Origin of the sequence: Aeromonas sp. FL131 (assembly GCF_049860615.1) — a bacterium.
In the GTDB taxonomy this organism is placed as follows: domain Bacteria; phylum Pseudomonadota; class Gammaproteobacteria; order Enterobacterales; family Aeromonadaceae; genus Aeromonas; species Aeromonas hydrophila.
Genome location: NZ_CP187595.1, coordinates 4227501 through 4277500, shown reverse-complemented (window position 1 = coordinate 4277500; position 50000 = coordinate 4227501). Strand labels below are relative to the sequence as shown.

At 62.4% G+C, this 50000-nt stretch carries 50 protein-coding genes and 2 rRNA genes (2 of these 52 cut by a window edge); 30 read left to right on the top strand and 22 right to left on the bottom strand.

From position 1 onward, the window contains the following. Window positions 1–1444 (top strand): 23S ribosomal RNA (locus ACPW75_RS19905); it begins 1445 nt to the left of the window's first position. A 78-nt stretch (window positions 1445–1522) separates the two neighbouring features. Continuing rightward, window positions 1523–1637 (top strand): 5S ribosomal RNA (gene rrf / locus ACPW75_RS19900). Between the two features lie 89 nt (window positions 1638–1726). Here the strand turns inward: rrf and ACPW75_RS19895 are convergent. Continuing rightward, window positions 1727–4303: a bifunctional acetate--CoA ligase family protein/GNAT family N-acetyltransferase gene (locus tag ACPW75_RS19895; protein WP_077097061.1), complete on the bottom strand. Its 2577-nt coding sequence runs from the start codon at window positions 4301–4303 to the stop codon at window positions 1727–1729. Window positions 4304–4375: 72 nt separating this feature from the next. After that, window positions 4376–4567 carry a hypothetical protein gene (locus tag ACPW75_RS19890; RefSeq protein ID WP_011704172.1) on the bottom strand — a complete coding sequence of 64 codons (192 nt, stop codon included), beginning with the start codon at window positions 4565–4567 and terminating at the stop codon, window positions 4376–4378. Between the two features lie 169 nt (window positions 4568–4736). Between ACPW75_RS19890 and ACPW75_RS19885 the strand changes: the two genes are divergently transcribed. Beyond that, window positions 4737–5609, top strand: a complete 873-nt coding sequence (locus tag ACPW75_RS19885) for a substrate-binding periplasmic protein (protein WP_077097059.1) — start codon at window positions 4737–4739, stop codon at window positions 5607–5609. Here the strand turns inward: ACPW75_RS19885 and ilvY are convergent. Then, entirely contained in the window at window positions 5598–6491 is an 894-nt protein-coding gene (ilvY, locus tag ACPW75_RS19880; protein WP_017411123.1) for an HTH-type transcriptional activator IlvY, read from the bottom strand. The genes ACPW75_RS19885 and ilvY overlap by 12 nt on opposite strands. A 210-nt stretch (window positions 6492–6701) precedes the next feature. Here ilvY and ilvC point away from each other — a divergent pair, with 210 nt between their 5' ends. Further along, window positions 6702–8183 (top strand): ketol-acid reductoisomerase, encoded by a 1482-nt coding sequence (gene ilvC / locus ACPW75_RS19875; protein ID WP_005307463.1) that lies wholly within the window; start codon window positions 6702–6704, stop codon window positions 8181–8183. Between the two features lie 148 nt (window positions 8184–8331). Here ilvC and pgi read toward each other — a convergent pair whose 3' ends face one another. After that, complete coding sequence (pgi, locus tag ACPW75_RS19870) at window positions 8332–9981, bottom strand: glucose-6-phosphate isomerase (protein ID WP_017411125.1); 1650 nt, start codon at window positions 9979–9981, stop codon at window positions 8332–8334. A 416-nt stretch (window positions 9982–10397) separates the two neighbouring features. Here pgi and ACPW75_RS19865 point away from each other — a divergent pair, with 416 nt between their 5' ends. Next, window positions 10398–10586, top strand: coding sequence for a holin (locus ACPW75_RS19865; protein WP_005323764.1), 189 nt, complete (start codon window positions 10398–10400; stop codon window positions 10584–10586). Window positions 10587–10709: 123 nt separating this feature from the next. Here ACPW75_RS19865 and ACPW75_RS19860 read toward each other — a convergent pair whose 3' ends face one another. The 4 genes from ACPW75_RS19860 to coaBC form a co-directional block, all read right to left on the bottom strand. Beyond that, a complete protein-coding gene (locus tag ACPW75_RS19860; protein WP_011704177.1) occupies window positions 10710–11546 on the bottom strand; it encodes a mechanosensitive ion channel domain-containing protein in 837 nt (278 codons plus the stop codon). Window positions 11547–11732: 186 nt separating this feature from the next. Continuing rightward, on the bottom strand, window positions 11733–12329 hold the full coding sequence (gene slmA / locus ACPW75_RS19855; protein WP_011704178.1) for a nucleoid occlusion factor SlmA: 597 nt from the start codon (window positions 12327–12329) through the stop codon (window positions 11733–11735). 68 nt (window positions 12330–12397) lie between these two features. Continuing rightward, window positions 12398–12856 (bottom strand): dUTP diphosphatase, encoded by a 459-nt coding sequence (gene dut, locus ACPW75_RS19850; protein ID WP_017411128.1) that lies wholly within the window; start codon window positions 12854–12856, stop codon window positions 12398–12400. Window positions 12857–12896: 40 nt separating this feature from the next. After that, window positions 12897–14099 carry a bifunctional phosphopantothenoylcysteine decarboxylase/phosphopantothenate--cysteine ligase CoaBC gene (gene coaBC, locus ACPW75_RS19845; RefSeq protein ID WP_190283817.1) on the bottom strand — a complete coding sequence of 401 codons (1203 nt, stop codon included), beginning with the start codon at window positions 14097–14099 and terminating at the stop codon, window positions 12897–12899. A gap of 147 nt (window positions 14100–14246) precedes the next feature. On the opposite strand from coaBC, the gene radC reads away from it, so the two are divergent. The 6 genes from radC to ACPW75_RS19815 all read left to right on the top strand — a co-directional run bounded on the left by radC (window position 14247) and on the right by ACPW75_RS19815 (window position 17925). Next, window positions 14247–14921, top strand: a complete 675-nt coding sequence (gene radC, locus ACPW75_RS19840; RefSeq protein WP_011704181.1) for a RadC family protein — start codon at window positions 14247–14249, stop codon at window positions 14919–14921. 136 nt (window positions 14922–15057) lie between these two features. Further along, the gene (gene rpmB, locus ACPW75_RS19835; protein ID WP_005307492.1) at window positions 15058–15294 is read left to right on the top strand and encodes a 50S ribosomal protein L28; all 237 of its coding nucleotides are present in this window, start codon (window positions 15058–15060) and stop codon (window positions 15292–15294) included. Between the two features lie 11 nt (window positions 15295–15305). Beyond that, complete coding sequence (gene rpmG / locus ACPW75_RS19830; protein ID WP_005307500.1) at window positions 15306–15473, top strand: 50S ribosomal protein L33; 168 nt, start codon at window positions 15306–15308, stop codon at window positions 15471–15473. Window positions 15474–15566: 93 nt separating this feature from the next. Further along, complete coding sequence (locus ACPW75_RS19825; protein WP_043126411.1) at window positions 15567–16022, top strand: hypothetical protein; 456 nt, start codon at window positions 15567–15569, stop codon at window positions 16020–16022. Between the two features lie 30 nt (window positions 16023–16052). After that, entirely contained in the window at window positions 16053–16865 is an 813-nt protein-coding gene (gene mutM, locus ACPW75_RS19820; RefSeq protein WP_077097053.1) for a bifunctional DNA-formamidopyrimidine glycosylase/DNA-(apurinic or apyrimidinic site) lyase, read from the top strand. A gap of 178 nt (window positions 16866–17043) precedes the next feature. Next, a complete protein-coding gene (locus ACPW75_RS19815) occupies window positions 17044–17925 on the top strand; it encodes a VirK/YbjX family protein (RefSeq protein WP_045790919.1) in 882 nt (293 codons plus the stop codon). A 54-nt stretch (window positions 17926–17979) separates the two neighbouring features. On the opposite strand, the gene coaD is transcribed toward ACPW75_RS19815, so the two are convergent. Beyond that, window positions 17980–18462, bottom strand: a complete 483-nt coding sequence (coaD, locus tag ACPW75_RS19810; protein ID WP_077097051.1) for a pantetheine-phosphate adenylyltransferase — start codon at window positions 18460–18462, stop codon at window positions 17980–17982. Between the two features lie 223 nt (window positions 18463–18685). Between coaD and ACPW75_RS19805 the strand changes: the two genes are divergently transcribed. Further along, entirely contained in the window at window positions 18686–19729 is a 1044-nt protein-coding gene (locus ACPW75_RS19805; RefSeq protein ID WP_045528605.1) for a glycosyltransferase family 9 protein, read from the top strand. Between the two features lie 70 nt (window positions 19730–19799). On the opposite strand, the gene ACPW75_RS19800 is transcribed toward ACPW75_RS19805, so the two are convergent. Next, a complete protein-coding gene (locus ACPW75_RS19800; RefSeq protein WP_016349009.1) occupies window positions 19800–20588 on the bottom strand; it encodes a glycosyltransferase family 2 protein in 789 nt (262 codons plus the stop codon). A gap of 241 nt (window positions 20589–20829) precedes the next feature. On the opposite strand from ACPW75_RS19800, the gene waaF reads away from it, so the two are divergent. Together waaF and waaA are read left to right on the top strand one after the other, a co-directional pair. Further along, on the top strand, window positions 20830–21945 hold the full coding sequence (gene waaF, locus ACPW75_RS19795; protein ID WP_077097049.1) for a lipopolysaccharide heptosyltransferase II: 1116 nt from the start codon (window positions 20830–20832) through the stop codon (window positions 21943–21945). 1 nt (window position 21946) lies between these two features. Next, window positions 21947–23212 (top strand): lipid IV(A) 3-deoxy-D-manno-octulosonic acid transferase, encoded by a 1266-nt coding sequence (gene waaA, locus ACPW75_RS19790; RefSeq protein ID WP_077097047.1) that lies wholly within the window; start codon window positions 21947–21949, stop codon window positions 23210–23212. 70 nt (window positions 23213–23282) lie between these two features. Here waaA and ACPW75_RS19785 read toward each other — a convergent pair whose 3' ends face one another. From ACPW75_RS19785 to ACPW75_RS19775, 3 genes are read right to left on the bottom strand one after another with little or no spacing between them, the layout of a single operon-like run. Continuing rightward, window positions 23283–24539, bottom strand: a complete 1257-nt coding sequence (locus ACPW75_RS19785) for a PTS ascorbate transporter subunit IIC (RefSeq protein WP_011704190.1) — start codon at window positions 24537–24539, stop codon at window positions 23283–23285. Between the two features lie 60 nt (window positions 24540–24599). After that, complete coding sequence (locus ACPW75_RS19780) at window positions 24600–24887, bottom strand: PTS sugar transporter subunit IIB (RefSeq protein WP_026142047.1); 288 nt, start codon at window positions 24885–24887, stop codon at window positions 24600–24602. A 32-nt stretch (window positions 24888–24919) separates the two neighbouring features. Next, window positions 24920–25363 (bottom strand): PTS sugar transporter subunit IIA, encoded by a 444-nt coding sequence (locus tag ACPW75_RS19775; protein ID WP_005307534.1) that lies wholly within the window; start codon window positions 25361–25363, stop codon window positions 24920–24922. A gap of 252 nt (window positions 25364–25615) precedes the next feature. Here ACPW75_RS19775 and ACPW75_RS19770 point away from each other — a divergent pair, with 252 nt between their 5' ends. The 4 genes from ACPW75_RS19770 to ACPW75_RS19755 all read left to right on the top strand — a co-directional run bounded on the left by ACPW75_RS19770 (window position 25616) and on the right by ACPW75_RS19755 (window position 28316). Next, window positions 25616–26638, top strand: a complete 1023-nt coding sequence (locus ACPW75_RS19770) for a LacI family DNA-binding transcriptional regulator (RefSeq protein WP_024946139.1) — start codon at window positions 25616–25618, stop codon at window positions 26636–26638. A gap of 29 nt (window positions 26639–26667) precedes the next feature. Further along, complete coding sequence (locus ACPW75_RS19765) at window positions 26668–27648, top strand: MDR family oxidoreductase (protein ID WP_077097043.1); 981 nt, start codon at window positions 26668–26670, stop codon at window positions 27646–27648. A gap of 74 nt (window positions 27649–27722) precedes the next feature. After that, window positions 27723–27845: a hypothetical protein gene (locus ACPW75_RS19760; protein WP_016349017.1), complete on the top strand. Its 123-nt coding sequence runs from the start codon at window positions 27723–27725 to the stop codon at window positions 27843–27845. A gap of 129 nt (window positions 27846–27974) precedes the next feature. Further along, entirely contained in the window at window positions 27975–28316 is a 342-nt protein-coding gene (locus ACPW75_RS19755; protein ID WP_011704195.1) for a DUF2799 domain-containing protein, read from the top strand. Between the two features lie 13 nt (window positions 28317–28329). Here the strand turns inward: ACPW75_RS19755 and ACPW75_RS19750 are convergent, their stop codons facing one another. Both ACPW75_RS19750 and ACPW75_RS19745 read right to left on the bottom strand, forming a co-directional pair. After that, on the bottom strand, window positions 28330–28500 hold the full coding sequence (locus ACPW75_RS19750; RefSeq protein WP_005307551.1) for a hypothetical protein: 171 nt from the start codon (window positions 28498–28500) through the stop codon (window positions 28330–28332). Between the two features lie 105 nt (window positions 28501–28605). Then, complete coding sequence (locus ACPW75_RS19745) at window positions 28606–29040, bottom strand: flagellar basal body-associated FliL family protein (protein ID WP_011704197.1); 435 nt, start codon at window positions 29038–29040, stop codon at window positions 28606–28608. A gap of 145 nt (window positions 29041–29185) precedes the next feature. On the opposite strand from ACPW75_RS19745, the gene ACPW75_RS19740 reads away from it, so the two are divergent. Both ACPW75_RS19740 and ubiA read left to right on the top strand, forming a co-directional pair. Further along, window positions 29186–29722 (top strand): chorismate--pyruvate lyase family protein, encoded by a 537-nt coding sequence (locus tag ACPW75_RS19740; protein ID WP_077097041.1) that lies wholly within the window; start codon window positions 29186–29188, stop codon window positions 29720–29722. Continuing rightward, window positions 29719–30582 (top strand): 4-hydroxybenzoate octaprenyltransferase, encoded by an 864-nt coding sequence (gene ubiA / locus ACPW75_RS19735; RefSeq protein ID WP_011704199.1) that lies wholly within the window; start codon window positions 29719–29721, stop codon window positions 30580–30582. Before ACPW75_RS19740 ends, ubiA begins: the two co-directional genes overlap by 4 nt. 45 nt (window positions 30583–30627) lie before the next feature. Here ubiA and ACPW75_RS19730 read toward each other — a convergent pair whose 3' ends face one another. Together ACPW75_RS19730 and plsB are read right to left on the bottom strand one after the other, a co-directional pair. Continuing rightward, window positions 30628–31965: an IS4-like element ISAeme15 family transposase gene (locus ACPW75_RS19730; RefSeq protein ID WP_024945976.1), complete on the bottom strand. Its 1338-nt coding sequence runs from the start codon at window positions 31963–31965 to the stop codon at window positions 30628–30630. A gap of 123 nt (window positions 31966–32088) precedes the next feature. Beyond that, a complete protein-coding gene (plsB, locus tag ACPW75_RS19725) occupies window positions 32089–34512 on the bottom strand; it encodes a glycerol-3-phosphate 1-O-acyltransferase PlsB (RefSeq protein ID WP_077097039.1) in 2424 nt (807 codons plus the stop codon). Between the two features lie 204 nt (window positions 34513–34716). Here plsB and lexA point away from each other — a divergent pair, with 204 nt between their 5' ends. From lexA to dinF, 5 genes are all read left to right on the top strand, one after another. Beyond that, window positions 34717–35340: a transcriptional repressor LexA gene (gene lexA, locus ACPW75_RS19720; RefSeq protein ID WP_077097037.1), complete on the top strand. Its 624-nt coding sequence runs from the start codon at window positions 34717–34719 to the stop codon at window positions 35338–35340. Between the two features lie 439 nt (window positions 35341–35779). Continuing rightward, window positions 35780–36067 (top strand): hypothetical protein, encoded by a 288-nt coding sequence (locus tag ACPW75_RS19715; RefSeq protein WP_011704202.1) that lies wholly within the window; start codon window positions 35780–35782, stop codon window positions 36065–36067. Between the two features lie 157 nt (window positions 36068–36224). Further along, entirely contained in the window at window positions 36225–37562 is a 1338-nt protein-coding gene (locus ACPW75_RS19710) for an IS4-like element ISAeme15 family transposase (RefSeq protein WP_024945976.1), read from the top strand. A gap of 167 nt (window positions 37563–37729) precedes the next feature. Beyond that, window positions 37730–38356: an SCO family protein gene (locus ACPW75_RS19705; RefSeq protein WP_016349021.1), complete on the top strand. Its 627-nt coding sequence runs from the start codon at window positions 37730–37732 to the stop codon at window positions 38354–38356. 22 nt (window positions 38357–38378) lie between these two features. Further along, entirely contained in the window at window positions 38379–39764 is a 1386-nt protein-coding gene (dinF, locus tag ACPW75_RS19700; protein ID WP_077097033.1) for an MATE family efflux transporter DinF, read from the top strand. A gap of 28 nt (window positions 39765–39792) precedes the next feature. On the opposite strand, the gene trmL is transcribed toward dinF, so the two are convergent. The 3 genes from trmL to ACPW75_RS19685 all read right to left on the bottom strand — a co-directional run bounded on the left by trmL (window position 39793) and on the right by ACPW75_RS19685 (window position 42379). After that, window positions 39793–40263 (bottom strand): tRNA (uridine(34)/cytosine(34)/5-carboxymethylaminomethyluridine(34)-2'-O)-methyltransferase TrmL, encoded by a 471-nt coding sequence (gene trmL, locus ACPW75_RS19695; protein ID WP_190284341.1) that lies wholly within the window; start codon window positions 40261–40263, stop codon window positions 39793–39795. Window positions 40264–40331: 68 nt separating this feature from the next. Further along, window positions 40332–41687 carry an ATP-binding protein gene (locus ACPW75_RS19690; protein WP_016349024.1) on the bottom strand — a complete coding sequence of 452 codons (1356 nt, stop codon included), beginning with the start codon at window positions 41685–41687 and terminating at the stop codon, window positions 40332–40334. Next, window positions 41684–42379 carry a response regulator gene (locus tag ACPW75_RS19685; protein ID WP_065480266.1) on the bottom strand — a complete coding sequence of 232 codons (696 nt, stop codon included), beginning with the start codon at window positions 42377–42379 and terminating at the stop codon, window positions 41684–41686. Before ACPW75_RS19685 ends, ACPW75_RS19690 begins: the two co-directional genes overlap by 4 nt. An 86-nt stretch (window positions 42380–42465) precedes the next feature. Here ACPW75_RS19685 and ACPW75_RS19680 point away from each other — a divergent pair, with 86 nt between their 5' ends. From ACPW75_RS19680 to ACPW75_RS19665, 4 genes are all read left to right on the top strand, one after another. Then, complete coding sequence (locus tag ACPW75_RS19680) at window positions 42466–43377, top strand: cation diffusion facilitator family transporter (RefSeq protein ID WP_016349026.1); 912 nt, start codon at window positions 42466–42468, stop codon at window positions 43375–43377. Window positions 43378–43385: 8 nt separating this feature from the next. Next, a complete protein-coding gene (cysE, locus tag ACPW75_RS19675) occupies window positions 43386–44165 on the top strand; it encodes a serine O-acetyltransferase (protein ID WP_011704210.1) in 780 nt (259 codons plus the stop codon). A gap of 21 nt (window positions 44166–44186) precedes the next feature. Then, window positions 44187–45467 carry a hypothetical protein gene (locus tag ACPW75_RS19670; protein ID WP_077098144.1) on the top strand — a complete coding sequence of 427 codons (1281 nt, stop codon included), beginning with the start codon at window positions 44187–44189 and terminating at the stop codon, window positions 45465–45467. Between the two features lie 246 nt (window positions 45468–45713). Further along, complete coding sequence (locus tag ACPW75_RS19665; RefSeq protein WP_016349028.1) at window positions 45714–45923, top strand: cell division protein ZapB; 210 nt, start codon at window positions 45714–45716, stop codon at window positions 45921–45923. Between the two features lie 72 nt (window positions 45924–45995). Here the strand turns inward: ACPW75_RS19665 and elbB are convergent, their stop codons facing one another. Further along, on the bottom strand, window positions 45996–46646 hold the full coding sequence (gene elbB / locus ACPW75_RS19660; protein WP_077098148.1) for an isoprenoid biosynthesis glyoxalase ElbB: 651 nt from the start codon (window positions 46644–46646) through the stop codon (window positions 45996–45998). 400 nt (window positions 46647–47046) lie between these two features. On the opposite strand from elbB, the gene polA reads away from it, so the two are divergent. Next, entirely contained in the window at window positions 47047–49800 is a 2754-nt protein-coding gene (polA, locus tag ACPW75_RS19655; protein WP_077098150.1) for a DNA polymerase I, read from the top strand. Between the two features lie 79 nt (window positions 49801–49879). Here the strand turns inward: polA and ACPW75_RS19650 are convergent, their stop codons facing one another. Next, window positions 49880–50000, bottom strand: the 3' portion of a protein-coding gene (locus ACPW75_RS19650; RefSeq protein WP_041216372.1) for a gamma carbonic anhydrase family protein. The gene runs 419 nt beyond the window's last position; 121 of the gene's 540 nt are visible here — the last part of the coding sequence; its start codon lies beyond the right edge, outside the window; it ends in the stop codon at window positions 49880–49882.

Genomic DNA, 50000 nt, shown 5'->3' with positions numbered 1-50000 from the left:
TCCTGGTGAAAGTGCGTAGGTGGTGTTTCTAGGCAAATCCGGAGACACAACACTGAGACACGAGACGAACGCACTACGGTGCGGAAGCCATTGATGCCCTGCTTCCAGGAAAAGCCTCTAAGCTTCAGATTACAAGTCATCGTACCCCAAACCGACACAGGTGGTCGGGTAGAGAATACCAAGGCGCTTGAGAGAACTCGGGTGAAGGAACTAGGCAAAATAGAACCGTAACTTCGGGAGAAGGTTCGCTCTTGACAGTGAAGTCCCTTGCGGATGGAGCAGTTGGGAGTCGCAGTGACCAGATGGCTGGGACTGTTTATCAAAAACACAGCACTCTGCAAACACGAAAGTGGACGTATAGGGTGTGACACCTGCCCGGTGCCGGAAGGTTAATTGATGGGGTTAGCGCAAGCGAAGCTCTTGATCGAAGCCCCGGTAAACGGCGGCCGTAACTATAACGGTCCTAAGGTAGCGAAATTCCTTGTCGGGTAAGTTCCGACCTGCACGAATGGTGTAACCATGGCCATGCTGTCTCCACCCGAGACTCAGTGAAATCGAATTCGCCGTGAAGATGCGGTGTACCCGCGGCTAGACGGAAAGACCCCGTGAACCTTTACTACAGCTTGGCACTGAACATTGAACCTACATGTGTAGGATAGGTGGGAGGCTTTGAAGGCGTGACGCCAGTTGCGCTGGAGCCGTCCTTGAAATACCACCCTTGTATGTTTGATGTTCTAACGCAGGCCCATGAATCTGGGTCGCGGACAGTGCCTGGTGGGTAGTTTGACTGGGGCGGTCTCCTCCCAAAGAGTAACGGAGGAGCACGAAGGTTGGCTAATCCTGGTCGGACATCAGGAGGTTAGTGCAATGGCATAAGCCAGCTTAACTGCGAGACGGACAGGTCGAGCAGGTACGAAAGTAGGTCATAGTGATCCGGTGGTTCTGAATGGAAGGGCCATCGCTCAACGGATAAAAGGTACTCCGGGGATAACAGGCTGATACCGCCCAAGAGTTCATATCGACGGCGGTGTTTGGCACCTCGATGTCGGCTCATCACATCCTGGGGCTGAAGTCGGTCCCAAGGGTATGGCTGTTCGCCATTTAAAGTGGTACGCGAGCTGGGTTCAGAACGTCGTGAGACAGTTCGGTCCCTATCTGCCGTGGGCGTTGGATGATTGAAGGGAGTTGCTCCTAGTACGAGAGGACCGGAGTGAACGAACCTCTGGTGTTCGGGTTGTCACGCCAGTGGCACTGCCCGGTAGCTAAGTTCGGAATCGATAACCGCTGAAAGCATCTAAGCGGGAAGCGAGCCCTGAGATGAGTCATCCCTGACCCCTTGAGGGTCCTAAAGGGCCGTTGGAGACCACAACGTTGATAGGTGGGGTGTGTAAGCGCGGCGACGTGTTGAGCTAACCCATACTAATTACCCGTGAGGCTTAACCATACAACACCCAAGAAGTGTTTCGAGCCTTGTGACAAATACGAAACTACTTACATCAGCTTTCACAGATTGAAGAATTTGCCTGGCGGCCATAGCGCCGTGGAACCACCTGAACCCATGCCGAACTCAGAAGTGAAACGCGGTAGCGCCGATGGTAGTGTGGCATTCGCCATGCGAGAGTAGGACACTGCCAGGCACCCAACACGAGAAACCCCGCTCATCGAGCGGGGTTTTTTATTTTCCAAAATCAGCAATTTATGGCTATAAACTGCTGATTTCTCTGCTTTATGTCTGCCCTTGACTGGCGCAGGGCAGCTCCATGTTGACCACCCCATCTTCCAGCTGGATATCGATCTTGAAGCCAAGCCGTTTGGCCAGGTTGATCATGCCGCGGTTGCTGGGCATGGTCATGCCCGACAGCTGGCCAATGCCGCGTTCTCTGGCATAGCGCACTATCTTCTCCATCATCAGCTTGCCAAGCCCCAATCCTTTCAGGTCGGAACGCACCAGGATGGCAAACTCTGCATCAGACAGGTCCGGGTTGGAAATGGCGCGTACTACCCCCAGGATCTGCTGGTCGAACGGACCATCCTGCCCCACGGCGACAAACGCCATCTCCCGGTCGTAATCGATCTGGGTCATGCGGGCCAGCTCTTCATGTCCCAGCTCCCCCACATCGGCGAAGAAGCGCTTGTACCTGTCTTCGTCCGATACCTTGAGTACAAACTGCTTGTGTGCCGGTTCATCCTCCGGCCGGATCGGGCGGAGCAGCACATGGCTCTGATCCTTGAGCCAGGCCCCCTCTTCCAGTTCGGTGGGATAGGGGCGGATAGCCAGTCTGCAGCGGCCTTCTTCAGCAGGTTGCAGAGTCAGGCTGGCATCCAGTACCACCATTTCGGCACCGCAGGCCTGCAGTGGGTGCAGATCCAGCTGCTGGATCTCGGGGAAGGCGAGCAGCAACTCCGACAATTGGCACAACACCTGGCCGAGGGCATCGATATCGAGTCGCTCCGGGCTGGCCTGCTCGCGGATCTTGCGGCTCTTGAGCGCCCCGATGATCTGGTAGCGTGCCAGTGCCTGGTTCAGCGGCGGCAAGGCCGCCATCATCTCCTGCGGCTCGGCGCCTGACTCGCCAAGCAGGATGACGGGGCCGAATACGGGGTCTTGTTGCAGCCGAATCCGCAGCTCCAGCCCCCCACTACGGCGCGCCATGCGCTGCACCAGCAGGCCTTCGATACGGGCGCCGGGATCGTGCTGCCTGACTCGATCCAGAATGGCATCCGCAGCCTGGGCGACTTCGGCCGAGGTCCGCAGGTTGAGCATGACGCCGTGTACCGCCGACTTGTGAAGGATGTCCGGCGAGCGCAGCTTGACTGCCACCGGATAGCCGATCTGCTCCGCGGTGAGGGTGGCTTCGATGGCATCGGAGACGATCCAGGTCGGCAGGGTGGAAAGCCCAGCGGCCTGCAAAATGGGGTGTGCCAGATGGGTGTCGAGGGTGAGCTGTTTGCGTTCCAGCGCCTGTCGAATCAACTGTTGGCACAGCTCGAGATTGAGCCTGTCACCCTGCAGGGAGGCGGGGGTCTCCATCAGCTGCTTCTGGTTGCGCCGGTATTCCACCATGTGCATGAAGGCGGCGACCGCGCTCTCCGGGGTGCGGTAGGTGGGGAAGCCTGCCTCGCTGAACAGACGACGCCCCTCCTGGGCGGAATATTCCCCCGCCCAGTTGGTGAGAATATTGAAGCGTCTGGCCCTGGGATGCTGTTTGACGTAGCCGATCAGACTGCGCGCCAGGGCGGCGCCACGGGCGGTGAGTGAAGGGGCATGGATGAGCAGGATGGCGTCAGCCTCATCCCCTTGCAGCAGGTCGTCGAGAGCCTGCTGATAGTCATTGATGTCGGCATCGCTGCCGATGTCCCGAGGCGGCATCGCCAGCTTGCCGCCCCGCTCCAGCAACTTGTCGATCGCCATGTTGGCCAAGCCACGGCCATTGGAGATGATGGCGAGCCGCTCCCCCTTGAGGGTCAAGGAGTGACTCAGGGTTTCGACGGCGGCAAACAGTTCGTGGGTATCCCGCACCCGCAGCATGCCGGCCCGACGGATAGCGGCGTCATAGACGTTGTCGAGCCCGTTGTCCGGCTCATGGCGGCCGCTCTTGAGCACCAGGATGGGTTTGTTGCGGGAGGCGGCGCGGGCGGCCGAGAGAAAATGGCGGGCGTCCTGCAGCTTGTCCATGTAGAGCAGGATGGCGCGGGTCACGCTGTCGCGGGAGAGCTGATCCAGCAGCTGGCCGAAGTTGATGTCGCAGTGATCGCCAAGGGAGATGAAGGCCGAGAAGCCGAGCTCATGTTGCTTGGCCCAATCCAGGATGGTGGTGCTGACGGCGGCCGACTGGGAGAGAAAGGCAACCTGACCGGGCTTGGCGGCAATCGGCGAGAAACTGGCATTGATGCCCTGGCCCGGCAGCAGCATCCCCATGCTGTTGGGGCCGAGCAGGCGGATGCCGTATTGCCGGCTGAGCTGCTGCAGTTGCTCCCGCTCCGGCACAGTGAAGTCTGCCGCCAGTATGATGGCGGCGCCCGTTCCACGCTTGCCAAGCGCTTCGATGAGGGTCAATACCCGTTCCCGCCGGGTACAGACGATGGCGAGATCCGGGGCCAGCGGCAGGCTGTCGATATCGGCATAGGCCAACACGCCGGCAACGGCCTTGCTGTGCGGGCTGACTGGCAGGATGGGGCCTTTGAACTGGCCCGCGAGCAGGTGTCTTATCACCACGTGACCCGCCTTCTGCGGGTCGGTTGAGGCACCGATGACGGCGATTGACTGGGGTTTGAAGAGCCGATCCAGGCCGCTTGGTTTCATGGGCACTCCCGTGGGTGGCGGATGGTGCCAGTGTAATACGCTTTCAGCGCCGGTTCTGTGACCGGTTGCGGATCACTGCCTGGTCAGAGCGCTGGCTCGCAGGTAAAACTTCAGCTCACCCTGGATCTGGCGTACCGCAGCCAGATGGCGCTCCTGCAGATAGATATCCTGCTCCTGATCAAGCTGTGTTTGCGGTACTCCCAGGCTCTGCAGGTACTCATCGAACAGCAGCGAGCTGTTGATTTCGATCAGATGGGGCATCATGGCGCGGCTCCTTGTTCCATTCAGGCTGAACATCCAGTCTAGTCGGTGAATCGCTCCTCAGGCTGACCAGTGTCAGATTTGACACGAAGTGGCTCACACATCTGCGGCGTCTTGCATCAAGGGGGCCAGGACTGAGGTTATAGTGAATGGATGGAGGGGGAGGTGCGCGATGATCAGGATCTGGTTGTGTTGCGTCATGTTGTTTGCCGGCAGCGTGGCGGCGGCAGAAGTGCCCATCAGGGCCTGGAACCTGCTGCTGGACCATCCCAATCCCGCCGTGGCCGGTCTGCTGCGACTCTCGCTCGATCTGACCGTACCCGAATACGGTCCCTATCGGCTGATTGCCAGCCCGCCGATGGAGCAGGGACGGGCGGTCAAGGAGTTGCAAAGCGGCGAGCTGGTGCAGATCGGGGTGTTTGCCCCCGACGAGGAGCGCGAGCGTACCCTGCTGGCCATCCATGTTCCATTGGCAAAAGGGTTGCTGGGCTGGCGGGTGTGCCTCATTCGGCAGGGGGACGAGGGGCGGTTCGCCAACATACGATCGCTGGCCGACTGGCAGCAGGCCGGGCTTCGCATCGGCCAGCACAGATCCTGGCCTGATACCCGTCTGCTCAAGGAGAACGGCCTCAACGTGGTGGTGGGCAGCCTCTACGACGCCCTGTTCAACATGCTGCGCAAGCAGCGCTTCGACTGCTTCTTGCGTTCGGTCATCGAGATCGAGGAGGAGCTCAAGCAGCACCCTGAGCTGGCCATCGAGCCGCACCTGGTGTTTCGCTATCCGCTGGCGCTGCTGTTCTTCGTCTCCCCCAAGTACCCGGAACTGGCCAAGCGCATCGAGCTCGGCCTGCAGCGAGCCCGTCAGTCCGGTGACTATGAGCGGGTATTCGAGGCGGGTTTTGGCAGCACCATCCGGCGGCTGCAGCTCGATCGGCGGGTGATGCTGGAGCTGAGCAATCCGGATCTGCCGGCCGGCAGCCGCGCCATGATGCAGGATCCCTCGCTCATTTATGCTCCGGCGCTGCCCGCCGTGTCAGCGCAGTGAGCCCTGGCCCCGTGCCGTATCCCAGAAGGCGCGGATCAGCGGCTCTTCCAGCCGCTTCTTGAGCACGGCGATGCCGACATCGAACGGTTTGAGCGCCGGCTTGGGCTCGACGATGCGCACCTTTTCGCCCATGGGGCTGTGGTCGATCACCGCCGCCGGCACCAGCCCCACTCCGAAGCCGAGCGCCACCATGGCGACAATCCCCTCGTTGCCCGCCACTTCGGCATAGATGTTGGGGGCGATCCCCTTGTTGCGCAGCCACTGATCGCAACGTTTGCGGGCCAGCCCCTGCTCCGAGAGGATCAGCGGCAGCCGCTCCCAGTCTGGCTCTCCCTGAGAGAACCACTGGCTCTGCTGCGGTGCGGTGCGAGGGGCGATGAACACCAGCGGCACCTGCTGCAGGCTGGCAAACTCCAGCTTGGCGGAGAGGGCATCCGGGCGGGCGGCGATGGCGAGATCGGCCTCGTCGGCCAGGATCTTGTCCACCGCCAGCGCCGGATCGCCGGTCTCCAGCTTGATCTCCAGCTGGGGATAACGGCGGCGAAAGCGCTCCAGTACCTCGGGCAGCAGAAAGTAGCTGGCGGTGACCGAGCAGAACACCCGCAACCGACCCTGCAGCGGCTCATCGCTGCGTTTGAGCTCCTGCTTGAGCTGACGCCACTCCTGCAACAGGGCGCCGCCAAATTCCCGCAGCTTCTCGCCCGCCGGGGTGAGTCGCACCGAGCGGTTGTCCCGCTCGAACAGCACGCAGCCGGTCTCCTGCTCCAGCCGCTGGATGGCGCGGCTGAGGGTGGAGGGGCTGACCGCCATGGCATCGGCGCTCTTGCCGAAGTGGAGGGAGTCGGCGAGGTGGAGAAACAGCTCGAGATTGCGAAGGTCCATCTTTTCAACTCTTGGTGCGGCATCGCTGCCCGAGATCCTGGGCGGCTGGCATCTGCCACTAGATCCTGACGGCGATGATGAAGGGTTAATGTTTCAATTATTGCAACGTACTGTTTCGAATATATCAGTTCAGGCAATAAGTGTCCCGCGCTATAGTGGTTTCGACAACGCCGCCATCCGGCATGGAATCAATCGAACGGAGCAATCACCATGGCTAACTATTTCAACACCTTGAACCTGCGTCAGCAGTTGGCCCAGCTGGGCAAGTGTCGTTTCATGCAGCGCGAAGAGTTCGCGGACGGCTGCAACGTGCTGAAGGGCAAGAAGGTGGTGATTGTGGGCTGTGGTGCCCAGGGTCTGAACCAGGGCCTGAACATGCGTGACTCCGGGCTGGACATCTCCTACGCCCTGCGCAAGGCCGCAATCACCGAGAAGCGCGCCTCCTGGCAGAAGGCCACCGACAACGGCTTCGCGGTCGGCACCTATGAAGAGCTGATCCCTACCGCCGATCTGGTGCTGAACCTGACCCCGGACAAGCAGCACTCCGACGTCGTCAAAACCGTGATGCCACTGATGAAGCAGGGCGCTGCGCTGGGCTACTCCCACGGCTTCAACGTGGTGGAAGAGGGTCAGCAGATCCGCTCCGACATCACGGTCGTGATGGTGGCGCCTAAGTGCCCGGGCACCGAGGTGCGCGAAGAGTACAAGCGCGGCTTCGGTGTACCGACCCTGATCGCCGTTCACCCGGAGAACGATCCCAAGGGTGAAGGCATGGCCATCGCCAAGGCGTGGGCCTCCGCCACCGGCGGCGACCGTGCCGGGGTGCTGGAGTCCTCCTTCGTGGCGGAAGTGAAATCCGACCTGATGGGCGAGCAGACCATCCTCTGCGGCATGCTGCAGGCCGGTTCCCTGCTCTGCTACGACAAGCTGGTTGCCGAAGGGACCGACAAGGCCTATGCAGGCAAGCTGATCCAGTTCGGCTGGGAGACCATCACCGAAGCCCTGAAGCAGGGCGGCATCAGCCTGATGATGGACCGTCTGTCCAACCCGGCCAAGCTGCGCGCCTTCGAGCTCTCCGAGCAGCTCAAGACCCTGATGCGCCCGCTGTTCGAGAAGCACATGGACGACATCATCGCCGGTGAGTTCTCCCGCGGCATGATGGCCGACTGGGCCGAAGACGATGCCAAGCTGTTCGGCTGGCGCGAAGAGACCGGCAAGTCCGCCTTCGAAAACGCGCCGGCGTTTGCAGGCAAGATTGCCGAGCAGGAGTACTTCGACAATGGCGTGGTGATGGTGGCCATGGTCAAGGCGGGTGTCGAGCTGGCGTTCGAGACCATGGTGGCCTCCGGCATCTATGAGGAGTCTGCCTACTACGAATCCCTGCACGAGCTGCCGCTGATCGCCAACACAGTTGCTCGCAAGCGTCTGTACGAGATGAACGTGGTCATCTCCGACACCGCCGAATACGGCAACTACCTGTTCGCCAACGCCGCCGTGCCCTTGCTGCGCGAGCACTTCATGCCGACTCTGAAAGCGGGCGACCTGGGTGCCAGCAAGGCGGAAGGGCAGAGCGTCGACAACCTGGCGCTGCTGGCGGCCAACGAAGCGACCCGCAACCACCCCATCGAAGCGATCGGTCAGGTACTGCGTGGTTACATGAAGGACATGAAACGCATCGCCGTCGGCGGTTAAGCCGGCATAGGGCAGGATGATGAAGGGGCGGGGATGACGATCCTCGTCGCCGGTCGGGCTGGACACCCGACCGGCCAGCCAGAAAATCCGGCCACAAAAAAGCCCCGCTCATCGAGCGGGGCTTTTGCATTCAGAAAGGCCGGCTAAATCAGGCTTTCCACGCTTTCCAGGTGTTGATCAGACCGTTGGTGGAGCAGTCGTGGCTGGTGACCGCCGCATCGGTGTTGAGCTCCGGCAGGATCTTGTTGGCCAGCTGTTTGCCCAGCTCCACGCCCCACTGGTCAAAGCTGAAGATGTTCCAGATTGCGCCCTGTACGAAGATCTTGTGCTCGTACATGGCAATCAAAGAGCCAAGCGTTTTCGGGGTCAGGCTCTTGAACAGGATGGAGTTGGTCGGGCGGTTGCCTTCGAACACCTTGAACGGCACCAGATCCTTGACCTGCTCCAAGGTTTTGCCAGCCGCCAGGAACTCGGCTTCGACCTGTTCCTTGCTCTTGCCGAACGCCAGCGCCTCGGTCTGGGCGAAGAAATTGGCCAGCAGTTTCGGGTGGTGGTCACCGATAGGGTTGTGGCTGATGGCCGGCGCCAGGAAGTCACAGGGGATCAGCTTGGTGCCCTGGTGGATCAGCTGGTAGAAGGCGTGCTGGCCGTTGGTGCCTGGCTCACCCCAGATGATGGGGCCGGTCTGGTAGTCAACCGGCTTGCCGTTGCGATCCACGTACTTGCCGTTGGACTCCATGTTGCCCTGCTGGAAGTAGGCAGGGAAGCGGTGCATGTACTGGTCGTACGGCAGGATGGCTTCGGACTCGGCACCGTAGAAGTTGTTGTACCACAGGCCGATCAGCGCCAGCAGCACCGGCACGTTCTGCTCATAGGAGGCAGTGGCGAAGTGCATGTCCATCTCGAAGGCGCCTTGCAGCAGGGCTTCGAAGTTCTCGAAACCGACGGACAGGGCGATGGGCATGCCGATGGCAGACCAGGAGGAGTAGCGACCGCCAACCCAGTCCCAGAACTCGAACATGTTGTTGGTGTCGATACCGAACTCGGCCACGGCTTTGCCGTTGGTGGAGAGCGCAGCGAAGTGCTTGGCAACGTGGGCCTTGTCACCGGCGATCTTGATGAACCAGTCGCGGGCGGTCAGGGCGTTGGTCATGGTCTCCTGAGTGGTGAAGGTCTTGGAGGCCACCAGGAACAGGGTGGTTTCCGGATCGATCTTCTTCAGAGTCTCGGCGATGTGGGTACCATCGACGTTGGAGACGAAGTGCATCTGCAGGTGGTTTTTGTAGGGGCGCAGCGCTTCGGTGATCATCACCGGGCCGAGATCGGAACCACCGATACCGATGTTGACCACGTGCTGGATTGCCTTGCCGGTGTAGCCTTTCCACTCGCCTGAGATGATCTTCTCGCAGAAGCCCTTCATCTTGGCCAGTACGGCGTTCACTTCCGGCATCACGTCCTTGCCATCGCTCTCGATGGGGCGGTCGGAGCGGTTGCGCAGGGCCACGTGCAGCACCGAGCGGCCTTCGGTCATGTTGATCTTGTCACCGTTGAACATGGCGTCGATCGCGCTGCGAAGATCGGTCTCTTTGGCCAGATCTACCAGCAACTTGAGGGTTTCTTCGGTGATCAGGTTCTTCGAGTAATCGACCAGGATGTCGCCGCCGAAGGTGAGGGAGAATTTGTCGAAACGCTGGGGATCCTGGGCAAACAGATCCTTGAGCCGGGTCTCTTTGTTCGCTGCAAAGTGGGCTTCCAGTGCCTGCCAGGCCTGGGTCTGGGTTGGATTGATGTTTTTCATAGGATTATCAGTCTTCCAAGTTGTGTATGAACCTTGCAGGCAAGGCTCCCGCCAAACCTTATTATTCGAGCATTATACCGGGCCAGCTGCGCCGCCCGTGTAACAGAGCTTTACCAATTGTCTGCCATCGACCGAGTTTACAACCAAAACGCTGCGATTATGAGTCACTGATGGCGGCCGGATCTTGCGTTTGCGCATACTTGGTCGGGCTTGCCGCCGCTGAAAGGGCTTTCAGGGGGAGGGGATGCAGCGAGTGGGGTGGCAGTTTGGCCTGGCAGCCAAAAGAGTATTCGAAAAGCGCCTTTTTGCTCATTTCATGCGCAGGCGCAAGTTGTTGGTAGTGGAGGCTGGCTAGCATATGAGCGAATGGACGAGATCTCCCAGGGATGGCCACTGTCTGGAATGAGGAGATCGCTATGAAAGCTGTGTTGTCCCTGTTTGCTCTGAGCCTGATCGCCACCGGCCTCATCGGCCTGCTGACCATGGTGCTGACCAGTGCGGCGCCTACCTTGCCGTTACGGGTGCTGGCGGTGATCGGTGCCGTGCTGGGAGGCTATGTGCTGGTGCAACCGCTGCTCAACCGGGTGGCTCGTCGGCTGGTGTAAGTCGACGTCCCGGCATGCTGAAACAAAGTCCGGCCCAGGGTGGCCGGATTTTTTATGCCCGTCAGGGGGCCGGAAACGACAATGCCAGCCCGGAGGCTGGCATTGTGTCATTCAGGAAAAGGCTCAGGCCTGCGGCTTTTGCATGTGCATGACCATCTGCGGGAAGGGGATCTCGATACCTTCGGCATCGAAGGTGAGCTTCACCTTCTCGTGGAAGTCGAACCAGACTCCCCAGTAGTCGCCGGTCTTGACCCAGGGGCGCACCACGATATTGACCGAGGAGTCGGCCAGCGCGGCGACGGCGATGGTGGCGGCCGGCTCCTTGAGGATGCGCGGCTCTTCGCTGACCAGCCGCTCCAGGATCTGCTTGGCCTTGCGCAGATCGGAGCCATAGCCGATGCCGAAGGTCATGTCGACCCGGCGGGTATCCATACGCGAGTAGTTGACGATGGTGCCGTTGAGGATGGCGGAGTTGGGCACCACCACCATCTTGTTGTCACCGGAGGTGAGGGTAGTGGTGAACAGCTGAACGGATTGCACCACGCCATTGGTGCCTGCCACCTCGATGAACTCACCCGCCTTGATGGGGCGGAAGATGATGAGCAGGAAGCCGGCGGCGAAGTTGGAGAGCGAACCTTGCAGCGCCAGACCGATGGCCAGACCGGCGGCACCGATGATGGCGACGAAGGAGGCGGTCTGTACCCCGACCCGGCCCAGCGCGGCGATCACCACGAACACCAGGATGGCGTACTTGAGGATGCTGCCGACGAAGTGGGTGACAGTGGTGTCCAGCTTGCGGGCCTGCATCACCTTGACCACGGCGCTGCTGATGAGGTTGGCGGCGATGTAGCCGACCAGCAGGGTGATCAGGGCGGCCGCGATGTTGACGGCATACTCGATCAGCAGGCCCTGGTTGTTGACCAGCCAGGTCTGCGCTTCGGTGATGATTTCGGGTTCCATAGGGTGTCCTGTCAGGCGATAAAAGGTTTATGACGCATGAATCTAACACTGGAATGCGACAATCCGGGTCGCATCTGGTGCTCATCGCTTCTTTTGTGCCATAAAAAACAAGGGAGGCCAAGGCCTCCCTCTTTACTGCAACCCGTCTGGAGCGGCGTTGCCGCTACTGATTGCAAATTGAGCGTGTCAGCTCTGTAGCAGCTGGCTGCGGATAAACTGCCACTGATCTTCAAACCCGGCGGTGGGCTTGATTTTGAACTCGGAGCGGACGAACTGGCTGATACGCCCCTCGGTGTAGGCCAGCAGCAGGTTGGCCAACATGGTCTCGTCGAGCTGGAAGCCCTGGCCTTCGCGCAGTCGTTTCTCGCGCAGCACCTGCTTGATCTGGGTCTCCAGCTTGTCGAACAGGACGCTGATGCGATCCCGCAGCCGGTCGTGCTCACCCAGCAGGGCATCGCCATTGAGGATGCGGGTGATGCCGGGATTGCGCTCGGCAAACACCAGCAGCAGCTGCAGTATGTGGTGGCAGCGGGCCATGGTGTCCTTCTCTTCGGCCATGATCAGGTTGACCCGTGACAGCAGGGAATCCTCGATAAAGTCGATCAGCCCCTCGAACATTCGCGCCTTGCTGGGAAAATGTCGATAGAGAGCGGCCTCGGATACCCCCACCTCAGCCGCCAGACGGGCCGTGGTGATGCGCTGGCCAGGGCTGGTCTCCAGCATGTGGGCGAGCGCCTGCAGGATCTGATCGCGCCGACTCTGTTTCTGATTACTGCTTGCCATGGATTCCCCTAAAAAAACAATGGCCTGATTCTGTTATTAGGCACCGCCGCGCGGGCTGGTGTGGTCTGTTATTGGCGACCAGAAGAACCAAAACCGCCTTCACCCCGTTCGCTCTGATTGAACTCATCGACCAGTTGGAAGCTGGCCTGAACGACCGGCATGATCACCAGCTGGGCGATGCGCTCGCCGGGCTGCATGGTGAAGCTGTCATTGCCACGGTTCCACACCGAGACCATCAGCTGGCCCTGGTAGTCGGAATCGATGAGGCCGACCAGGTTGCCCAGCACGATGCCGTGCTTATGACCGAGGCCGGAGCGGGGCAGGATGGTGGCACACAGGCCCGGATCCTGAATGTGGATGGCCAGCCCGGTCGGTACCAGGGTGGTATCACCCGGGGCCAGGGTCAGCGGGGCATCCAGCAGGGCGCGCAGATCCATGCCGGCGGAACCCGGTGTGGCATAGGCGGGCAGCGGGTAATCGGTGCCGATGCGGGCATCCAGAATCTTCAGTTCAATTTGTGTTGTCATAAATCGTTTTTAATGGAGTGGAGGTGGTCGATTGACTGGCTCAGTGCCGGTAGTGGTTTGCAATCAGGGCGATGAGATGACGAGCCAGCGTCAGCTTATCGGCCAGGGGCAGGGGGGCTTGACCCCCTTGCCAGAACACGGTCAGGGCGTTGTCATCGGCGTTGAAGCCCTGGCCCGCACGAGATACGTCGTTGGCGGCGATCATGTCCAGCCGCTTACGCTGCAGTTTGTCGAGGGCGTATTGTTCCACATCCACGGTTTCTGCGGCAAATCCGACGGTGAAGGGCTTGTCTGACAAAGCCCCCACGGCGGCGATGATGTCGGGGTTTTTGACCAGGGTCAGCTGCATCTGGTCGTTGTCACCGGTCTTCTTGATCTTCTGGTTGGCTACCTGCGCGGGGCGGTAGTCGGCGACGGCGGCGCAGCCGATGAAGAGGTCGCACTGGCCGACCCGGCTCATCACCGCCTGATGCATCTGCTCAGCGCTCTCCACGTCAACACGGGTGACGCCCGCCGGGGTGGCCAGTGCCACCGGGCCGCTCACCAGAGTCACCTCGGCGCCCGCTTCACGGGCGGCGCGGGCGATGGCGTAGCCCATCTTGCCGGAGCTGTGGTTGCTGATATAACGCACCGGATCCAGCGCTTCGCGGGTCGGTCCGGCGGTGAGCAACAGCCTGACCCCGGCCAGCAGTGGCTCGGCGGCGAGTTGCTGGCAGCAGCGCTCAACCAGTTCGAGGGGATCCAGCATCCGGCCCGGGCCTACGTCACCGCACGCCTGGCTGCCGGAATCCGGCCCCCACAGCAGGATGCCGCGGCTGGCCAGGGTCTTGAGGTTGGCCTGGGTGGCGGCGTTGAGGTACATCTGCTGGTTCATGGCGGGTGCCAGCGCCACCGGTGCCGGCGTGGCCAGGCAGAGGGTGGTCAGCAGCTCATCGGCCATGCCGGCGGCCATGCGGGCCATCAGGTTGGCGCTGGCCGGGGCGATCAGCACCAGATCGGCCCACTTGGCCAGCTCGATGTGACCCATACCCGCCTCGGCGGCGGGATCCAGCAGACTGTCGGCCACCGGGTGGCCGGAGACGGCCTGCAGGGTGAGCGGGGTGATGAACTCCTTGGCGGAACGGGTCATCACCACCCGTACCTCGGCCCCCTGATCTTTCAGGCGGCGTACCAGTTCGGCACTCTTGTAGGCGGCGATCCCGCCGCTGACACCCAACAGGATGCGTTTATCGGCCAATCTCATCTGCTGCTTCTCTTCCGGCTCACTCTGACTGGTCGGCTAAGATACCACAGGCAGCGGACGACGACAGAGGCTGACATGGGGGACTTGTGGTCGGGCTCCCGCGATTTTTTGCTATGTTTTCTCTCAATAGGCATGAGGGAGAGACAAATGAGCATCAAGGAGTGGCCGGAAGATGAACGCCCGCGCGAGAAGCTGTTGCGTCAGGGGCCTGGCGGTTTGTCCGACGCCGAGCTGCTGGCGATCTTCCTGCGCACCGGGGTCAGCGGTCTGAGTGCGGTCGATCTCTCCCGCCATCTGTTGCAGCAATTTGGTTCGTTGCGGGCGTTGCTTGGCGCTGAACAGCGGGCTTTTTGCGCGGCGCACGGCCTTGGACCGGCCAAATATGCCCAGCTGCAGGCGGTGCTGGAGATGGGCAAGCGCCATCTGGCCGAGCAGTTGCAAAGGGGCGATCCGCTCACCTCGCCCCAGTTGACCCGGGACTATCTGCAGGCTCAGCTGCGGGATCGACCGCGGGAGGTGTTTGCCCTGCTGCTGCTCGACAACCAGCATCGAGTGATTCAATTCGTTGAACTTTTTTACGGCACCCTCGACTCGGCGAGCGTCTGGCCCAGAGAAATCGTGCAGATCGCACTCAAACATAATGCAGCCGCCGTGATTCTGGCGCATAATCACCCGTCCGGCGTCGCCGAGCCCAGTCGGGCCGACCGCCAGATCACGGATCGGATCACGGCCGCCTTGGCCCTGATCGATATCAGAGTGCTGGATCACTTGGTGATCGGTGACGGCATCACGGTTTCTTTCGCCGAGCGCGGTTGGTTATGACTGTGCTCTGGCGCCGTATTAGTTGATCTTTGATCACGGATGCTGTATAAAATGCCGCCTTCTGTTTGCCCCGCAATCGAAGGCCAGCGGGGCAGATATTTGCTCGAGCAATGAAGTAAGATTTGGAGAGACTGACATGTCTAGAGTATGCCAAGTAACCGGCAAGCGCCCGGCAGTTGGTAACAACCGTTCGCACGCTAACAACGCTACCAAGCGTCGTTTCCTGCCGAACCTGCACACTCACCGTTTTTGGGTTGAGAGTGAAAAACGCTTCGTAAGCCTGCGCGTATCCGCAAAAGGCATGCGTATCATCGACAAGCGTGGCGTTGAAGTGGTTCTGGCTGAACTGCGCGCCAGCGGTGTTAAGGTATAAGGAATTAGATCATGGCTAAAGGTATTCGCGAGAAAATTCGCCTGAACTCCAGCGCCGGTACTGGTCACTTCTATACCACTACCAAGAACAAGCGCACCATGCCCGAAAAAATGGAGATCAAAAAGTTTGATCCCGTTGTTCGTCAGCATGTGATCTACAAGGAAGGCAAAATCAAGTAATTACTTGATGCTGCATTCCCAAAAACCCGGCCTAGTGCCGGGTTTTTTTATGGCCGAAATTCAGTACACTGCCGGTTCTAAGGGAGGCTTGCCATGTTCAAACTGAGCCGCAAAGGCTGGAACAACGTGATCATCGTGGTAGTGCTGATCGTGATCACCCTGTTGCACCGGCTGGAGCTGGCCCAGCAGGAGAACAGCGCCAAGCGGGCGCGTCCGCTGCTGCCTGACAGCGCCGTGGTGCTCACCTGGCAGGGGCCGAGCTGGCAGATCGAACGGATCGGGCAGGGCTGGCGCAGCGGGCCGGATCTGGGGCTCAGCAGTGCCCAGCTGGCGGCGCACATCGAGGCCTGGCAGGGCTGGTTGCTGCCGCCCGGCGAATCCGTGCGCGGCAACCCGGTTACCCTCAAGATCTGGGTCGCCGGCCAGAGCGATCCCATCGAGGTGGGCCTCTATCAGGACAGCGGCAAGTTTGCCGCCCTGCTGCCCCCCTCGACTTGGCTCAGCCTGAGCCAGGAGCAGTACCGCAGCCTGCTGCGTCCCGCTCCCTAACCCCTTTTTCAGCGTCAGCACGAGGATCCCATGCCTGAATTACCGGAAGTCGAAGTCAGCCGTCAGGGCATCTCGCCCTGGCTTACCGGCATCAAGGTCACCCGAGTGGTGGTGCGGGACGGCCGTCTGCGCTGGCCGGTGCCGGGGGAAATCCAGGAGCTGGTGGATCTCACCATCCACCGGGTCAGCCGCCGCGCCAAGTACCTGCTGCTTGAGACCGACTTCGGCACCGCCATCCTCCATCTGGGCATGTCGGGCAGCCTGCGGGTGCTGAACATCGGCACCCCGGCCGAGAAGCACGATCACGTGGATATCGAGCTGGCCAACGGCAAGCTGCTGCGGCTCAACGATCCGCGCCGTTTCGGCGCCCTACTGTGGACCCGCGAGCCGGCCGAGGCGCACGCGCTGCTGGCCAAGCTGGGGCCGGAGCCGCTCACCGACGCGTTCAACGCCGATTACCTGCGTGAGCGCGCCAAGGGGCGCAGCACCGCCATCAAGACCTTCCTGATGGACAACCAGGTGGTGGTCGGGGTGGGCAACATCTACGCCAACGAGGCGCTCTACGCCGCCGGCATTCATCCCAAGCGCGCGGCGGGTAACATCAGCGCCGAGCGGCTGGGCACCCTAGTGGCCGAGATCAAGCGGGTGCTGGCCGAAGCCATCCGGCAGGGCGGTACCACCCTCAAGGATTTCACCAGCGCAGACGGCAAACCGGGCTATTTCGTGCAGCAGTTGCAGGTGTACGGGCGGGGCGGCCAGCCCTGCTTCCACTGCCACACCCTGCTCAGTGAAATCCGGCTGGGGCAGCGTACCACCGTGTTCTGTTCCCACTGCCAGCGCTGAATCGCGGTTTTTTTGGCCTGACATGGCCAAGTTGTAAGAGAGTATTTCCAGTCTGTTGAAGATTTGCTCGCCTGTCACTACTATCTCGACCGTTCAGGCGGTTTGAGAAAATAAAATGACAGCTAAATCAATAGACTGGGACCATTTGTCCCGGCAGGGGCACTATTGTGCCCAAAAAATGGCGCGCTTCCTCTATCCCGACGACAGCGCCCGCAAAACCTTCAATCGCGCCAAGTTCGTGCTGCGCAGCCTGCTCTATCGGCAGCAGCTGAGCCGGGTGTTCGAGCTGTTTCAGGCCGAACCGCTAAAGGCCCTGCCTGCCCACTATCCCGAGCTGCTCGACAAGCCGATGCGGCCCTATCGCTTTGCCGGCTCCACCGCGACCGAGCGGGCCGAGATGCTGGAAAACCACTATCGGCTGATGCTGGCCCGCTACCCGGATCTGATCGACCCGCTCTATCTGGGGGATGGCATCGAACTCGGCCGTTATCCCGAGAGCGGCTGCCGCATCGTGCTGCGCCACGACGGCACCTTCCGCCGCGAGGCGGAGCTCGCCCTCTCCATCGTCGACCCGCAGGGCAAGCGGCTCTATAGTTGCGCCTTCTCGCTGGCTGGTACCCCCAACCGGCTGGCAGTGGTGATCGGTTCGGTACAGGGCCCGGAGCCCTGCATCGAGCAGGCACAGGACAAGGTGCGTGCGCTGACCAAGGAGGGCCACGGTCTGCGGCCCAAGTCGCTGGTGGTGATGCTGGTGATGCAGCTGGCCGAGGCGATGCAGGCCGAGCACATCTCGGCGGTGCGGATGAAGGCCCACATTTATCAGGCCCGCCGTTACAGCAAGAAGAAGAAAGCCTGTCTGCAGGCGGACTATGACGAGCTGTGGCAGGAGTTTGGCGCCATCGATCTGGATGACAACTTCGTGCGGCTGCAGCCCGCTCAGCGCAAGCCGCTGGAGGAGATCGCCTCCAAGAAGCGGGCCATGTACCGGCGCCGTTACGAGTGGCTCGATCAGCTGACCCTGGCGAGTCAGCAACTGCTGGGCCCGCGTCTGGCGGGCTGAGCCGCGCAGACCCCCAGCAGCAAACAGGCTACCCTCGGGTAGCCTGTTTCGTTGTTACTTGGTCTGTTTGGCTTTGATGGCGGCGGCCACGACGGGGTCGACGAACTGGCGGATGTCACCGCCGTGCAGGGCCACCTCCTTCACCAGGGTGGAGGAGATGAAAGAGTTCTCCTCGGCCGGGGTGAGGAACACGCTCTCCAACTCCGGCATCAGGCGGCGGTTCATGTTGGCCAGCTGGAATTCGTACTCGAAGTCGGAGACGGCGCGCAGACCGCGGATCAGCACGTTGGCCTGCTGCTCCCTGGCGAAATCCACCAAGAGGCCTGAGAAGCCGACCACCTTGACGTTGGGCAGATGGGCGGTCACCTGGCGGGCCAGCTGCACCCGCTCGTCCAGATCGAACAGCGGCCGCTTGCTCGGGCTGTTGGCCACCCCGACCACCACTTCATCAAACAGTTTGGCGGCCCGGCCGATGAGGTCGGAGTGGCCGTTGGTGACGGGATCGAAGGTGCCGGGATAGATTACCTTGTTGGTCATGCTGCTGATTCCTGCAACCGGGAAATTTGGTCGCATTATAGGGTCTGTTGGGGGATTGGCGCGACCGCCTTGGGGCGAGTTTTGGCGCCCCGATGCCGGCTTTGCCGATCCAAATCGGGGTCACCGGGTCTCTTCGCTTGAGAATAGCGATACATCAGGCAAGAATACCCGCACCGCGCATCAAGCCTCCTTGCATTGGTGACAGGGAGCAAAGGGATTTTTTATGAAACGTATTCTGGTAGTCCGCAATGACAAGATTGGTGACTTCATGCTGGCCTGGCCGAGCTTTGCCATGCTCAAGCGCTCCATGGAGTGTCATGTGACTGCCCTGGTTCCTGCCTACACGGCGCCGTTGGCCCGCCTCTGCCCCTGGATTGACGAGATCATCCTGGATCCGGGCTCACGGGCCGACAAGGAACAGCAACGCGCCTTGCAGGCGCGCATCAAGGCTGCCGCCTTTGATGCCTCCATCTGCCTCTTCTCCAACTCCCGCAACGCCATGCTGGTGTGGAAGGCGCACATTCCCTACCGGTTGGCACCGGCCACCAAGCTGGCCCAGGTACTCTACAACCAACGCCTGATCCAGCGCCGCTCCCGCTCCCAGAAGCCGGAGTACGAATACAACCTGGATCTGGTGCGCCGTTTCCTCGCCGACCAGCAGGTGAGCGCGGTGGAGCCGCAGGGCCCCTACCTCAGCTTCGATGCGAAGAGCCTGCAACAGGTGCGCGAGCAGGTCGCCGCCCGCCTGCGGCTCGATGCCGGCCGCCCCTGGCTGATGGTGCATGCCGGCAGCGGCGGCTCGGCCAACAACCTCTCCATCGAGCAGTACGCCCGCCTCATCATCAAGCTCAACCAGGCCTGTCCCGAGTTGCAGTGCATCCTGACCGCGGGGCCGGGGGAGGAGAAGATCGCCGAACAGCTGGCGGCCGAGCTGCTGGCCCACGGCGGCAACGGCTGGATCTACCGCTCCGACGAGGGGCTGCCCAAGTTCTGCCAGGTGATGGCCAACGCCGCCCTGTTCGTGGCGGGCAGCACCGGGCCGCTGCACATCGCCGCGGCGCTGGATGTGCCCACCATCGGCTTCTTCCCGGCCCACCGCTCGGCGACGCCGCTGCGCTGGCGTCCGCTCAACAGCGAGGGGCGCCATCTGGCGTTCAGCCCGCCGGAAGACAGCGATCACCCGGAAGACATGAGCCAGCTCGATCCCAAGACCATGGCGGCGGCGATCGCCCGCTGGGCGCCGCCGTTCTGGCGCACTGAACACTGATACCAGATGATGCAAATGCAGACAGGGCCCTTGAAGGGCCCTGTCTCGTATGAGGGGGAGTGCTGGCGGCTTACTTGTCCGCCTGATCCGGCGCTTGCGGCTGCTGGCGGATCCAGAGGTCGGCGTACTTCACGAAAGTGGAGTGGGCCGACAGGATGGCCAGCAAGAGCCCCTGCTTGCCATCGAGGAAGCCGGCCTTGAGCAGGTACATCTTGAGGAAGCAGCCCAGCGCGTGTACCAGCCCCTGGCCGAGGGAGCCCTTCTTGCCGCGGGCGGTGCGCTGATCGGCCCAGGCGCGGGCATAGCCGGCCGATTTGACCAGGTAGTGCTCCAGATCCCGATAGGTGAAGTGGAGCAGGTCGCCGTGCAGGTTGACGATCTTCATGTTGGCGCGCACTTCCACCTTCTCGTGCACCAGCACCTCGTTGTAGCTGGTGAGCGCCTTGGGATAGAGGCGCAGCACCCGGTCCGGATACCAGCCGCTGTGGCGGATGAAGCGGCCGAATACCCAGGAGAGGCGCGGGATCGAGTAGATGGTGTCGCTGGCCGGGTTGGTCATGACGGCGGCGATGGCTGCTTTCAGCTCGGGGGTGAGCCGCTCGTCCGCATCCAGCCACAGTACCCAGTCGGATTGCACGTGGGACTGGGCGAGGCGGCGTTGGCGGCCGAAGCCCGGCCACACCGGATTGACGAAGAAGCGGGCGCCGAATTCGGCGGCGATGGCCGGGGTCTCGTCCTGGCTGCCGGAGTCCATGATGACGATCTCGTCGACCAGTCCGTCGAGGGAGGCGAGGCAGGGGCGCAGGTTTTCGGCTTCATTCTTGACGATAAGGACAGCCGCCAGAGTCGGTTTGTTCACGGATTAAAGGCTCTTGTTGGCGCCCGGCTGGCGGGCCATGCTCAAATTGGCGCCCATTCTAGCCTAAAACGGCAGGCGGAGCATGGTTCCGGCTGCCGGGGCTGCGTCAGTTTCAAATGGGATGCTTTTTGGCATGAGAGCGGGTGGTGCGGGGATCTTCTGTTATTTCTCGGGCCATTCTTGGGGCATAATCTCGGCCAGCAACGATTAACCGCAGGGCTTGGCCCAAGAGACGCGCGAGATGAAGATATTGGTGATCGGCCCCTCCTGGGTCGGCGACATGGTGATGTCCCAGAGCCTCTACAAGGCGATCAAGGCCAATCACCCCGACAGCGAGCTGCACGTGATGGCGCCCGCCTGGTGTGGTGCCCTGCTGGAGCGGATGCCGGAGGTGGACAAAGCCATCCCGATGCCGCTTGGCCACGGCGACTTCAAGCTGGGGGCCCGCCGCCGGCTCGGCAAGCAGCTGGCGGCCGAGAAGTACGATCAGGCCATCATCCAGCCCAACTCCATGAAGTCGGCGCTGATCCCCTGGTTTGCCCGCATCCCGGTGCGCACCGGCTGGAAGGGGGAGCACCGTTTTGGTCTGCTCAACGACATGCGCAGCAACAAGTCCGCCTTTCCGCTGATGGTGGAGGCCTACCTGGCGCTGGCCTATCCCAAGGCGCAGATGAAGAGCCGGGCCGACATCCCGACCATTCCCCAGCCAGCCCTCAACGTCGATCTCATCAACCAGGAGAAGGCGCTGGAGCGGCTCGGACTGGATCGCGCCCGCCCGGTGTTGGTGCTCTGCCCGGGGGCCGAGTTCGGCCCGGCCAAGCGCTGGCCGGAGGGCCACTACGCCGTGGTGGCGCAAAAGCACCTCGACGAGGGCTGGCAGGTGTGGATCTTTGGTTCCGGCAAGGACGCGGCGGTGGCCAACACCATCCGTGACCGGATCAACCCGCTGTCGCGCCCCAACTGCCACGTGCTGGCGGGCAAGACCAATCTGTACGAGGCGATCGACCTGATGGCGCTGGCCGGGCGGGTGATCGCCAACGACTCCGGCCTGATGCACGTCGCCGCCGCCCTCAACCGGCCGCTGATCGGGGTCTATGGCTCCACTTCGCCGCTCTATACCCCGCCGCTGGCGGACCGGGTCGAGATCGTCCACACCGACATCGAGTGCCGCCCCTGCTTCAAGCGCACCTGCAAGTTCGGCCACCTCAAGTGCCTGATCGAGCTGATGCCGGAGCAGGTCATCGAGGCTGGCCGCCGGCTGGAGTGCAGCGAGACGCCGGCCCCGCCGCTGGCGCTGCCGCCCGGCGAACCGCCCCGTTTTGTCGCCGAGCCGGGCAAACGCGGGGAGCCGCACTAGCATGGGCTATCGGCTGCTCTACAACCTGCTGATCCACCTGGGCTTGCCGTTGGCATTGCTGGCGCTCTACAAGCCGAAGAAGGGCAAGCCCGGCTTTGGCAAGCGCTGGGGCGAGCACCTGGGGCGGACGCCCGCCACCGGGCAGGAGGCGCCGCTCTGGATCCATGCGGTGAGCGTGGGGGAGACGCTGGCCATCAGCCCCTTCATCCGCGTCCTCAAGGCCGAGCGGCCCGATCTGCCGATCCTGCTCACCACCACCACCCGCACCGGCGCCGAGCAGGCCGCCAAACTGGGGGAGCTGGTGGTGCACCGCTACGCGCCGCTCGACTACCCCTGGGCGGTGGCGGCGTTTCTCAATGCCGTCAAACCGCGCGCGCTCTGGGTGATGGAAACCGAACTGTGGCCGAACTGGCTGGCCGCCTGCGAGGCGCGCCACCTGCCGGTAACCATCATCAATGCCCGCCTCTCGGAGCGATCCTGCCAGCGCTATGCCCGTTTTCAGGGGGCGTTCGATGCCCTCAGCCGGCCGCTGACCCACCTGCTCTGCCAGCACCAGGACGACGCGGATCGCTTCCATCGGCTGGGGTTGGGGCGTGAGCGGCTGGCGGTGACCGGCTCCATCAAGTTCGACATCCAGCTCGATGAGCAGGTACAGACCAAAGGTCGTGCCCTGCGCCAGCTGCTGGGGGCGGAGCGGCCGGTCTGGATCGCTGCCAGCACCCATCAGGGGGAAGACGAGCAGGTGCTGGCCGCCTTCGATCGGGTGCTTGCGGCGCAGCCGTCGGCCCTGCTGATCCTGGTGCCGCGCCACCCCGAGCGGTTCGAGCGGGTGGCGGCGCTGTGCGCCCCCTACGGCTGCGTGCGGCGCACGGCGGGCAGTGTGGTGGGCGAGCGCGACAAGGTTTACCTCGGCGATACCATGGGCGAGCTGCCGCTGATGCTGGCGGCGGCCGACGTGGCCTTCGTCGGCGGCAGCCTGGTCAAGGTGGGCGGTCACAACCTGCTGGAGCCGGCGGCGCTCGGAAAACCCTGCCTGAGCGGCCCCGCCTACTTCAACTTCAGCGACATCACCCGCCAGCTGGTGGCCCAGGGTGGCGCCGCCGTGGTGGCCGATGCCGCCGAGCTGGGGGAGCAGGTGAGCGCGCTGCTGGCCGACGAGAGCCGGCGCCGGGAGATGGGGGAGCAGGCCCGCGCCGTGGTGCTGCGCAACCAGGGGGCGCTGGCGCGCACCTTGTCTCACTGCCTCGCCAGCCTGGAGAACGACTGAAGCCGGGCAGGCGGACATAAAAAAACGGAGCGCATGGCGCTCCGTTTTTGTTTGTCGTACAGGCTGAGGGCTAGCGCACGATCAGGCCAAGCAGGATCCCCACCACGCCGAAGTCGGCATCGCTGAAGGTGGTGTTGGCAAAGCCGAGATCCCCCAGTACTGGCAGCAGGAACACCGGCAGGAAGGTGATCAGCAGGCCATTGGCGAAGGCCCCCAGCAGGGCGCCACGACGGCCGCCGGTGGCATTGCCGAACACCCCGGCCGCCGCGCCGACGAAGAAGTGCGGCACCACCCCCGGAATGATGACGGTGAGCCCCAACAGGTAGAGCAGCACCATGCCCACCAGGCCGGCGGCAAAGCTCGACAGGAAGCCGATCAGCACCGCATTGGGGGCGTAGGGGAAGACGATGGGGCAGTCCAGCGCCGGCTTGGCGTTGGGCACCAGCTTGTCGGAGATCCCCTTGAAGGCCGGCACGATTTCGGCGATGACCATCCGCACCCCCTGCAGGATCACGTAGACCCCGGCGGCGAAGGTGATGGACTGCATCAGGGAGAACATGAACCAGTGCTTGCCCTTGGCGACGCTGGCGACGAACTCGGGCCCGGCGAAGGCGGAGGTGATGAGGAAGATGATGCCCATGGTGAAGGAGATGGCCACCGGGGTATCGCGCAGGAACAGCAGGCTCTTGGGCACCTGCACCTCTTCGCTGCTGTGGGCCTTGTTGCCGAACTTGGCGCCGATCCAGCCGGCCAGCACGTAGGAGCAGGTGGAGAAGTGGCCGAGTGCCACGTCATCGGAGCCGGTGATCTGCTTCATGTAGGGGTGGGCGAGGGCCGGGAACAGCACCATGGTCACGCCGACCACCAGGCTGCCTACCGCGATGAGCGGGATGCCGCTCATGCCGCCGGCGGAGAGGATGGCCGCCACCATCATCGACATGAACAGGGTGTGGTGACCGGTCAGGAAGATGAATTTCCACGGGGTGAGCCGGGCGATCAGGATATTCACCAGCATGGCGAAGAACATGATCATCGCCATCTCCTTGCCGAACGACTGCTGGGCGATGGAGACGATGGCCTCGTTGTTGGGCACCACCCCCTTGATGCCGAAGGCGTGCTGGAAGATGGTGGCGAAGTCGCCGAGGGAGTTCACCACCAGGGTGGCGCCGGCCCCCAGGATGACGAAGCCCATGATGGTCTTGACCGTGCCCTTGATGCACTCGGTCACCGGTTTCTTCTGGGCGATCAGGCCGATGAGGGCGATCAGGCCAACCAGCACGGCCGGCTCCGACAGCACGTCAAACATCAGAAAATTGAAAAATTCCATGGTCAGCTCCAAGCAGATGGAAGCGGCGGCTCACCGGCCGCCCAGACAGTCGCAAAGGGGTTAGAGTGCGCCCAGCTCGCGCAGGGCGATGGCGAGTTTTTCTTTCATGGCGGCCTTGTCGACCATGTTGTCCAGCGATACCAGCCGGCCGTCGACGCCCATGCTGACCAGCTGTTCGGCGATGTCGCGGGTGGCGACAAAGATCTCGGCGCGCTCGCTGCCGGCAGAGGCGAGATCCCGGTGATCCACCTCGGCCGTCACAGCCAGCTCCTTGAGAATGCTCTTGATGCTCATCTCCATCATCAGGCTGGTGCCCAGGCCGTGTCCGCATACAACCAGAATCTTCATGTTCTCTTCCTCTGTCGGGCGCAGGGCGCCACTCAATAACGCGCCAGGATGCGCAAGATGTCGTCTTTGCTGGTGGCCGCCATGATGGCCGCCACGTCTTCTTCATTCATGAACAGCTCGGCCAGCTGGGCGATGGTCTCCACGTGGGAGTTGCTGTCGCTGGCGGCCAGGGTGACCAGCAGTCGGACCGGGTCGTTGCCCTCGGAGCCGAAGTTGACCCCCTCCTTCAGCACGGTCAGCGCCAGTCCCAGCCGGTTGACCCCGTCTTCCGGGCGGGCGTGGGGCATGGCCAGGCCCGGGCCCAGCACGTAGTAGGGGCCGAGCTCTTCGTGGGAGCGGTAGAGCGCCGCCACATAGGAGGGCTCTATGGTGCCGTTGGCCAGCAGGGGGGCGGTGGCCAGCTCGATGGCGTGACGCCAGTCGCGGGCGCCCGCTTCGATGGAAATGACCTCCTCGGTCAGCAATTGGGTCAGCATGGCAATGTCCGGGCTGGATAAGATGGCGCCAATCTAGCGATCTTGCCGGCGGATAACTGTGAGCCTGATCGCGAAAGTTAGCGCTACCAGATAGCGCTAACATCGATCTGTGATAGCGCTATCATTTCTCCCATAGAAGGGATTCATCTTGCCCCTTCTCTGGCTCAAAGGAGGTAAAATCCGGTTTGAGCAAATAGTCAGTGCCCCGCTTTTGCCTTAAAGTGAGCACCCGTATGCCGAGGAAGGGAAAGGATGTCAGAAGCGAAGAAACGCCGTAGCACGGGTCGGGTGACCCTCAACGATGTGGCCCAGCTGGCCGGCGTGGGGGCCATGACGGTGTCGCGCGCCCTGCGCACCCCCGAGCTGGTGTCCGACAAGATGCGCGAGCGCATCGAGGCGGCGGTGGACGAACTCGGCTATATCCCCAATCGGGCGGCGGGGGCGCTGGCGTCCGCCACCTCCCAGACCATAGTGGTGATCGTGCCCAGCCTGACCGAGTGTGGCTGCGGCGAGGTGATCGCCGGGCTGCAACAGACGCTGCGGGGCGAGGGTTACCAGATCATGCTGGGGGATGCCCAGCACCTCAAGCAGCAGGAAGAGAGCCTGCTGACCAGTTTTTTGCAGCACAATCCGGCGGCCGTGGTGCTGTTTGGCAGCGATCCCGGCGAGACCATCCGCCAGCGGCTGCAGGCGGCCCGCCTGCCGGTGGTGGAGGTGGGGGCCATGGCCCGCAGCCCCATCGACATGAACGTCGGGGTCTCCAACTTCGATGCCGGCTACCAGCTGACCCGCCACCTCATCGAGCGCGGCTACCGCAATATCGGTTTTCTCTGCGCCCGCCAGGAGCAGTGGATGCTGCAGCAACGCATGCAGGGCTGGCAGAAGGCGCTGCTGGACAACTACCTCTCCCCCGACGCCATCATCAACACCTCGGAGCGGCCCAGCTTCAGCACGGGGGCGGCCATGCTGGGGGAGTTCCTGCTGCGCTGGCCCGAACTGGATGCGCTGGTCTGCGTCAACGACGAGCTGGCGGCCGGGGTGCTGTTCGAATGCCAGCGTCGCCACCTGAACGTGCCGGGCAAACTCGCCATCGCCGGTTTCGACGATCTGGACGTGGCGCGGGCCTGCTATCCGGCACTCACCTCGGTCCGCATCCCCTATCAGCGGATGGGGCAGGAGGCCGCCGATCTCATCTTGCGTCAGCTGGCCGGTGAACCCGTCATGGGCTCGGCGCTGACCCTCGATTTCCAGCTGCAGAAGCGGCAAAGCAGCTGACCCCTTTCACACTCATCAAAGAGGCAACCATGTTCAAGGCTCTGTTACTGGAAAACCAAGACGGCAAGACGGTGCCGACCCTGACCCGGCTGGACGAGAGCCAGCTGCCGGCCGGCGAGGTGCGGGTGGTGGTGAGCTACAGCTCCCTCAACTACAAGGACGGGCTGGCCATCACCGGCAAGGGCAAGATAGTGCGCCAGTGGCCGCTGGTGCCCGGCATCGACTTCGCCGGCACCGTGCTGGAATCTGCCGACGACCGCTATCAGCCGGGCGACAAAGTAGTGCTGACCGGCTGGGGCGTGGGGGAAGGCCACTGGGGCGGCATGGCCGAACAGGCGCGGGTCAAGGCCGACTGGCTGGTGCCGCTGCCGGCCGGGCTGGATGAGCGCCAGGCCATGTGCATCGGCACCGCCGGTCTGACCGCCATGCTCTGCGTGCTGGCGCTGGAAGAGGCGGGAGTGACCCCGCAGAGCGGCGAGATCCTGGTGACCGGCGCCGCCGGTGGGGTGGGCTCCACCGCCGTCGCCTTGCTGGCCGCGCTGGGTTATCAGGTGGCGGCCCTGACCGGCCGTCCAGAGGAGCAGGGCGAGCTGCTGACGGCGCTTGGCGCCAGTCGCATCGTGCCGCGCAGCGAGCTGCTGGAGCCCGCCAAGCCGCTGGAGAAGCAGCTGTGGGCCGGGGCGGTCGATACCGTCGGCAGTCAGGTGCTGGCCAAGCTGCTGGCTCAGATGAACTACGGCGGCGCCGTGGCGGCATGCGGGCTGGCAGGTGGCTTCGATCTGCCCACCAGCGTGATGCCCTTCATCCTGCGCAACGTGCGGTTGCAGGGGGTCGATTCGGTGATGTGCCCGCTGGCGCGCCGCCAATTGGCGTGGCAGCGACTGGCGCGGGATCTGCCTGCCAGCTTCTTTGCGCAGGCGGTCACCGAGATCGGGCTGGAGCAGGTGGCGGAGGCCGCCGAAGCCATCACCCAAGGGCAAATCGCAGGTCGCACCCTGGTCAAACTTTGATCCAGCCCTGACTGGCGAGCCCCATTTTTCTGGATAGACTTTGAGTGCGGGTGCACTATCCAAGGAGAATGAGCATGGGTGGACACAAGCCGGATTACGATCTCGATGACGATTGGGAGCCGGAATCCTGGGAAGAAGAGCTGGATGAATGGGAAGACGAGAGCTGGCAGGATGATGACCCTCTCGACGACCAGTAATCCGCGTATTGAATACACAGGCGGGCCTCGGGCCCGCCTGTTTTTTTGGGCGGCTCACAGGAATGGGGAGAGGCGCTTGGAGGGGGCTGCGGCTCTGGCTAGAATGAACTGCCCAAACGACACTCAAGGATGATTATGCGACTCTCGGTGATAGTGTTTGCCGTTCTGCTCGGGGGCTGCGCCTCCCATTCGGACGATCCGTGCGAGAAGGTGTGGAGCGAGGTGGGGGAGGCCGATGGCAAGCTGGGCTTTACCGCCGAGCGGGTCGAGTTTCATCAGGCCCAGTGCGGCGAGAAGGTGGATGCCGAGCTGTGGAAACAGGGGCATCAGAAGGGCCTGGCCTGGTATTGCCGGCCGGAGCACCTCTATCTGGCGGGCCGTTCCGGTGGCGAGTATCGCGGGGTCTGCCCCAATGACGTCCAGGCGCGCCGGCTGTTCGAGCAGGGCCGCCAGGGCTGGACCGATCAATAGCCGGGCTGGCGGCTCAGGCTTCTTTCTCTTTCAACCGCAGCGGCTGACACAGATAGCTCTTGTCGTTGGCGCTGCGGGCACACTTGCCGCAGACGAACTTGGGTTTGCGCACGATTTTGCGCAGGGTCTTGAGATCGGCCGGGATCTCGCTGCGACGCCATTCACACAGGGTCTTGTTGCCCATCTCGACTACCTCGACAACTCGGTGGGCCCTAGTGTAATCAATTTTCATTTCTAAAACAGCGAGCGGGCCCGGATGATCTCGCGGCCCGCTCGTGGTGACGGGAGATTACTGATAGAGGAACTTGGTAAAGATCAGCTCGCGCACCGCCTTCTTGCCGGTTTCCTTCACCAGCAGCTCGTTGGCCCTAGTCTGGCACTCCTTGCGCAGGTCTTCGCGGCTGACCAGCGACTTGATCTGGTCGGCACTCTTGCTGCCCATCAGGCGGATGATGGCGTCACGAATGAGGGGGTCATGCTGCTCCAGCAGCTTGAGGTCGGCCTCGTTCTCGGCCATCAGCTCCACCGTCACCCGGACGTAGCCGAGGGTTTTGCCATCGCTCAGGTAGTTGGTGATGATGTCGGGATCCAGCAGGTGATAGAAGAAACCCGGCTTGGCGGCGGCAGCTTCCCCTTCTGCAGGGGCTTCCCCCCCTTCGGAGGCATAGGCCTGAAGTGCACCGCAGCTTAGTAACAACACCAGCAGAAATTTGAATAGCTTCATAGGGATGGCTCATCAGCAAGAGATACCCCATTTTTGATGCTGCCATCGGGGCCGTCAAGCACGGATGTTCTTACAATTCTCGATTGATTTACGGATAATAAACCGGATTTTAACCTGATAACGGAAATCTCCGGATGGTGAAGCTGTGAAGTCCGAGTTGACTGTTCCCCTTGCCCGGCTCGTGCCCTGGCAGACGCCCGCGCAGTGCGAGCCGCCCGAGGCCTTGCTGCCCTGGTTGCTGGAGGCCGATTCCATGACCCGGCGCCTGCGCCGCCACAATCGCCACTTCTCGGTACAACTGTTTGGCAATCGCAGCGTCGCCCTCGACGCCGACGAGCAGCAGCTGGTGGTCGCCGAGCACCCCATGGGGCTGTGCCGCGAGGTGATCCTGCACGGCGATCATGGGCCGGCCGTGCTGGGCTGGACCCTGTTTGCCGAAGCGGCCCTGCAAGAGAGCGGTCTGCGCGAGCTGGGTGAGCAACCCCTGGGCGAACGTATCTTCGGTGACGAGCCTGCCCGGCGCGATAACCTGCAACTGGCCTGTTTCGAGATTGCGAGCAATCCCTGGTGTCCGGCCGGCACCGTCTGGGGACGTCGTTCCCGTCTGTTTCTGGGGCAATGGCCACTGCTGGTCCATGAACTCTTCTTGCCCTCTCTGTCATGCAACAAGGAGCTGGAGTGAATCTGTTAACCAAGGAGCGGGGACTGGCCTACGTGCAGTTGGCCCGCATCGACAAGCCCATCGGTACCCTGCTGCTGCTGTGGCCGACCCTGTGGGCACTGTGGCTGGCGGCTGACGGCCTGCCGGATCTCTGGACCCTGCTGGTGTTCGTGGTGGGGGTGTTTCTGATGCGCTCCGCCGGTTGCGTCATCAACGACTATGCGGATCGCAACTTCGACGGTCACGTGAAGCGCACCGCCGGCCGGCCGCTGCCCATGGGCAAGGTCAAGCCGCGGGAGGTGCTGGCGCTGTTTGCGGTGCTGGCGCTCATCTCGTTCGCCCTGGTGCTGACCATGAACCCGCTCACCATCGGCCTGTCGTTCGCGGCCCTACTGCTGGCGGTCTGCTACCCCTTCATGAAGCGCTACATCCCGATCCCCCAGCTGGTGCTCGGCATGGCCTTCTCCTGGTCGATTCCCATGGCCTATGCTGCTCAGGCCAACGCCTTGCCGGCGGTGGCCTGGCTGGTGTTTCTCGCCAACCTGCTGTGGACCATCGCCTACGACACCCAGTACGCCATGGTGGACCGGGACGACGACCTCAAGCTCGGCCTCAAGTCGAGCGCCATCCTGTTCGGCCGCCACGACAAGCGGATCATCGGCGCGCTGCAGCTGCTGACCCTGCTGATCCTGCTGCTGGTGGGGCAGCTGAGCGAGCTGGGCTCCAGCTACTACTGGTCGCTCTTGGCGGCGGCGGCGCTGTTCGTCTATCAGCAGCGGCTGATCCGTGAGCGGCAGCGGGAGGCCTGCTTCCAGGCGTTTCTCAACAACAACTACGTGGGGGCGCTGATCTTTGCCGGGGTAGTGATCAACTACCTGTAAGCCCGCTCCTGTCATGAAAAAAGGCCGCATGTTGCGCAATGCTGTTCACTTAAGCGGAGCCGCATTGCGATTTACCGGAAAACGGGTCTTTGATATCTTCACCGCCCTGGGTCTCGATGGCCTGGGGCGTTTTTCTATGAACATGACGCCTATGCAGCCCCGCAACTCCGCCAACCTCCGTGGCGTATGGGCTGGCGATAACGCGCCCGCCATCACTGCCATCTGGTTCGCGATGAAATGACAGGCAAACTTAAAGCTCACCTCATTGGGCGCTCGCTGATGGGCTACGGCGGCCTGGCTGGCCTCCCGCCTGACCAGATTGTATCCAAGCAGCAATCCCCACAGCTCCTGATAGACCAAGTCCACTTTCTTGCTTCTCAGCGTGATGGCGTTGTGCTGCATCGCGCTTTTGATATCCCGGTATCCCAGCTCGATTTCCCAGCGCTCGTGGTACAGGGTCGCCACCTGAGCTGCGCTGAATCGCGCCACGGGCAGGGAGGTAAAGACCGTTTTCTCCTTGCCTGCCACCTCATAGGTCACTGCGCGAACTTGCCAGTGTGTCGGCAACGCCGGGTTTTTCTTGCGAGCCTGAGGCGAGACCGTCATTTGCAACAGACGGTCACCGTCGCCATAGCGCTCAAGTTCCGTGTATACCAGCCCCTTGCGTTCCGGGATGAGCCAGTGACGGTCGGTGTCTTCGGCCTGAATACGCAGCAACAGGTCGGCACCGAAGAAGCCTTTATCCAGCAGGGTCACTGACTTGTCCGGCAATGAGTGAATGAACTCGCTGGCCAGGGGGATTTCCCCTTTGCGGTACGGGCTGATGGCCGCGTTGGCAATGACATGCGAGCGGACATTCATGAGCGTGACCAACCGCAGCATCGGGTAGGGTGTCTGCCGGTTGGTTGAGGTGTTACCCGAGCCGAAATGTGCTCTGAGTTCAGGCATATCCTGGGTTCGGAACAGGGCCCCATCGATGGCAAAGACCTGTAAACCGTGCCAATGGTCTTCAGGATAACGTTCCCGCCCCCACACATCGGCGCACTGTTTGAACAGCCACTCGAGCGGCTGTTTGCCGAGTCGCTGACGGGCCTGAGACAGGGCACTGTCCGCGAGCAAGGCATCATTGGCCAACCCTTCTGCACAGATGTTGAGGCGCCGAGCGACCTCGGAGATAGGCTCATTGCGGAAAAAGGCCATCCCCACGACGAGCCACAAGACCATATCAGAAGGTAAGCGGCGTCGGCGGATAGTGGCCTTTTCAGACAAGGCGGCAGCGGCAGTAATCCATTCGTCGGGAATATGGTCGGCAAAAATGGCCAGCCGAGCCAGCATGTCGCCAGATGCCTCAACAACATCGTTCAGATCGTTTGCAATAGACATAAAAAAATCCGGAACCAGTGATTGGTTCCGGATTGTCCTACAGCAGAAGGATCGGTCAATGGATCCTTAACTGATCAGCATTGCGCATGTTGCGGCCTTTTTTATGGTGTCGTGCGAGCGGGGTCAGAGCCGGTTGCCAGCCTGGATGGTGCGGCGGATCTTGGTGCTCAGCAGCGGCACTATGTTGTCTGCCAGCGCCTGGAAGCGGCCCAGATCCGGCTTGCAGCCCGGGTCGAGGTAGCCTTCGCTGCGCAGGGTGTGGATCAGGGTGCTGAACAGCTTTTGGTCGAAGAACTCGGGGGCGTTGATGCCGTGCAGGGTGCCGAGGCGCTCTGCCATCATCAGGCCGTCCGCCTCCAGCTGCTCGGCCTCGATGCGGGGCTGGGCCAGCACCCGGGTCAGCACGATGGCGTAGCGTTGCAGGGTCTCCTGAATGCTCTCCGCCAGCAACAGCAGGCGGGTCTGGTTGACCGGATTGACCCAGAAGCCGCCGTCGCGGGCCTCGATCAGCTGCTGGCGCTGCAGTTCGGCCAGCAGGGCATCGACCAGCTCCGGCAACTCGTCCTCTTCGTAGCGCAGGAACAGCTCGGTCTTGAGCAGCGGGTAGATGTCGATGCAACGGGCAACGATTTCGCTGCGGGAGATCCCCTCGCAGCGCTCGATCAGGGCCGCTACCAGGGAGGGCATGGCGAATAGATGGAGGATGTTGTTGCGGTAGTAGGTCAGCAGGATCGCCTGATAGCGGTCCAGGCTGACGATCTGGCCCAGCTTGTCCTCGCTCACCTCGAACTTGTTGAGCTCCATCGCCTGATCCAGCAGGGTCTTGGCATCCTCGTCCGGGATGGTGCTGTGCGGGCTGTAGGGCACCTGCTTGAGCAGGTCCAGATAGGTGTTGAGCTGGGCTTGCAGTTCGTCGCGGGTCAGGGCATGGCGCTCGGCGGCCAGCAGCGCCAGCGCGCTCAGGGTCAGGCCGTTGACGGCGGCAGCCCCGTTGATGCGGGTCATCAGCAGCTCGGCCAGCTGGTTGACGGTGCCCGCCATCCACTCCGGACGCTCCTCTTCTCCGATGTGCTGTTTCCAGTCGGGTATATGCTCGCTCAGGTAGCTGTTGAGGGTCAGCGGTTCGCCGAAGTTGACGAAGCCCCGGCCGTAGTTGCGCAGCTTGCGCAGGATGCCGAGCACCTGCAGGAAGCTCTCCTTCTCCTTGCGGCTGCCCTTGAGCTCGTTGTGGTAGGTGTTCACCTCCATCACGTGCTCGTAGCCCAGATAGACGGGCACCAGGGTCACCGGTCTGTCCAGCCCGCGCATCATGGCCTGCAGGGTCATCGCCAGCATGCCGGTCTTGGGCGGCAGCAGGCGGCCGGTACGCGAACGCCCGCCCTCGGTGAAGAACTCCACCGAATAACCTTTGGCAAACAGCAGGTTGAGGTATTCCCGGAATACCGTGCTGTAGAGCGGGTTGCCCTTGAAGGTGCGGCGGATGAAGAAGGCGCCGCCGTGGCGGAAGATCGGGCCCGCCGGCCAGAAGTTGAGGTTGATGCCCGCCGCGATGTGGGGCGGCACCATACCCTGGTGGTAGATGACGTAGGAGAGCAGCAGATAGTCCATGTGGCTGCGATGGCAGGGCACATAGACGATCTCGTGTCCTTCCTGGGCCAGCTGGCGCACTTTCTCGGCGCCGTTGACCGAGAGGCCGCGGTAGAGCTTGTTCCACAGCCAGCCGAGGAAGCTTTCGCCGAGCCGGATCAGCCGGTAGGAGAAGTCGGAGGCGATCTCGTCCATGTAGCCGTGGGCCCGTTTCTGGGCTTTCTCCAGGCTGATCCCCTCGCGCTGGGCCTCTTCCTCGATGGCTTGCTGAATGACGTTCGAATCGAGCAGCTGTTTGAACAGCAGGTTGCGGTTGGGCAGCTTGGGGCCGGTGGCGGCCAGCTGCTGGCGGCTGAAGTGGGTACGGGCGACCCGAGCCAGCTTGTGGGCGATGGCCTCGTCGGTGCCGTGCTTGTCCGCCATGTGACGCAGGGAGAGCGGCGGGGAGAAGCGCACCAGGTTCTCGCGTCCCTTGAGGATCACGATGAGCGCCTTCTTGAGGCGGTTTGGTGCCAGGCTGCTGATGATGTTCCAGCCGGAGGCCTCCTCGCCTTCCCGGCCGGGGGCACGGCCCCAGAACAGGGTGACGGGGACCACCTGGATATCCAGCGCCGGATCCTGCTTGTGCAGATCCAGCAGCTGGTGGAACTCCTGCAGGAAGGGCAGCGGCTTGCTGCGCTTGCCGAACAGGGGAGGCGGACGGTCCAGACAGACATAACGGGGCAGCAACTGGCCGTTCAGCTCCAGCGGGGTGAAGGGGCCGGGCAGGCCGAGATCCTCGCAGCACTGTTGCAGGGTCATCAGGTCGGTGATCGAGCTGGTCTTCAGGGCGTAGACGATGGGTCTGGCCGGATCCAGCTTGAGCTCGGTGATGGGATTTTCCGGCAGGCTCTTGTGATTGACCAAGCCGCTGACCGGCCATTGCAAGATGGCTCTGGAAATGTTCTGTCCAAGGGACATGTGCGTCTGCTCTCCAAAAAAATGCGGCGTGAGCATAGCAAATCACCGACAGCTTGTCGCCGAGAGGTACGATGAGTCGGCTGCGCGGGATCAAATCTGCAGCAAATGAGAGCCGGGCCGCGACAAATGTCAGCTGCGCCTTGCCTTGGCCACTGCACTGTATATACTGCCAGTGTGCTGTATAAAAAGACAGGTGCCCATGCTATGAAACCCCTTACTCCCCGCCAGGCCGAAGTGCTGGAGTTGATCAAGGCGAACATGAACGAAACCGGCATGCCGCCGACTCGCGCCGAGATAGCCCAGAAGCTTGGTTTCAAGTCGGCTAATGCGGCCGAGGAACATCTGAAGGCCCTGGCCAAAAAGGGGGTCATCGAGATCATGCCGGGCACGTCCCGCGGCATCCGCCTGTTGCTCGAAGAGGAAGAGCAACTGGAAGAGAGCGGTCTGCCGCTGATCGGCAAGGTGGCCGCCGGCGAACCCATCCTGGCGCAGGAACATATCGAGAGCCACTACCAGGTGGATCCGGCCCTGTTTCACCCGCGGGCTGACTTCCTGCTGCGGGTACAGGGCATGAGCATGAAGAACATCGGCATTCTGGATGGCGATCTGCTGGCGGTTCACAAGACCCAGGAGGTGCGCAACGGCCAGGTAGTGGTGGCACGGCTCGACGAAGATGTCACCGTCAAGCGCTTCCAGCGCAAGGGCAGCCAGGTGTGGCTGCTGCCGGAGAACGAAGAGCTCTCCCCCATTGAGGTGGATCTCTCCTGTCAGCAGCTCATCATCGAGGGGCTGGCGGTCGGCGTCATTCGCAACGCCGACTGGATGTAATCCTTGCCATGAAATGGCCTCCTGCGGGAGGCCGTTTCGTTTCTGTACTCCTTTCCCCATGATTTCAATCAGATCCTGATACCCGCTACTTTTGTCTGCGGGCGGTGACCGCAGGCGATTCATTTCAGATATATCATTTGGTAAGGCGGACTCGTTGGCTTGAGCCGCCCCCGCTGCTCGCCATGACGCGCGTTATCCAGATCGCTGATAGCAGGAACCCGGAGGGCAGCAGGGAAAAACAACAGCCTCGTGCGGTGTGCAGGCCACATCTGGCAAAGAGGCGCTTGCGGGATAGAAGGGAGAGTGGTCAGCAGGGTGCCGGCAGTCGGCACCGCAGCGGCACACTCGCGCAGTCGACACGCGGCAGTCATCGATTCATTCACCCTGGTGGTGATGGGCGGTGCCGGTTGGCGTGACCTGTTGATCGAGGAGGACAGGTATGGCTTCAAGCTCGCCATGGGATCCGGGTCTGGCATCGCCCGTTTCTTCCATCACCCGTTTCATCAAGGGTAACCGGATGACCCGTTTCTATGCCCTCTGGGTACACCACAAGGGCGCCTGCTGGACCATCTGGCTGGGGTGCCCCAAGGACAAGATTGTCCGGCTGGTGCGCCTGTTTCACAGCCATCATGACGGCGGGCTGGCCGACGCTCCCTGGACCGCCCCCGTCATTCCGCTGCGGGCACAGTCCAGACGCCCGCATGAGCGGCGTCGACAACAGCCCTGAGCGTCACTGCTTCTTGTGCAGCCCCACCTTATGGTGGGGCTGTTGTTTTGGGCGGGTTCGGGCCGGTATCACCGCAATGCTGATCAGTTAAGGATCCATTGACCGATCCTTCTGCTGTAGGACAATCCGGAACCAATCACTGGTTCCGGATTTTTTTATGTCTATTGCAAACGATCTGAACGATGTTGTTGAGGCATCTGGCGACATGCTGGCTCGGCTGGCCATTTTTGCCGACCATATTCCCGACGAATGGATTACTGCCGCTGCCGCCTTGTCTGAAAAGGCCACTATCCGCCGACGCCGCTTACCTTCTGATATGGTCTTGTGGCTCGTCGTGGGGATGGCCTTTTTCCGCAATGAGCCTATCTCCGAGGTCGCTCGGCGCCTCAACATCTGTGCAGAAGGGTTGGCCAATGATGCCTTGCTCGCGGACAGTGCCCTGTCTCAGGCCCGTCAGCGACTCGGCAAACAGCCGCTCGAGTGGCTGTTCAAACAGTGCGCCGATGTGTGGGGGCGGGAACGTTATCCTGAAGACCATTGGCACGGTTTACAGGTCTTTGCCATCGATGGGGCCCTGTTCCGAACCCAGGATATGCCTGAACTCAGAGCACATTTCGGCTCGGGTAACACCTCAACCAACCGGCAGACACCCTACCCGATGCTGCGGTTGGTCACGCTCATGAATGTCCGCTCGCATGTCATTGCCAACGCGGCCATCAGCCCGTACCGCAAAGGGGAAATCCCCCTGGCCAGCGAGTTCATTCACTCATTGCCGGACAAGTCAGTGACCCTGCTGGATAAAGGCTTCTTCGGTGCCGACCTGTTGCTGCGTATTCAGGCCGAAGACACCGACCGTCACTGGCTCATCCCGGAACGCAAGGGGCTGGTATACACGGAACTTGAGCGCTATGGCGACGGTGACCGTCTGTTGCAAATGACGGTCTCGCCTCAGGCTCGCAAGAAAAACCCGGCGTTGCCGACACACTGGCAAGTTCGCGCAGTGACCTATGAGGTGGCAGGCAAGGAGAAAACGGTCTTTACCTCCCTGCCCGTGGCGCGATTCAGCGCAGCTCAGGTGGCGACCCTGTACCACGAGCGCTGGGAAATCGAGCTGGGATACCGGGATATCAAAAGCGCGATGCAGCACAACGCCATCACGCTGAGAAGCAAGAAAGTGGACTTGGTCTATCAGGAGCTGTGGGGATTGCTGCTTGGATACAATCTGGTCAGGCGGGAGGCCAGCCAGGCCGCCGTAGCCCATCAGCGAGCGCCCAATGAGGTGAGCTTTAAGTTTGCCTGTCATTTCATCGCGAACCAGATGGCAGTGATGGCGGGCGCGTTATCGCCAGCCCATACGCCACGGAGGTTGGCGGAGTTGCGGGGCTGCATAGGCGTCATGTTCATAGAAAAACGCCCCAGGCCATCGAGACCCAGGGCGGTGAAGATATCAAAGACCCGTTTTCCGGTAAATCGCAATGCGGCTCCGCTTAAGTGAACAGCATTGCGGTATCACCGGCCCTTGCGTCATCTTCTGACGGAAGTTGGCCAGCGAACGGGCATCCGCTACAAGGGGGTGACCGGTCCGGCGCCGGCTGGGTTACAATGGCTCTTCCATTCGGGCCCGGTTGGCGGGTATGTCGAAGTGAAAGGGTCTGTTCTCTTATGGTTAAACCGCGTTACCCCTTGCTGTTTCTGCTGCTGGTCGGGGGCATGATGGCCGGATTTTACTGGAACCAGCCCTCCCTGCCCGAGCATGCCGACTACTATCCGGCGGGGCGGGACATCAATCCGTTCGCCTTCACCGATCAGGATGGCCAACCCTTCGTCCCTGCCAGCCTGACCGGCCACTGGACCTTCCTGTTCGTCGGCTACACCTTCTGCCCAGACATCTGCCCGACCACCCTGGCGGATCTGCGTTCCGTCTACCCCGAGCTGAAAAAGATCGCCCCGAACAGCCAGGTGGTGTTCATCTCGGCGGATCCGCAGCGGGACGACGTGGCCCGTCTCAAGACCTATACCGCTTTCTTCAACCCGGAGTTCAAGGCGGCGACCGGCCCCCACGACAAGTTGTTCCCGTTCGTGCGCAATCTGGGGCTCATCTACTCCATCGCCGACCAGGGTGAGAAGGATTACCTGATCGACCACTCCGCCTCCATTGTGCTGATCAATCCGGCCGGCAAGCTGGAGGCCGTGTTTCGCCCCCGTTTGAGCGAGGGCAGTGTGCCCAGGGTCGTCATGGCGAGCATGGTGTCGGACTTTGCCAAGATAGTGCGGCTGGACGACGCATGATGAGCAACGGATTCCCTCCGACATGCTGACCCCCGTCTGGTGGCGGGACGGGCGGCGCCACCGCGCCGTGTTTGCCCTGGCCCTGCCCATGGTGTTTTCCAATGTCACCACCCCGCTGCTGGGGCTGGTGGATACCTGGGTGATCGGTCATCTCGGTCAGGTCTGGTTCCTCGGCGGCGTGTCGGTCGGCGCCACCCTCATCAACCTGCTGTTCTGGCTGCTCGGCTTCCTGCGGATGTCCACCACGGGGCTGACCGCCCAGGCTCATGGCGCCAGCAGCCCGGCCGGCCAGCTCGACACCCTGGCCCGTGCGCTGGGGCTTGCCGTCGGGCTGGGGGTGGCGTTGCTGCTGCTGTTGCTGCCGCTGATCCCCACTCTCATCGCGCTCAGCGGTGGCTCTGCCGAGGTGCAGCACTATGCCGCCGAGTATGTTTCGGTGCGAGTCTGGAGCGCCCCGGCGGCGCTCTGCAACCTGGTGATCATGGGTTGGCTGCTGGGCATGCAGGATGCGCGCAGCCCCATGCTGCTGCTGATCTTCACCAATCTGGTCAACATGGGGCTCGATGCCTGGTTCGTGCTGGGGCTGGGTTGGCAGGTGAAAGGGGTCGCCGCTGCCTCGCTGCTGGCGGACTACAGCGCGCTCGGGTTGGGGCTTTGGCTGGTGAGCCGTCACCTGCGCCGGCTGGCCGCGTCGGTGTGGCAGGGTGCCTGGCAGCGCTGGCGCCAGTGGCCCGCGCTGCTGCGACTGCTGGCCCTGAACCGGGACATCTTCATCCGCTCCCTCTGCCTGCAACTCTGTTTCGCCTTCATGACCCTGCAGGGTGCCAGGCTGGGAGATGTGGCGGTGGCGGCCAATGCGGTGCTGCTCAACTTCCTGATGCTGATCTCCTATGGGCTGGATGGCTTCGCCTACGCGGTGGAGGCCATGGTGGGCCGCGCCATCGGGCGGCGTGATCGGCAGGGACTGCGGGAGGCCATCGTGCTCAATCTCGGCTGGGCGCTGCTGATTGCCCTGACGTTCAGCCTGCTGTTTGCGGTGGGAGGCAGTCGGCTGATCGCGCACATCACCGATCTGCCGGCGGTGATCGCCGCCGCCAACGCGCAGCTGCCCTGGCTCATCGCCATGCCGCTGCTGGCAGTCTGGTGCTTCTTGCTGGACGGGGTCTTCATCGGGGCGACCCGGGCGCGGGAGATGCGTAACAGCATGCTGGTGGCGGCACTGTGCGGCTTCTTCCCGGTCTGGTGGCTCTGTCAGGGTTGGGGCGTGGCGGCCTTGTGGGCCGCGATGGCGGCCCTGATGGCGGGGCGGGGGCTGACGCTGGGCTGGCTTTGCTGGCAGCTGGAGCGCGATGGCCGGCTGCTGCACTCAGCCCACGGGGTGGGAGAGGCGCAGCAGGCCTCCTGCTGACCTCAACGTCTGCCTGGATCTGTCGGGTTCATTCCTGCAGCGAGCCGGCGTAGCCCAGCTGGCGCCAGCTTTCGTAGACGAACACCGCCACCGCATTGGCGAGGTTCATGCTGCGGCTCTGGGGCAGCATGGGGATGCGCAGCCGCTGCTCGAACGGCAGGCTCTCGATGATCTCGATGGGCAGGCCGCGGCTCTCGGGCCCGAACAGCAGGGTATCGCCTGCGGCAAACTGCACCGCCGAATGGGCGGTGCGCCCCTTGGTGGTACAGGCGAATACCCGTGTCGGCGCCACCGCCTCCAGAAAGGCTTCGAAGCTTGGCCAGCGCTTTACCTCGGCAAACTCGTGGTAGTCGAGCCCCGCCCGCTTCACCCGCTTGTCATCCCACTCAAACCCCAGCGGTTCTATCAGGTGCAGTCGATAGCCGGTGTTGGCGCAGAGGCGGATGATGTTGCCGGTGTTGGGCGGAATTTCCGGTTGGTAGAGCACGATGTCGAGCATGACGGCGTCCTGATGGGGCGAAAAGGGCGCCAGCATACCCAGCGCCCGTACGGATGAAAAGAGCCTGCTCAGCCGATGGGCAGGCGGATGGTGATGGTCAGCCCGGCCGGTTGATTGCTGCTGGCGCGGATGGTGCCGCCGTGGCGCGCAATGGCCTCCGCGGCGATGGCCAGCCCCAGCCCGGTGCCGCCGGTCTTGGCGTTGCGGGCATCATCCACCCGGAAGAAGGGCAGGAACAGCTGGGCCTGCTGCTCCACCGGCACGCCGGGACCGTCGTCGCGGATGGTCATCACCCACTCCAGTCCCTCCCGATACCAGTCCACCTTGATGAACTCGCGGGCGTATTTGAGCGCGTTGCGCAGTGGATTCTCCAGTGCCCGGGCCAGCAGATCGGGCCACATCCGCAGCGATTCAGCCGGCAGCGGTGGCAGCCTGAGCTGCTTGCCGCTCTGGTTCGCCTCGAACATGGCGTCGTCCAGGATGGGCTCCAGCAGCTCGGCCAACGGCATCACCACCGGCGCTTCCACATGCTGCTGTACCCGCGACAGGTCGAGCAGGTCACCGATCAGCTTGTCGAGCCGGCCGATCTCCGATTCGATCCGTACCAGCTCGTTGCTGTCCCCCTGTTTGCGGCGGATCAGCGCCTGCGCCAGCTGGATGCGGGTGAGCGGGCTGCGCAGCTCGTGGGAGATGTCGGAGAGCAGCTGTTTCTGCTTCTGGATCATGTTCTTGAGGGTATCGACCATGTGGCTGACGTGATCCGCCAGCTGGCCGATCTCGTCCCGCCGCCCCAGGTTGGGGATCTGCGCCTCCAGATTGCCCTCCGCCAGCTGGGAGACCGACTGCTGCAACTGCAGGATGGGACGGGTCAGCCGCCAGGCCAGCAACAGGCAGAGCGGGGTGCTGACCAGCATGGCAATGCCGAGGATCTGGATCGGGTGATCCAGGATCTGGATGAACAGGAACAGATAGGAGTTCTCGACGTTGAGGCCGAAGTAGATGTGATAGATCTGGCCGTGATGCGTCATCTGGAAGGGGCCGGCGATGGCCCGCTTGTGCTCGCTGCCCAGCATGGGCTTGGCCGGGTTGTCCGAGTCGAGCATGAAACGGATCACGAACTTGCTCAGGCGGGTGCTGGACTGCATCTGTCCCTTGGCATCGCGCAAATAGATGTTGTCGACCGGCAGCAGGCCGGCGGCATCGATGGCCTGGGCCAGATCGAAATCCTGATTGGGGTCAGCCCCCTTCTGCAGCGCCTTCAGGTTGTTGTTGAGGCGGGTGATCTCGTGGGCCGGCAGCGGAATGATGTTGCGGGGATCCAGGGTCGGCAGGATCACCACGGCGGCCACCACCAGCAACAGCATGAACCAGAACCAGAGGAAGATCTGGGTGGAGAGACCGTTGAAGGTGCGGGCGGTTCTCATGCCTGTTCCAGCCACAGATAGCCCCTGCCGCGCACCGTCTTGAAGCGGGGCTGGCCATCGGTACGCTCAGGCAGTTTCTTGCGCAGGTTGCTCAGGTGCATGTCGATGGCGCGATCGAAGGGCTCGAGCTTCTTGCCGAGCACCAGCTCGGAGAGCTGGCTCTTGCTGACGATCTGGCCCGGGTTGCGCAGCAGGCACTCCAGCAGGCCGAATTCGGTGGCGGTCAGCTCCAGCAGTTCGCCGTGGCAGCTGGCCTGCTGCAGGCCGGGTTGCAGCACCAGATCCATGAAGCGCACCTCTTCCGAACTGCCGCCGCGCTGGGGTTGGGTGCCCTGGGTACGGCGCAGGATGGCGCGCACCCGGGCCAGCAGCTCCCGATCGTCGAACGGCTTGGCGAGATAGTCGTCAGCCCCCGCCTCCAGCCCGTTGACCCTATCCTGGCTGTCGCCACGGGCGGTCAGCATCAGCACCGGGGTGTCGTGGGTCTTGCGCAGTCGAGCCAGCATGGCGAAGCCGTTGAGCTTGGGCATCATCACGTCCAGCAGCACCAGGTTGAAGTGCTGTTCGGCCAGCCATTGCAAGCCCTCTTCGCCATCTTCGGCGACGGTCACCTGGAAGCCTTCCAGGGTCAGAATTTCGGTGAGCAACTGGGTCAGCTCGAGATCGTCGTCGACCAGGAGTATTTTGTGCATCTGAAGTCATTCCGCTGATTTTTCGCGCCAATCCGGCGTCGGGGTCAGGGTATAATAGATTTTTAACCGCAAGAGGAAAGCCGGTTTTGAGCCATCAACAATATTCCCGCTGGGTGACGCTGGCCAGCATGGCCGCCGTCACGACCGCCACCCTGCTGATCACCGGCAAGCTGATTGCCTGGCTGATGACCGACTCCTCGAGCCTGCTGGCTTCCCTCACCGACTCCTTCATGGACGTGAGCGCCTCCATCATCAACCTGCTGGCGATCCGCTACGCCCTGTCACCGGCTGACGACGAACACCGCTTCGGCCACGGCAAGGCGGAGTCGCTGGCCGGGCTGATCCAGGCGGCCTTTATCTCCGGTTCCGCCCTGCTGCTGGTGATGCACGGCATCTCCTCCCTGCTCAAGCAGGCGCCGCTGGAGCGACTCGAAGCGGGTCTGTGGGTCAGTGGTGGTTCCATCGTGCTGACCCTGCTGCTGGTCAGCTTCCAGAGCCTGGTGATCCGCAAGACCAACAGCGTGGCCATCAAGGCCGACATGCTGCACTACCGCTCCGACCTGCTGCTCAACGGCGGCGTGCTGCTGGCACTGGTGCTGGCGGGACAGGGCTGGTACTGGGCCGACGGCCTGTTTGCCATCCTGATCGGGTTGTTCCTGCTGTGGGGGGCGCTGCACATCGGCTATGAATCGGTGCAGGCGCTGCTCGATCGTCAGTTGCCAGCCGAGGAACAAGCGAGAATAATGGCCCTCTGCTGTGACGTCGAAGGTGTACACGGGGTGCATGATCTGCGCACCCGCCAATCCGGTCCGACCCGTTTCGTGCAGTTGCATCTGGAACTGGACGATCAGCTCCCTCTGGTCAAGGCCCATCAGATTGCCGATGAAGCCGAACTGGCGGTTCGTCAGGCGTTCGAGCGCATGGATGTCATCATTCATATGGACCCCATCTCCGTGGTGCACAAGGAACAGCAAGGCACTCCCTCAGAACAACAGTAGGCTGCAACATGGATGATCTGGTTGCCAGAACCTGGCAAAAAATTCAGCAAGAAGCGGCGAGCATGGCGACCGAAGAGCCCATGCTGGCCAGCTTCTTCCACTCCACCATTCTCAATCACAAGAACCTGCGTTCGGCCCTCAGCTTCCAGCTGGCCAACAAGCTCGACAGCGCCACCATGCCCGCCATCGCCCTGCGCGAGGTGATCGAGCTGGCCCTGCGCAGCGAGCCCGAGCTGCTGGCGGTCGTGGCGGCCGATATCTGCGCCGTGCAGGAGCGCGACCCGGCGGTCGATCTCTTCTCCACCCCGCTGCTCTACCTCAAGGGCTTCCATGCCCTGCAAGGCTACCGGGTCGCCAACTGGCTGTGGCGCCAGGGGCGTCGCTCGCTGGCGCTCTACCTGCAGAACCAGATTTCCGTGGTGTTCGGCGTGGACGTGCACCCGGCCGCCCGTATCGGCAAGGGCATCATGTTTGACCATGCCACCGGCATCGTGGTGGGCGAGACGGCGGTGATCGAGGACGATGTCTCCATCCTGCAGAGCGTCACCCTGGGTGGTACCGGCAAGGAGAGCGGCGATCGCCACCCCAAGATCCGGGAAGGGGTGATGATAGGGGCGGGTGCCAAGGTGCTCGGCAATATCGAGGTGGGCATGGGGGCCAAGATTGGCGCCGGCAGCGTGGTGATCAACCCGGTGCCACCGCACACCACGGTGGCGGGCGTACCCGCCAAGATCGTGGGTCGTCCGGAGTGCGACAAGCCGTCGCTGGACATGGATCAGTGTCTCTGATCCCCTGACCGAGGTGCATCGATGGCCAAGCGCTGGTCGGGTTATCTGATCCTGGGGATGTGGCTGCTCAATCTGCTGCACCTCTATCTGGGATTCTCCCCCTGGCCGGCGGCCATCGCGGCCTGGGGGGCCTCGCTGCTCACCTGGCCCTGGCTGGTGGGCGCGGCACGGCGCCAGGCGCTGGCCCTGTACGGGGCGGCGCTGGCACTGCTGATTTTCTCCTGCTGGCGGGGGGCAAGCCTCACCGCCGGTGACTGGCTGCTGCCCAACATCAACATGCTCACCATGTTTGCGGCGGTGAGTACCCTCAATCTCGCCACCTCGGGCCTCTTGATCGGCACCACCTCATGGCAAGGGCGCAAGGGGCTGTGGAGCACCATGGCCAGCCTCAACCTGCTGGGGGCCGTCATCAACCTCTCGGTGCTGTTCATCATCGGCGATCGGCTGGAACGGGGCGGTACGCTGGAGCGGCGTCAGGTGCTGGTACTGAGCCGGATCTTCTGCGCGGCGGCCTTCTGGTCCCCCTTCTTCGTCGCCATGGCGGTGGCGCTCACCTATGCGCCCGGCCTGCAGCTGTCGCGCATCCTGCCGTTCGGGGTGGTGGCGACCCTGCTGGCGATGGGGCTGACCGCCTGGCAGGTGGAACGGCTGGGGGTGGCGGACTTTGCCGGCTATCCGCTGCGGCTGCAGACTCTGGGATTGCCGGTGGCCCTGGCCCTGCTGGTGCTGCTGATCAAGCAGATCTGGCCGGATCTCGGCATCCTGGCGGTGATCGCCCTGGTGGCACCACTGCTGGCCTTTGCCTTCATGCCGAGCGCGGGGCGCGGCCCGGCCCTCAAGCGGCAGGTGGTGGAACGCTTCCCCGCCATCGGTGGCCAACTGGTGCTGTTTCTGGGGGCGGGTCTGCTGGCCGCCGGCATCAACAGTGCGTTGTCGGTGTTCGAGCTGGGTGGCGGCCACGGTTTGCCCTTCTTCCATCACTTCGGCTGGCTGGAGTCTTCGCTCACCCTGTTGCTGATCCTGTTGGTGGCCATCGTCGGGGTGCACCCGCTCATCAGCATCTCAGGATTGGCGCCGCTGTTGTGGCCGCTCTCGCCGGATCCCAGCCTGCTCGGCATGTGCTTCCTGCTGGGCTGGGGGCTGGCCACCGGTACCAGTCCGCTCTCCGGCTCCAACCTGGCGCTGGCCTCCCGCTACAACCTGAGTGCCGGGGCGATTCTGCGCGGCAACCTGCTCTACGGCCTGCTGATGTACGGGGTCGCCTGTCTGCTGCTGGGGGCCTATATCGCCCTGCACGCCTGATGATGCGGGCTTTCGGGAAGGGCGTGCAGGGCGGTTGCGCAGGGGCTAGGTGGCGACTTGTGCGGGGCCGGCTGTGGCCCGGGCGCAGGATGCGAGAAAAATAGACGCATATTTAGGCAATACATCCATGGAAGGCGCATTTTACAGCGCACCGGCTTGTTTGTGCCGATAGGCTCGGGGTATGCTGGCTTCACGCGCTTGAATCGCCCTCTGTGGGGCATCGCAATTGAACATACAGGTATGCATATGTCACTAGAAGTCCTTGAGCAACTCGAATCCAAAGTACAATCCGCCGTCGACAACATCTCCCTGCTGAAGATGGAGCTGGACGAGCTGAAAGAGCAGAACAACAAGCTGCAAGACGAGAACCATCAGCTGCGCAACGAGCACGTCGCCTGGCAAGAACGTCTGCGTGCCCTGCTGGGCAAGATGGACCAGATGGGCGAAAGCATCTGAGTCATCGCCATCCGCGAGAATTGAAAACGGGCCGCTCCATGAGCGGCCCGTTTGTTTGGGTCAGTCTGGCAATCAGAGTGCCAGCAGCTGTTTGACGGTCTTCTCGATGCCGTCTGCTGCTTCCACTATGTTGTTGGCCAGCATGTAGGCGGGGGTGGAGATCACCTTGCGCTCCTGATCCACCACGAACTCATTGACCGGGCAGTTGAGGTGGCTGCCCCCCATCGCCTCGATGGCGTTGGCGGTGCCCTCGTCGTGGCCTATGGTGGCCAGGGTGCCGGCGCCATAGATGAGCGGGATCATGGCCGGTGCGATGCAGATGTAGGCGGCCGGCTTGCCGGCCCTGGCGAAGCTCTGGCACGCCTTCAGTACATCCGGCTGGATTTGGCACTCGGCCCCCTTGATGGCGAAGTCGCACAGGTTCTTGGCGGCTCCAAAGCCACCCGGCACCAGCAGGGCATCGTAGTCGGCTGCATCCAGCTCGGCCACGTCCCTTATCTGGCCGCGGCAGAGGCGGGCCGCTTCAACCAGCACGTTGCGGCGCTCGCCTTCACTCACTTCCCCGGTCAGGTGGTTGATCACATGGAGCTGTGGAACATTGGGGGCGAAGCACTGGACTACAGCGCCCTGCCTGGCCAGCGCCAGCAGACTGATGACGGCCTCGTGGATTTCGGCCCCGTCAAAGACGCCACAGCCACTCAAGATCACGGCCACTTTTTTCATGACAGACTCCTCGTTGTTGAAAATGTGAGCCAGAATGGATTGTTGTACTTTTGTATGGTTATCGTTCGTCCTCAGCTGGTCAAGTCATCTTGCTGTGCTAGGATTGTTTCGTTTTGGATCCTGCCGTACTTACTCCCTTAAATTTTTTTCCACATTGATCGAGATCATTCAAGTCGTCTTGCGATCGGTTTTTACATGCGCAACCAATTGTTATTTATTGGTTTTTATATTTTTGTGCACAGTTTAATCACTGTGGTTCATACTGCCCCCCATTTTTGAGCACAGAGTTATCCACAGATTGATGGCCTGTGAGGATCCGCCGGCAGGGTCTTTGCCCCTCTTGGTGTGAGGGGGGCCCTGTGGCATCCTAGCGGCTGTTTATCTCTGGCAGGACGATTTCATGGCCCCTAGCAATCCCCTTATTCTGGTCGACGGCTCTTCATATCTTTACCGCGCCTTCTTTGCCTCCCAGCAGGCCGATCTGCGCACCTCGACCGGTTTGCCGAGCGGCGCCGTCCGTGTCATGGCCAACATGATGCGCAGCCTGCGCAAGCAGTACCCCGACTGCCACGTGGCCGTGGTGTTCGATGCCAAGGGCAAGACCTTCCGCGACGACATCTATCCCGAATACAAGGCCAACCGGGCCAGCATGCCGGACGATCTGCGCAGCCAGGTTGCCCCCATCCACCAGATGATCAAGGCGATGGGTTTCCCCTTCCTGATGGTGGAAGGGGTGGAGGCCGACGACGTGATCGGCACTCTGGCCCGTCAGGCGACCGAGAAGCAGCTGCCGGTGCTGATCAGCACCGGCGACAAGGACATGGCGCAGCTGGTTTCCGACCATGTCACCCTGATCGACACCATGAAGGACGTGAAGACCGATCGGGAAGGGGTGATCGAGAAGTTCGGCGTACCGCCCGAGCTCATCATCGACTACCTGGCCCTGATGGGGGACAAGGTGGACAACATCCCCGGCATGACCGGGGTTGGCGAGAAGACCGCACTGGCCTTGCTGCAGGGGATCGGCAGCATCGACGAGATCGCCGCCAACCTCGACAAGGTGGCTGCGCTCGGCTTCCGTGGCTCCAAGGCGTTCGCCGACAAGTTCCGCGAACAGGAAGAGCAGGTGCGCCTCTCCTATATGCTGGCCACCATCAAGACCGATGTGGCGCTGGATCAGAGTTTGGAAGAGCTGCAGCTCGGCCCCATCGACAAGGAGGCTCTGCTGGCGGTCTATCGTGAGTACGAGCTGCGCAACCTGATCAAAGAGTTGGAGTCCGGTGGCGCTGAGGGGAGCGAAGCCGAGGGTGATGATGAAGGTGCTGCTCCGGTAGCCGCCATCGAAACCGACTATCGCTGCATCCTGGATGAGGCGGAATTCGATGAGTGGCTGGCCCGTCTGCAGGCGGCGCCGCTGTTTGCCTTCGATACCGAGACCACCAGTCTCGACTATATGGAAGCACGCGTTGTTGGCGTCTCCTTTGCCATCGAGCCGGGCAAGGCGGCCTACGTGCCTTTCGGCCACGACTATCTGGGGGCGCCGGTGCAGCTGACCGAGGCCGTGGTGCTCGGCAAGCTCAAACCGCTGCTGGAAGATCCGGCCCGCCTCAAGGTGGGGCAGAACCTCAAGTACGATCGCAACGTGCTGCTCAACCACGGTATCGAGCTGCAGGGCATCGCCTACGACACCATGCTCGAGTCCTATGTGCTCAACTCCACTGCCAGCCGCCACGACATGGATTCGCTGGCCCGCAGATATCTGAATGCCGAGACCATCTCGTTCGAGGATATCGCCGGCAAGGGGGTCAAGCAGCTCACCTTCAACCAGATTGAACTGGAGCAGGCGGCTCCTTACGCGGCGGAAGATGCCGACATCACCCTGCGTCTGCATCAGACGCTGTGGGGCAAGCTCTCTGCCGAGCCGAGCCTCGCCAAGGTGTTCAGCGAGATCGAACTGCCGCTGCTGCCGGTGCTGGCGCGGATGGAGCGACTCGGTACCACCATCGAACCCAAGCTGCTGCACCAGCAGAGTCAGGAGATCGAAGCGCGTCTGGCAGAGCTGGAGAAACAGGCTCACGAGCTGGCCGGGCAGGAGTTCAACCTCTCCTCGCCCAAGCAGCTGGGGGAGATCCTCTTCACCAAGCTGGGGCTGCCGATCATCAAAAAGACCCCCAAGGGAGCGCCATCCACTGCGGAAGAGGTGCTTGCCGAGCTGGCGGAGACCTATGAGCTGCCGCAACTGCTGATGGAGCACCGTGGGCTGGCCAAGCTCAAGTCCACCTACACCGACAAGCTGCCGCTGATGATCAAGCTGCAGACCGGGCGGGTACACACCTCCTATCATCAGGCGGTGGCGGCGACCGGTCGGCTCTCGTCCACCGATCCCAACCTGCAGAACATCCCGGTACGCAACGAACAGGGTCGCCGCATCCGGCAGGCCTTCATCCCGTGCGCCGGTTACAAGCTGGTGGCGGCGGACTACTCCCAGATCGAGCTGCGCATCATGGCGCACCTCTCCGGCGACAAGGGGTTGCTGACTGCCTTCGCCGAGGGCAAGGACATCCACAAGGCGACCGCCGCCGAGGTGTTCGGGGTCGCGCTCGAGGCGGTGACCAGCGACATGCGCCGCAGTGCCAAGGCGATCAACTTTGGCCTCATCTATGGCATGAGTGCCTTCGGTCTGGCCAAGCAACTGGGGATCGGCCGTGCCGAAGCGCAGAAGTACATGGATCTCTACTTCGAACGCTACCCGGGTGTGCTGGAGTACATGGAGCGCACCCGCCAGCAGGCGGATGCTCAGGGTTACGTCGAAACCCTGTTTGGCCGTCGCCTCTATCTGCCGGATATCAAGTCACGCAACGCCGGTCTGCGCAAGGCGGCTGAACGGGCCGCCATCAACGCCCCCATGCAGGGTACGGCCGCCGACATCATCAAGCGCGCCATGATCAACGTGGATGGCTGGATCCGCGGGATTGAAGACCAGTCGATCCGCATGCTGATGCAGGTGCACGATGAACTGGTGTTCGAGATCCGCGAAGAGAAGCTGGATGAGTACATCGCCATCATCAAGGAGAAGATGTCAGCCGCAGCCGAGCTGCATGTGCCGCTGGTGGTGGAAGCGGGTACCGGTGACAACTGGGATCAGGCCCACTGACCTCGTCTGACGGTCATATAGCTATATAAGAAGAGAAGCCCGGCATAATGCCGGGCTTCCTGTTTGTGGCTGCCGGGGGTCAGGCCTCCTGCAGGTATTCGTCCTTGAGCAGTACATAGTTGTCGGCCGAGGTCTTGAGGAAGGCGATCTCGGCCGGCTTGAGGGCGCGGGCCTGCTGGACCGGATTGCCCATATAAAGA

Coding starts and splice junctions, on each gene's coding strand:
- ACPW75_RS19815 (WP_045790919.1), top strand. CDS start 17,044: ATGGCGCGCTTCCTCTATCCCGACGACAGCGCCCGCAAAACCTTCAAT.
- ACPW75_RS19775 (WP_005307534.1), bottom strand. CDS start 25,363: ATGCTGACCCAATTGCTGACCGAGGAGGTCATTTCCATCGAAGCGGGC.
- ACPW75_RS19770 (WP_024946139.1), top strand. CDS start 25,616: ATGTCAGAAGCGAAGAAACGCCGTAGCACGGGTCGGGTGACCCTCAAC.
- ACPW75_RS19715 (WP_011704202.1), top strand. CDS start 35,780: ATGGCTTCAAGCTCGCCATGGGATCCGGGTCTGGCATCGCCCGTTTCT.
- ACPW75_RS19730 (WP_024945976.1), bottom strand. CDS start 31,965: ATGTCTATTGCAAACGATCTGAACGATGTTGTTGAGGCATCTGGCGAC.
- ACPW75_RS19685 (WP_065480266.1), bottom strand. CDS start 42,379: ATGCACAAAATACTCCTGGTCGACGACGATCTCGAGCTGACCCAGTTG.
- waaF (WP_077097049.1), top strand. CDS start 20,830: ATGAAGATATTGGTGATCGGCCCCTCCTGGGTCGGCGACATGGTGATG.
- ACPW75_RS19705 (WP_016349021.1), top strand. CDS start 37,730: ATGGTTAAACCGCGTTACCCCTTGCTGTTTCTGCTGCTGGTCGGGGGC.
- ACPW75_RS19780 (WP_026142047.1), bottom strand. CDS start 24,887: ATGAAGATTCTGGTTGTATGCGGACACGGCCTGGGCACCAGCCTGATG.
- ACPW75_RS19885 (WP_077097059.1), top strand. CDS start 4,737: ATGATCAGGATCTGGTTGTGTTGCGTCATGTTGTTTGCCGGCAGCGTG.
- ACPW75_RS19895 (WP_077097061.1), bottom strand. CDS start 4,303: ATGAAACCAAGCGGCCTGGATCGGCTCTTCAAACCCCAGTCAATCGCC.
- ACPW75_RS19670 (WP_077098144.1), top strand. CDS start 44,187: ATGGCCAAGCGCTGGTCGGGTTATCTGATCCTGGGGATGTGGCTGCTC.
- coaBC (WP_190283817.1), bottom strand. CDS start 14,099: ATGAGATTGGCCGATAAACGCATCCTGTTGGGTGTCAGCGGCGGGATC.
- polA (WP_077098150.1), top strand. CDS start 47,047: ATGGCCCCTAGCAATCCCCTTATTCTGGTCGACGGCTCTTCATATCTT.
- waaA (WP_077097047.1), top strand. CDS start 21,947: ATGGGCTATCGGCTGCTCTACAACCTGCTGATCCACCTGGGCTTGCCG.
- ACPW75_RS19860 (WP_011704177.1), bottom strand. CDS start 11,546: ATGGAACCCGAAATCATCACCGAAGCGCAGACCTGGCTGGTCAACAAC.
- ACPW75_RS19690 (WP_016349024.1), bottom strand. CDS start 41,687: ATGAGAACCGCCCGCACCTTCAACGGTCTCTCCACCCAGATCTTCCTC.
- pgi (WP_017411125.1), bottom strand. CDS start 9,981: ATGAAAAACATCAATCCAACCCAGACCCAGGCCTGGCAGGCACTGGAA.
- ACPW75_RS19785 (WP_011704190.1), bottom strand. CDS start 24,539: ATGGAATTTTTCAATTTTCTGATGTTTGACGTGCTGTCGGAGCCGGCC.
- ACPW75_RS19665 (WP_016349028.1), top strand. CDS start 45,714: ATGTCACTAGAAGTCCTTGAGCAACTCGAATCCAAAGTACAATCCGCC.
- elbB (WP_077098148.1), bottom strand. CDS start 46,646: ATGAAAAAAGTGGCCGTGATCTTGAGTGGCTGTGGCGTCTTTGACGGG.
- ACPW75_RS19710 (WP_024945976.1), top strand. CDS start 36,225: ATGTCTATTGCAAACGATCTGAACGATGTTGTTGAGGCATCTGGCGAC.
- slmA (WP_011704178.1), bottom strand. CDS start 12,329: ATGGCAAGCAGTAATCAGAAACAGAGTCGGCGCGATCAGATCCTGCAG.
- coaD (WP_077097051.1), bottom strand. CDS start 18,462: ATGACCAACAAGGTAATCTATCCCGGCACCTTCGATCCCGTCACCAAC.
- rpmB (WP_005307492.1), top strand. CDS start 15,058: ATGTCTAGAGTATGCCAAGTAACCGGCAAGCGCCCGGCAGTTGGTAAC.
- ACPW75_RS19760 (WP_016349017.1), top strand. CDS start 27,723: ATGGGTGGACACAAGCCGGATTACGATCTCGATGACGATTGGGAGCCG.
- dinF (WP_077097033.1), top strand. CDS start 38,379: ATGCTGACCCCCGTCTGGTGGCGGGACGGGCGGCGCCACCGCGCCGTG.
- ACPW75_RS19765 (WP_077097043.1), top strand. CDS start 26,668: ATGTTCAAGGCTCTGTTACTGGAAAACCAAGACGGCAAGACGGTGCCG.
- radC (WP_011704181.1), top strand. CDS start 14,247: ATGAGCATCAAGGAGTGGCCGGAAGATGAACGCCCGCGCGAGAAGCTG.
- ACPW75_RS19745 (WP_011704197.1), bottom strand. CDS start 29,040: ATGAAGCTATTCAAATTTCTGCTGGTGTTGTTACTAAGCTGCGGTGCA.
- ACPW75_RS19890 (WP_011704172.1), bottom strand. CDS start 4,567: ATGATGCCCCATCTGATCGAAATCAACAGCTCGCTGCTGTTCGATGAG.
- lexA (WP_077097037.1), top strand. CDS start 34,717: ATGAAACCCCTTACTCCCCGCCAGGCCGAAGTGCTGGAGTTGATCAAG.
- plsB (WP_077097039.1), bottom strand. CDS start 34,512: ATGTCCCTTGGACAGAACATTTCCAGAGCCATCTTGCAATGGCCGGTC.
- cysE (WP_011704210.1), top strand. CDS start 43,386: ATGGATGATCTGGTTGCCAGAACCTGGCAAAAAATTCAGCAAGAAGCG.
- ACPW75_RS19750 (WP_005307551.1), bottom strand. CDS start 28,500: ATGGGCAACAAGACCCTGTGTGAATGGCGTCGCAGCGAGATCCCGGCC.
- ilvC (WP_005307463.1), top strand. CDS start 6,702: ATGGCTAACTATTTCAACACCTTGAACCTGCGTCAGCAGTTGGCCCAG.
- dut (WP_017411128.1), bottom strand. CDS start 12,856: ATGACAACACAAATTGAACTGAAGATTCTGGATGCCCGCATCGGCACC.
- ACPW75_RS19865 (WP_005323764.1), top strand. CDS start 10,398: ATGAAAGCTGTGTTGTCCCTGTTTGCTCTGAGCCTGATCGCCACCGGC.
- ilvY (WP_017411123.1), bottom strand. CDS start 6,491: ATGGACCTTCGCAATCTCGAGCTGTTTCTCCACCTCGCCGACTCCCTC.
- mutM (WP_077097053.1), top strand. CDS start 16,053: ATGCCTGAATTACCGGAAGTCGAAGTCAGCCGTCAGGGCATCTCGCCC.
- ACPW75_RS19825 (WP_043126411.1), top strand. CDS start 15,567: ATGTTCAAACTGAGCCGCAAAGGCTGGAACAACGTGATCATCGTGGTA.
- trmL (WP_190284341.1), bottom strand. CDS start 40,263: ATGCTCGACATCGTGCTCTACCAACCGGAAATTCCGCCCAACACCGGC.
- rpmG (WP_005307500.1), top strand. CDS start 15,306: ATGGCTAAAGGTATTCGCGAGAAAATTCGCCTGAACTCCAGCGCCGGT.
- ACPW75_RS19805 (WP_045528605.1), top strand. CDS start 18,686: ATGAAACGTATTCTGGTAGTCCGCAATGACAAGATTGGTGACTTCATG.
- ACPW75_RS19755 (WP_011704195.1), top strand. CDS start 27,975: ATGATTATGCGACTCTCGGTGATAGTGTTTGCCGTTCTGCTCGGGGGC.